The organism is Amycolatopsis antarctica (assembly GCF_002262875.1).
Lineage (GTDB): Bacteria > Actinomycetota > Actinomycetes > Mycobacteriales > Pseudonocardiaceae > Amycolatopsis > Amycolatopsis antarctica.
This window is the reverse complement of record NZ_NKYE01000007.1, coordinates 166,873-224,543: the sequence shown is the minus strand read 5'-3', so window position 1 is coordinate 224,543 and position 57,671 is coordinate 166,873. Positions and strand designations below refer to the sequence as shown.

The 57,671-nt window shown below is 70.2% G+C and carries 48 protein-coding genes and 1 pseudogene (1 of these 49 running past the window's edge); 26 read left to right on the top strand and 23 right to left on the bottom strand.

What is annotated here, in order from left to right:
• Together CFN78_RS13920 and CFN78_RS13915 are read right to left on the bottom strand one after the other, a co-directional pair.
• On the bottom strand, window positions 1-2,584 hold the 5' portion of the coding sequence (locus tag CFN78_RS13920) for a beta strand repeat-containing protein (RefSeq protein WP_094863194.1). It extends 548 nt beyond the left edge of the window; only the first 2,584 of its 3,132 coding nucleotides appear in the window; the start codon lies at window positions 2,582-2,584; its stop codon lies off the left edge, out of view.
• Window positions 2,585-2,782: 198 nt separating this feature from the next.
• Complete coding sequence (locus CFN78_RS13915) at window positions 2,783-3,766, bottom strand: hypothetical protein (RefSeq protein ID WP_133116351.1); 984 nt, start codon at window positions 3,764-3,766, stop codon at window positions 2,783-2,785.
• A 356-nt stretch (window positions 3,767-4,122) separates the two neighbouring features.
• Here CFN78_RS13915 and CFN78_RS13910 point away from each other — a divergent pair, with 356 nt between their 5' ends.
• The 5 genes from CFN78_RS13910 (at window position 4,123) to CFN78_RS13890 (ending at window position 8,949) form a co-directional block, all read left to right on the top strand.
• Complete coding sequence (locus CFN78_RS13910) at window positions 4,123-5,367, top strand: AI-2E family transporter (RefSeq protein WP_420807882.1); 1,245 nt, start codon at window positions 4,123-4,125, stop codon at window positions 5,365-5,367.
• Window positions 5,364-6,515 (top strand): MacS family sensor histidine kinase, encoded by a 1,152-nt coding sequence (macS, locus tag CFN78_RS13905; RefSeq protein WP_094863192.1) that lies wholly within the window; start codon window positions 5,364-5,366, stop codon window positions 6,513-6,515. Before CFN78_RS13910 ends, macS begins: the two co-directional genes overlap by 4 nt.
• Before the next feature lie 103 nt (window positions 6,516-6,618).
• A complete protein-coding gene (locus CFN78_RS13900) occupies window positions 6,619-7,275 on the top strand; it encodes a response regulator (protein ID WP_094863191.1) in 657 nt (218 codons plus the stop codon).
• 343 nt (window positions 7,276-7,618) lie between these two features.
• A complete protein-coding gene (locus tag CFN78_RS13895; protein ID WP_094863190.1) occupies window positions 7,619-8,320 on the top strand; it encodes a DUF1707 SHOCT-like domain-containing protein in 702 nt (233 codons plus the stop codon).
• A gap of 11 nt (window positions 8,321-8,331) precedes the next feature.
• Window positions 8,332-8,949 carry a DUF1707 SHOCT-like domain-containing protein gene (locus tag CFN78_RS13890; RefSeq protein ID WP_094863189.1) on the top strand — a complete coding sequence of 206 codons (618 nt, stop codon included), beginning with the start codon at window positions 8,332-8,334 and terminating at the stop codon, window positions 8,947-8,949.
• On the opposite strand, the gene ptsP is transcribed toward CFN78_RS13890, so the two are convergent.
• The 8 genes from ptsP to CFN78_RS13850 all read right to left on the bottom strand — a co-directional run bounded on the left by ptsP (window position 8,946) and on the right by CFN78_RS13850 (window position 19,537).
• Window positions 8,946-10,586 (bottom strand): phosphoenolpyruvate--protein phosphotransferase, encoded by a 1,641-nt coding sequence (gene ptsP, locus CFN78_RS13885; protein WP_094863188.1) that lies wholly within the window; start codon window positions 10,584-10,586, stop codon window positions 8,946-8,948. The two genes, CFN78_RS13890 and ptsP, sit on opposite strands and share 4 nt — an antisense overlap.
• Window positions 10,587-10,663: 77 nt before the next feature.
• Window positions 10,664-11,506, bottom strand: a complete 843-nt coding sequence (locus CFN78_RS13880) for a ribokinase (RefSeq protein ID WP_094863187.1) — start codon at window positions 11,504-11,506, stop codon at window positions 10,664-10,666.
• A gap of 402 nt (window positions 11,507-11,908) precedes the next feature.
• Window positions 11,909-13,726 carry a DUF6346 domain-containing protein gene (locus CFN78_RS13875; protein WP_094863186.1) on the bottom strand — a complete coding sequence of 606 codons (1,818 nt, stop codon included), beginning with the start codon at window positions 13,724-13,726 and terminating at the stop codon, window positions 11,909-11,911.
• Complete coding sequence (locus CFN78_RS13870) at window positions 13,716-15,632, bottom strand: DUF6346 domain-containing protein (RefSeq protein WP_133116350.1); 1,917 nt, start codon at window positions 15,630-15,632, stop codon at window positions 13,716-13,718. The genes CFN78_RS13875 and CFN78_RS13870 overlap by 11 nt, the downstream gene beginning before the upstream one ends.
• Window positions 15,622-17,439, bottom strand: a complete 1,818-nt coding sequence (locus CFN78_RS13865; protein WP_094863184.1) for a DUF6346 domain-containing protein — start codon at window positions 17,437-17,439, stop codon at window positions 15,622-15,624. Before CFN78_RS13865 ends, CFN78_RS13870 begins: the two co-directional genes overlap by 11 nt.
• Window positions 17,440-17,544: 105 nt before the next feature.
• Window positions 17,545-18,663: a WXG100 family type VII secretion target gene (locus tag CFN78_RS13860; RefSeq protein WP_094863183.1), complete on the bottom strand. Its 1,119-nt coding sequence runs from the start codon at window positions 18,661-18,663 to the stop codon at window positions 17,545-17,547.
• Complete coding sequence (locus CFN78_RS13855; protein WP_094863182.1) at window positions 18,663-18,974, bottom strand: hypothetical protein; 312 nt, start codon at window positions 18,972-18,974, stop codon at window positions 18,663-18,665. The genes CFN78_RS13860 and CFN78_RS13855 overlap by 1 nt, the downstream gene beginning before the upstream one ends.
• A complete protein-coding gene (locus tag CFN78_RS13850; protein ID WP_094863181.1) occupies window positions 18,971-19,537 on the bottom strand; it encodes a YbaB/EbfC family nucleoid-associated protein in 567 nt (188 codons plus the stop codon). The genes CFN78_RS13855 and CFN78_RS13850 overlap by 4 nt, the downstream gene beginning before the upstream one ends.
• A gap of 140 nt (window positions 19,538-19,677) precedes the next feature.
• On the opposite strand from CFN78_RS13850, the gene CFN78_RS13845 reads away from it, so the two are divergent.
• Window positions 19,678-20,073 carry a hypothetical protein gene (locus tag CFN78_RS13845; protein ID WP_094863180.1) on the top strand — a complete coding sequence of 132 codons (396 nt, stop codon included), beginning with the start codon at window positions 19,678-19,680 and terminating at the stop codon, window positions 20,071-20,073.
• Window positions 20,074-20,113: 40 nt separating this feature from the next.
• Window positions 20,114-20,893 (top strand): TetR/AcrR family transcriptional regulator, encoded by a 780-nt coding sequence (locus CFN78_RS13840; protein WP_094863179.1) that lies wholly within the window; start codon window positions 20,114-20,116, stop codon window positions 20,891-20,893.
• A gap of 190 nt (window positions 20,894-21,083) precedes the next feature.
• Here CFN78_RS13840 and leuS read toward each other — a convergent pair whose 3' ends face one another.
• On the bottom strand, window positions 21,084-23,987 hold the full coding sequence (leuS, locus tag CFN78_RS13835; protein ID WP_094863178.1) for a leucine--tRNA ligase: 2,904 nt from the start codon (window positions 23,985-23,987) through the stop codon (window positions 21,084-21,086).
• 289 nt (window positions 23,988-24,276) lie between these two features.
• Here leuS and CFN78_RS13830 point away from each other — a divergent pair, with 289 nt between their 5' ends.
• Complete coding sequence (locus CFN78_RS13830) at window positions 24,277-24,717, top strand: SdpI family protein (protein ID WP_094863177.1); 441 nt, start codon at window positions 24,277-24,279, stop codon at window positions 24,715-24,717.
• 9 nt (window positions 24,718-24,726) lie between these two features.
• Here the strand turns inward: CFN78_RS13830 and CFN78_RS13825 are convergent, their stop codons facing one another.
• Window positions 24,727-25,299, bottom strand: coding sequence for a YqgE/AlgH family protein (locus tag CFN78_RS13825; RefSeq protein ID WP_094863176.1), 573 nt, complete (start codon window positions 25,297-25,299; stop codon window positions 24,727-24,729).
• Window positions 25,300-25,798: 499 nt separating this feature from the next.
• Here CFN78_RS13825 and CFN78_RS13820 point away from each other — a divergent pair, with 499 nt between their 5' ends.
• Complete coding sequence (locus tag CFN78_RS13820) at window positions 25,799-27,718, top strand: TNT domain-containing protein (RefSeq protein ID WP_094863175.1); 1,920 nt, start codon at window positions 25,799-25,801, stop codon at window positions 27,716-27,718.
• A 9-nt stretch (window positions 27,719-27,727) separates the two neighbouring features.
• Here the strand turns inward: CFN78_RS13820 and CFN78_RS13815 are convergent, their stop codons facing one another.
• Window positions 27,728-29,179 (bottom strand): CCA tRNA nucleotidyltransferase, encoded by a 1,452-nt coding sequence (locus CFN78_RS13815; RefSeq protein ID WP_094863320.1) that lies wholly within the window; start codon window positions 29,177-29,179, stop codon window positions 27,728-27,730.
• Between the two features lie 101 nt (window positions 29,180-29,280).
• Between CFN78_RS13815 and CFN78_RS13810 the strand changes: the two genes are divergently transcribed.
• The 9 genes from CFN78_RS13810 (at window position 29,281) to CFN78_RS13770 (ending at window position 40,351) form a co-directional block, all read left to right on the top strand.
• Entirely contained in the window at window positions 29,281-29,802 is a 522-nt protein-coding gene (locus CFN78_RS13810) for an NUDIX hydrolase (RefSeq protein WP_094863174.1), read from the top strand.
• Window positions 29,803-29,828: 26 nt separating this feature from the next.
• The gene (locus tag CFN78_RS13805) at window positions 29,829-32,075 is read left to right on the top strand and encodes a DUF6049 family protein (protein ID WP_205660509.1); all 2,247 of its coding nucleotides are present in this window, start codon (window positions 29,829-29,831) and stop codon (window positions 32,073-32,075) included.
• 430 nt (window positions 32,076-32,505) lie between these two features.
• Window positions 32,506-34,287 carry a murein biosynthesis integral membrane protein MurJ gene (murJ, locus tag CFN78_RS13800; RefSeq protein WP_094863173.1) on the top strand — a complete coding sequence of 594 codons (1,782 nt, stop codon included), beginning with the start codon at window positions 32,506-32,508 and terminating at the stop codon, window positions 34,285-34,287.
• Between the two features lie 89 nt (window positions 34,288-34,376).
• Complete coding sequence (locus tag CFN78_RS13795) at window positions 34,377-36,002, top strand: protein kinase family protein (RefSeq protein ID WP_094863172.1); 1,626 nt, start codon at window positions 34,377-34,379, stop codon at window positions 36,000-36,002.
• Window positions 36,003-36,045: 43 nt separating this feature from the next.
• Window positions 36,046-36,708 (top strand): RNA polymerase sigma factor SigM, encoded by a 663-nt coding sequence (gene sigM, locus CFN78_RS13790; RefSeq protein ID WP_240519438.1) that lies wholly within the window; start codon window positions 36,046-36,048, stop codon window positions 36,706-36,708.
• Window positions 36,705-37,517 carry a hypothetical protein gene (locus CFN78_RS13785; protein WP_094863171.1) on the top strand — a complete coding sequence of 271 codons (813 nt, stop codon included), beginning with the start codon at window positions 36,705-36,707 and terminating at the stop codon, window positions 37,515-37,517. The genes sigM and CFN78_RS13785 overlap by 4 nt, the downstream gene beginning before the upstream one ends.
• 97 nt (window positions 37,518-37,614) lie before the next feature.
• Window positions 37,615-38,610, top strand: coding sequence for a thioredoxin-disulfide reductase (trxB, locus tag CFN78_RS13780; RefSeq protein WP_094863170.1), 996 nt, complete (start codon window positions 37,615-37,617; stop codon window positions 38,608-38,610).
• A gap of 45 nt (window positions 38,611-38,655) precedes the next feature.
• Window positions 38,656-38,982: a thioredoxin gene (gene trxA / locus CFN78_RS13775; protein WP_094863169.1), complete on the top strand. Its 327-nt coding sequence runs from the start codon at window positions 38,656-38,658 to the stop codon at window positions 38,980-38,982.
• A 223-nt stretch (window positions 38,983-39,205) separates the two neighbouring features.
• Window positions 39,206-40,351, top strand: a complete 1,146-nt coding sequence (locus CFN78_RS13770) for an N-acetylmuramoyl-L-alanine amidase (protein WP_094863168.1) — start codon at window positions 39,206-39,208, stop codon at window positions 40,349-40,351.
• A gap of 186 nt (window positions 40,352-40,537) precedes the next feature.
• On the opposite strand, the gene CFN78_RS13765 is transcribed toward CFN78_RS13770, so the two are convergent.
• Window positions 40,538-41,185 (bottom strand): GNAT family N-acetyltransferase, encoded by a 648-nt coding sequence (locus tag CFN78_RS13765; RefSeq protein WP_094863167.1) that lies wholly within the window; start codon window positions 41,183-41,185, stop codon window positions 40,538-40,540.
• A gap of 197 nt (window positions 41,186-41,382) precedes the next feature.
• Between CFN78_RS13765 and CFN78_RS13760 the strand changes: the two genes are divergently transcribed.
• Together CFN78_RS13760 and CFN78_RS13755 are read left to right on the top strand one after the other, a co-directional pair.
• Complete coding sequence (locus CFN78_RS13760) at window positions 41,383-42,720, top strand: aminotransferase-like domain-containing protein (RefSeq protein ID WP_094863166.1); 1,338 nt, start codon at window positions 41,383-41,385, stop codon at window positions 42,718-42,720.
• A gap of 69 nt (window positions 42,721-42,789) precedes the next feature.
• The gene (locus CFN78_RS13755) at window positions 42,790-43,740 is read left to right on the top strand and encodes a D-alanine--D-alanine ligase family protein (RefSeq protein WP_094863165.1); all 951 of its coding nucleotides are present in this window, start codon (window positions 42,790-42,792) and stop codon (window positions 43,738-43,740) included.
• Window positions 43,741-43,944: 204 nt separating this feature from the next.
• Here CFN78_RS13755 and CFN78_RS13750 read toward each other — a convergent pair whose 3' ends face one another.
• The 8 genes from CFN78_RS13750 to rpmH all read right to left on the bottom strand — a co-directional run bounded on the left by CFN78_RS13750 (window position 43,945) and on the right by rpmH (window position 49,689).
• Window positions 43,945-44,952 carry a ParB/RepB/Spo0J family partition protein gene (locus CFN78_RS13750; RefSeq protein ID WP_094863164.1) on the bottom strand — a complete coding sequence of 336 codons (1,008 nt, stop codon included), beginning with the start codon at window positions 44,950-44,952 and terminating at the stop codon, window positions 43,945-43,947.
• Window positions 44,949-45,887 (bottom strand): ParA family protein, encoded by a 939-nt coding sequence (locus CFN78_RS13745; protein ID WP_094863163.1) that lies wholly within the window; start codon window positions 45,885-45,887, stop codon window positions 44,949-44,951. The genes CFN78_RS13750 and CFN78_RS13745 overlap by 4 nt, the downstream gene beginning before the upstream one ends.
• Before the next feature lie 139 nt (window positions 45,888-46,026).
• Window positions 46,027-46,722: a 16S rRNA (guanine(527)-N(7))-methyltransferase RsmG gene (rsmG, locus tag CFN78_RS13740; RefSeq protein ID WP_420807880.1), complete on the bottom strand. Its 696-nt coding sequence runs from the start codon at window positions 46,720-46,722 to the stop codon at window positions 46,027-46,029.
• Between the two features lie 235 nt (window positions 46,723-46,957).
• Entirely contained in the window at window positions 46,958-47,509 is a 552-nt protein-coding gene (locus CFN78_RS13735; protein ID WP_094863162.1) for a Jag family protein, read from the bottom strand.
• A 29-nt stretch (window positions 47,510-47,538) separates the two neighbouring features.
• A complete protein-coding gene (gene yidC, locus CFN78_RS13730; protein WP_094863161.1) occupies window positions 47,539-48,753 on the bottom strand; it encodes a membrane protein insertase YidC in 1,215 nt (404 codons plus the stop codon).
• 4 nt (window positions 48,754-48,757) lie between these two features.
• Window positions 48,758-49,087 (bottom strand): membrane protein insertion efficiency factor YidD, encoded by a 330-nt coding sequence (yidD, locus tag CFN78_RS13725; protein ID WP_094863160.1) that lies wholly within the window; start codon window positions 49,085-49,087, stop codon window positions 48,758-48,760.
• A complete protein-coding gene (gene rnpA, locus CFN78_RS13720; RefSeq protein WP_094863159.1) occupies window positions 49,084-49,527 on the bottom strand; it encodes a ribonuclease P protein component in 444 nt (147 codons plus the stop codon). The genes yidD and rnpA overlap by 4 nt, the downstream gene beginning before the upstream one ends.
• 24 nt (window positions 49,528-49,551) lie before the next feature.
• On the bottom strand, window positions 49,552-49,689 hold the full coding sequence (gene rpmH, locus CFN78_RS13715; RefSeq protein ID WP_094863158.1) for a 50S ribosomal protein L34: 138 nt from the start codon (window positions 49,687-49,689) through the stop codon (window positions 49,552-49,554).
• A gap of 541 nt (window positions 49,690-50,230) precedes the next feature.
• Here rpmH and dnaA point away from each other — a divergent pair.
• The gene (dnaA, locus tag CFN78_RS13710; protein ID WP_094863157.1) at window positions 50,231-51,805 is read left to right on the top strand and encodes a chromosomal replication initiator protein DnaA; all 1,575 of its coding nucleotides are present in this window, start codon (window positions 50,231-50,233) and stop codon (window positions 51,803-51,805) included.
• 29 nt (window positions 51,806-51,834) lie between these two features.
• Here the strand turns inward: dnaA and CFN78_RS13705 are convergent, their stop codons facing one another.
• Window positions 51,835-52,431, bottom strand: coding sequence for a CGNR zinc finger domain-containing protein (locus CFN78_RS13705; protein ID WP_094863156.1), 597 nt, complete (start codon window positions 52,429-52,431; stop codon window positions 51,835-51,837).
• A gap of 79 nt (window positions 52,432-52,510) precedes the next feature.
• Here CFN78_RS13705 and CFN78_RS13700 point away from each other — a divergent pair, with 79 nt between their 5' ends.
• From CFN78_RS13700 to CFN78_RS13680, 5 genes and pseudogenes are all read left to right on the top strand, one after another.
• On the top strand, window positions 52,511-52,930 hold the full coding sequence (locus tag CFN78_RS13700) for an SRPBCC family protein (protein ID WP_094863155.1): 420 nt from the start codon (window positions 52,511-52,513) through the stop codon (window positions 52,928-52,930).
• Between the two features lie 732 nt (window positions 52,931-53,662).
• On the top strand, window positions 53,663-54,796 hold the full coding sequence (gene dnaN, locus CFN78_RS13695) for a DNA polymerase III subunit beta (RefSeq protein WP_094863154.1): 1,134 nt from the start codon (window positions 53,663-53,665) through the stop codon (window positions 54,794-54,796).
• Window positions 54,797-54,824: 28 nt separating this feature from the next.
• Window positions 54,825-55,724 (top strand): annotated as a pseudogene (gene gnd / locus CFN78_RS13690) (phosphogluconate dehydrogenase (NAD(+)-dependent, decarboxylating)); the annotation flags it as partial.
• A 63-nt stretch (window positions 55,725-55,787) separates the two neighbouring features.
• Window positions 55,788-56,945 (top strand): DNA replication/repair protein RecF, encoded by a 1,158-nt coding sequence (gene recF / locus CFN78_RS13685; RefSeq protein WP_094863318.1) that lies wholly within the window; start codon window positions 55,788-55,790, stop codon window positions 56,943-56,945.
• Window positions 56,946-57,138: 193 nt separating this feature from the next.
• Window positions 57,139-57,666 carry a DciA family protein gene (locus tag CFN78_RS13680; protein WP_094863152.1) on the top strand — a complete coding sequence of 176 codons (528 nt, stop codon included), beginning with the start codon at window positions 57,139-57,141 and terminating at the stop codon, window positions 57,664-57,666.
• The last annotated feature ends 5 nt before the right edge of the window (window positions 57,667-57,671 follow it).

Below are 57,671 nucleotides of genomic sequence, written 5' to 3'. Positions count from 1 at the left end.
TCTCCACCGGCACGTCGTAGACCTGGGCCAGGACGCCGATCGGGAGCTGCTCGTCCAGGCCGGAGAGGCTGTCCTGCTCGCCCGCGGTGTTGGTCTCGCCGCCGACGGTGCCGTTGGTGAGGTTGTCACCGAAGGCGTCCGAGTTGCCCAGCACCGACACGGCGTCACCGAAGCCCTGGACCACGGCCGCGGCCGGGACGTCCAGGATGCTGCCGGAGATGGAACCCTCGGTGCCGTCGGTGTCGATGTCGCCGCCGGAGGTGACCTCGGTGGTGTTGACGCCGTCGCCCAGCGAGTTGCCCGCCACGTCGAGCGCACTGCCGAAGACCTGCGCGATCGGCAGGGCCTGGGCGCTGATCACGTTGCCCGCGAGCGAACCCTCGGTGCCCGCGGTCTCCGAGTCGCCGCCGGCCGCGGAGGTGACGTCGTTGACGCCGAAGCCCTCCGCACCGCCGAGCACGCTGCCGGCCAGACCGAACAGCGAACCCGCACCGCCGACCGGAGCCTGGACGATGTTGCCGGTGATCGTGCCCTCGGTGCCGTCGGTGGTGGCGTCACCACCGGCGGAGGAGTCGGTCAGGTTCTCGCTGAGGCCCTGGGCGTTGCCGCCACCGGCCGCGGCGATGCCGTGCAACTGCGCCGGAAGCGAGATCGGGGCCTGCACCAGGTTGCCCGCGATGGTGCCCAGCGGGCCCGTCGCGTTGTAGTCGCCACCGGCGGTGGAGGTGGTCTCGGTGCTGCCCGCGGCGTCCGCGTTGCCGACGGCCGAGGTGCCGATGCCGAAGATCTGCGCGGGGAGCGAGACCGGGGCGGCGATCAGGTTGGAGCTGATCTTGCCGAAGTCGTCGTCGGTGTTGCCGCCGCCGCCCGCGGAGACGTCCTTGATCTCGGACCCGCTGGCCTGCGCGTTGCCGAGACCGCCGGTGGCGGTGCCGAACAGCTCGGCCGGAAGGGCAACCGGGGTGGTGATCAGGTTGCCGGAACCGGCGGAGTCGTTGCCCAGCGTGCCGTTGTAACCGCCGGCGCTGACCTCCTTGGTCTCGCTGCCGTCGGCGGCGGCGTTGCCGACGAGGGTGGCGGCGTTGCCGTAGGCCTCGACCGCTCCAGCCAGCGGGCTGCTGGCGGTGTTGCCGGAGAGCAGCGAGTCGTTGCCGTTGGTGAAGGTACCGTCGCCCGCGGTGGCGCTGGTGTCGCTGATCATCGAGGCGTCGGCGTTGCCCGCGACGCTCGCCGCGGAGGCGAACAGCTCGCCCGGCAGGGCCAGCGGAACGTCGGCGATGTTGCCCGCCAGCGCGCCGTCGGCACCGGAGGTGCTGGAGAACCCGCCCGCGACGACCTCGCTGGAGGTGGTGCCCTCGGACCCGGCCTGCCTGGTGAGACCGTTGCCGGAGAAGGCGTTGCCCAGGACGGTGGCGGCGTTGCCGGTGATGCCCGCGACGCCCGCGCCCTGCGGCTGGACGACGTTGCCGGAGACGGAGCCGTTCTCGCCGCCGGTCTGGATGTAGCTGTCGATGTCGTTGATGCCGGGGGTGGTGCCGCCCGCGGTGGCGTTAGCCTCCGAGTTGGACGCCGAGGAGGCGTTGCTCAGCAGTGCGGGGATCGCGTTGCCGTTCGCCTTGATCGGCAGGGCGGCGGGCAGGGCGCCCACGTTGCCGGAGCCGAACTGGTCGGAGCCGTCGGTGAGGATCGCGCCGCCCGCTTCGGCGTCGGTGCTGGCGTCGAACTCGCTCAGAGCCGAGCCGGCGAGGCCGGAGATGGCGTTGCCGGTGACCTGGACGGGCGTGGCCGCCTGGCCCGCGACGACGTTGCCGGCGAGCGAGGACTGGGTGCCGTCGGTGGTGATGTCACCGGTCTGGGTGGTGTTCTGCGTCGCGCTGCCGGTGGAGATGGCTTCGCCGCCGAGGCCGCCGATCGCGTTGCCCGCGATCTGCACCGGGGCGGCCCAGTCGAGGACGACCGCGTTGCCGCTGGCGCCGCTCTCGCTGCCGCTGGTGTTGACGTCGTCGTCGTTCTGGTAGGTCTGTGTCTCGTCGGTGTGGACCTGGGCGTCGCCGCCGAGGGCCAGCGCGTTGCCGACGATCTGGACCGGCGCGACGATGTCGAGGTCGACGCGGTTGCCTTCGGCGGCGTCCTCGGGGGCCTCGGCCTTGGCGTGCTCCGGCGCGGTGAACGGCACCGGCGAGGCGGACTCGTCCTGCTGCTGGAGTTCGCTCAGCCGCTGGCCCGCTTCGCTGGCGGCGTCGGTGACCATGCCCGCGGCCTCGTGGACCGGCTTGGTGACCGGGGCGGCCGCGTCGGTGACCGGCTTGAGCTGCTCCATCACCGGGGCGGTCGCCTTGTGCAGCGGCTCGGTGAGCGGCTTGGTGCTGATCTCACCGTGGTAGCCGGGGAGGTTCATCTGGCCCAGCGGGGTGCCGATCGCGTTGTCGTCGATGTCGATCGGGATGGTGACGTTCAGGTCCAGCGGACCTGCCGGTGTATCGGGGTTGACGTTCTCGTCGGCAGATGCGATGCCAGTGCCCAGCATCAGCAAACCACCCGTGACCAGCGCGGTCTGAATTCCACGCTTCGCCCAGGTCTGCATTGAGAGTGACTCCTTCTTGTTGGGATCCCTTGCGGGTCTTTCTCAGGGGGTGGTGCTCGCACCCGGAAAGTGGGGACGGGGTGGGCACCGGGGACTGCGGGCGCGCTTCGTTGCGCGCCGGAACGGTCGCGGACGTGCTTGTGACATGGCGTCCCTGCCGGATGGCAGGCGTGCGCCGGGTATCCCGCGACCGGTGGGTCAGTCGGGGGTGACGCCGGGCTGCGAGCCCGGCTCGACCGGACGGAACCGGTCGCGGGGCCGGAGCGAACCGGCCGTGTTCGCGTCCCGCAGGGCGGGGACGCCGGAGGCGATGCCGGAGGGCAGGCCGTCCGAGTGGACGCCGCCGACGCCGCCGCCGGGGCCCGCGGGGGCAGCCGGGGGCGCGATCGGGGCGCGGATGGGAGCGGAGGGGTCGACACCGTTGTCAACGGGCGGGACGTCCGCGCGCGGAACGTCGGCGGAGTCCACGGCGACCGGCGGGACGACGCGGTGCGTCTCCGGGCCGGTCGTCAGCGGGAGAAGTTCGGGCAGCGGCGCGGCGGCGGGCAGGCCCGCGGCGGGCGGCTGGGCGGTCATCGCGCCGGGGGCGTCCGCGGCGGAGCCCCCGGACGGCTGGTCGTCCCGTTCGCCGTCGAGCCCTGGCAGGCCGGGGAGCTTCGGCAGCTCGCCGGGCTTGCCGTAGGAGCGCGGGTCGAGCAGCTCCAGGATCGGGGCGACGACCTGCTCCGGGGTGGGCAGCGCTTCCTCGATGACCCGCGGTGCGTCCTCCGGGCGGTTGAGCACGTGCTCGACGGCGCCGAGGGTGCGGGCCACGGGGCGCACGACGGCCTGGTCGGCGAAGTCGAGCACGACGTGGTGCGGCGCGCGCCCGGCCTGCTGGCCACCGGCGCCCTCACCGGCTCCGTCGTCCGGGCGGGGCGGGTCGACGGGCTGGGTGTCGACGGGGTGCGTGTCGATCGGCTGGGACAGCCGGGGAACTCCGTCGAGCAGCTCGGACACGCCGCCGGTGATGTCGTGCACCCCGGCGACGGCGGCGTCGGTCACCGGCGTGACGTCGGTGTCGGCCGAGGCGGCGGCCGCCGAGAGGATCCAGGCCGCGGCGGTTCCGGCGACGGCGCCACCGACCACGACGAGCGCACGGGTGCACCAACGACCGGCAAGCTGCCGTCTCGTGGTCGCCACGTGGTTCACCATGCTCCTGCGGGGTCGTGTCGCTGGGGGCCTGCGATCGATGGCGCTTCTCGTCCGGCGTGACCGCGAACAGTGTTCGCGGCGGTACGCAACGTCGGCGCTGAAGAAGACTCGCAAATCGCCGACCCGAGGCCCAGCCCGTGGCGACTTGACTGCACGATCAGGTGAAGAACACGTTGTGTACCCGTATCTTGCGGTGAGTGATCGACGCTGGCGGCGACCTGTTACCGGTGGGTCGCGTCCGTTCGGCCGTGTCGCAGCTCACTTCTGCTTGTTGCGCGGAAGTCGTCACCGCCGCCCGCTACGGTTGGCACGTGAAGGACGCAGACCGCAAGACCACGGCGAAGATGCCGATGTCGATGGATGATTCCGACGTCCAGGCTTCCGTGCCGAAGGGCCTGCGGATAGCGGGCGCGCTGGCATGGCACTTCCTGCTGTCGATCGCCGCGCTGTACGTGATCGTCACGATGGTCGGCTACCTGGCCGTGGTGATCATCCCGATGTCGATCGCCCTGCTGCTGGCGGCGCTGATGGCGCCCGCCGTGGCGCGGCTGGTGCGGATGCGGCTGCCCCGCGGACTGGCGACGGCGATCGTGCTGATCGCAGGGCTCGGGTTGCTCGGCGGGCTGCTGACGTTCGTCATCGTGCAGTTCCAGGCCGGGCTGCCTGCCCTGCTGGAACAGTTCAACGCCAGCCTGGAGCAGATCCGCGACTGGCTGATCAACGGCCCGCTGCACCTGCGTCAGGAACAGATCCAGGACTTCCTGAACCAGGCGATCGGTTTCCTGCAGGACAACCAGTCGGCGCTCACCGACACGGCGCTGACGACGGCCAGCACGATCGGCGAGGTACTGACCGGCTTTGCGCTGATGCTGTTCATCCTCATCTTCTTCCTGGTCGGCGGCGAGGGCATCTGGACGTTCATCGCCCGCGGCGTGCCCCGCCACGTGCGGAACCGGGTGGACGTTGCCGGGCGTCGCGGGTTCGCCTCGCTGGTCAGCTACGTGCGGGCCACGGCCGCGGTCGCGGTGGTGGACGCGGTCGGTATCGGTATCGGCCTGTGGATCGTCGGCGTGCCGCTGGTGATCCCGCTGTCCACGCTGGTGTTCCTCGGGGCGTTCGTGCCGATCATCGGTGCGGTGGTCACCGGTTCGGTGGCGGTGCTGGTGGCGCTGGTGACGAACGGCCCGGTGACGGCGTTGATCGTGCTGGCCATCGTGATCGGCGTGATGCAGTTGGAGAGCCACGTGCTGCAGCCGCTGCTGCTCGGCCGCGCGGTGAAGCTGCACCCGCTGGCGGTGATCCTGGCGATCGCCGTCGGCCTGGTCTCGGCCGGGATCGCCGGTGCGCTGCTGTCCGTGCCGCTGCTGGCCGTGCTGAACGCCGGTATCCGCTCGCTGCTGCACGAGGTGGATCCGGATCCCGACAAGGTGGACGTGCTGCACGACCAGGAGGCCGTGCCGAACTCCGATACGGAGAAGGCCGAGTCCGGCGGGTCTGCTGGGTCGACCGCCTCGTCCTCGGCTGGGTCGTCGACGGCTGGGTCGACCGCGTCCGATGAGAAAGCCGGCGACGACCCCGAACGGCTGTGACGCCGCGGGCGGGTGGCGGGTCGGCGGTGGTGCGCGATCCGGCCACCCCGCTGTGGATCGCCTCGATCGCGCTGCGGGCGTTCACGCTGGCGTTCGCGCTGAGCGTGGTGATCGTCTACCGGGACGGCTACCAGCGCGAATGGCTGGCCTGGACGGTGCTGGGCGTGATGGCAGCGTGGACGGTGTGCACCGGCGTCGCCTACGCGCGGCAGGCGACCCGGTGGAAGTGGCTGGTCGTGCTGGATGTGCTGCTCACCTCGGCGCTGATGCTGACCTCGCCGTTCATCCTGTCCGAGTCGCAGTACGCCCTGTCCGCGCCGTTGATCACGACGGTCTGGATCTCCTCGGCGGCGGTCGCGGCCGGTGCCCGGTTCGGGCCGGTCGGCGGGGTGCTGGCGGGCCTGCTGCTGGCGGTGAGCACCGGGGTGGCGCAGCTCGACGTGGACGTGGACGTGGTGCGCGACGGTGTGCTGCTGCTGGCGGCGGGTTACCTGATCGGCATGTCCGCTTCGACGGCGCGGCGTTCGCAGGCGCGGCTGGCGCACGCGATGCGGGCGGAGGCCGCCACGGCGGAGCGGGAACGGCTGGCGAGGTCGATCCACGACAGCGTGCTGCAGGTGCTGGCGCGGGTACGCAGGCGTGGCGCGGAACTGGGTGGGGAGGCGGCGGAGCTGGCGACGCTGGCCGGTGAGCAGGAGATCGCGTTGCGGGCGCTGGTGAGTACCGAACCGGTGGCCGCGGACTCGGGCGGGATGGCGGATCTGCGCGCGGCCCTGCAGTTGATGGCGACGCCGAAGGTGCAGGTGTCGGGGCCGGCGGGGGAGGTCCGGCTGCCCGCGCCGACCGTGGACGAGCTGGCGGCGGTGACTCGCGAGGCGCTGGCGAACGTCGACAGGCACGCTCCCTCGGCGAACGCGTGGGTACTGCTGGAGGATCTCGGTTCGGCGGTGGTGATCAGCGTGCGCGACGACGGTCCCGGCATTCCGGCCGGACGCTTGGAGTCGGCCGCGGAACAGGGCCACCTGGGTGTCGCCAAGTCGATCAAGGGACGGGTGGCGGACCTGGGTGGCACCATCTCTCTGGAGACCGGACCGGGCGCGGGTACCGAGTGGGAGTTCACCGTGCCTGCCCGGGAGAAGCGGCGATGACCTGTCCGAGGGACCGCAGGAACCGCTCCGGGACGACGCGAGTCGCACCGGGTGACCGGTGAGCGGCGGATGGTTCCGCGCGGCGACGTCGAAGGGGCGGACGATGACGGAGATCTCGGTGATGGTCGTGGACGACCATCCGATCTGGCGGGACGGGGTGGCACGCGACCTGTCGGAGCACGGTTTCGATGTGCGCGGGACCGCGCCGGACGGCGACGCGGCGGTGCGGATCGCCTCGGCGATCCGGCCGGACGTGGTGCTGATGGACCTGAACATGGGGGACACCTCCGGGGTGGACGCGACACGGTCGATCACCGCGGCCCTGCCATCGACGCGGGTGCTGGTGCTGTCGGCGAGTGGGGAGCACCGTGACGTGCTGGAGGCGGTGAAGGCGGGGGCGTCGGGTTATCTAGTGAAGTCGGCGTCGACGCCGGAGCTGGTGGACGCGGTGCGGCGCACGGCGGCCGGTGATCCGGTGTTCACGGCGGGTCTGGCGGGTCTGGTGCTGGGTGAGTACCGGCGGATGGCGGACGCTCCGGCCGGTGCCGAGCCGCCGCCGCAGCTCACCGAGCGGGAGACGGACGTGCTGCGCCTGGTGGCGAAGGGGATGACCTCGCGGCAGATCGCGGAGAAGCTGGTGATCTCGCATCGGACGGTGGAGAACCACGTGCAGTCGACGCTGCGCAAGCTGCAGTTGCACAACCGGGTGGAACTCGCCCGCTACGCCATCGAGCACGGCCTGGACGGGGAGAAGGACTGACACCCCGGGCCACGGCCCCCACCGGGCAGTCGGAGGTGCTGACACGCCCGGCCGGGCGGACGGCCCGGCAACCGGCGGGCCGGTGAACGGTGTCGCGCGGGATCTTTCGGGGTTACCGACCCCCCACCCGCCCTGGGGGGCGTCCCCGCTCCACCGTATCGCCGCCCCGCCCCTGGTCACCCCGCCCGCGCGGATCTGTGGACAACTCCGTGCGATGTGAACAACTTCGCGCCGTTTCGACTCGAGCCACCGGCACCGGTCCGGGCGTCGGGGTCACACGTTCAGGGCTGCGCTCAGGGTTCTCCCGGATCCCCTCCACACCGCCGGAACCTAGAATCGAACCGTGGGCGAGACAGAGGATCAGCAGACGGCCGAGCAGCCGGAGCAGGCGCAGGCCAAGGAGTTCAACCCGCGCGAGCTGCGGGTGTCCGACGCCGAACGTGAGCACGTCGTCGGCCTTCTGCAGAAGGCGATCGGCCGCGGGATGCTCGATCTCGACGAGTTCACCGAACGCACCGACATCGCGCTGGCGGCCCGCAACCGCGGGCAGCTCAACGCCGTGCTCGCCGATCTGCCGGGCCTGACGCACCGCGACGCGGTACCCGTCCAGCAGTACGCGCAGCCCGCGTACCCCGATCCGGCCGGGTACCCGCCGCCGCCACCCGCGCCCCGGCAGTGGGGGTCCGGCCAGCACCTGGAACTCAAGTCGCACGGCTCGACGCTCAAGCGCAGCGGCCGGTGGCTGGTGCCGCCGCACGTCTCCGTGCGGAACAAGTACGGCGAGACCAAACTCGACTTCACCGAGGCGCAGGTACTCGAGCCGGTCGTGCAGGTCGACCTGGACACGAAGTGGGGCTCGGTCGAGCTGGTCATCCCGGAGGGCGCCGCGGTCGACGTCAACGCGATCAACGAGATCAAGTGGGGCTCGCTGGAGGACAAGACCAACACCAACGGCTACGCGGGCACGCCGCGCTTCGTCCTGACCGGCCGGGTGCACGGCGGTTCGCTGACGATCCGGCATCCCCGCCGCGGCTTCTTCGGCTGAGTCCGACCGCCATGAACGAACCCGACCCCCGCGAGCTGCGCGTCTCCGACGCCGAACGTCAGCACGTCGCCGGATTGCTGGAGAAGGCCGTCGGACGCGGCCTGCTCACCCTGGACGAGTTCGGCGAACGCTCCGAGACGGCGTTCGCCGCCCGTAACCGCGGTGAGCTCAACGCCGTGCTCGCCGATCTGCCCGGTCTCACGCACGAGGAGCACAGCCCGGCGTCCGCGGCACCGGCCGAGATCCGCGCGACCATGTCCACGGTGACCCGTACCGGCCGCTGGCCGGTACCCGAGGAGCTGCGGCTGCGCAATCGCGCGGGCACCATCTCCCTCGACTTCACCGAGGCACGCGTCGAGCACGCCGAGGTCCGGATCGAGCTGGACGTGGTGATGGGCTCGATCGAGCTGTTGCTGCCCGCCGGCGCGGAGCTGTCCACCACCGGGGTTGCCTGTGAGGCGGGAAGCCTCGAGGACAAGACGTCCGGCCAGACCCGGCCCGGCGTGCCACGTTTCGTACTGCGCGGCACCGTCCGCGCGGGTTCGGTCGGCCTGCGCACGCCGAAGTACTACCAGGTCGGACGGCTGCAGGTGCGGTTGCCGTGGCGGGTCACCCTGGATCGCGACTAGGTCAGCCCGGCGGTCGCGGCTGCCCGCGCCGACCTCGCATCGTCCGCGCCGAGCACGGCCTGCGCCGTCGTCACGCAGGCTGCCCTGCTCACCCCGGCGAGCCGGGTACCGACCGCGGACACCGCGGCGGCGTTCATCGACACGCTGGACATGCCCAGCCCGACCAGCACGGCGGCGAGCAGCGGATCCGTCGCGGCCTCCCCGCAGACGCCCGCGGGCTTGCCGGCCGCCCTTGCCGCTTCGCCGACCATGCCGATCAGCCGGAGCAGTCCGGGTTGCCAGGGATCGTTGAGCGCGGCCACCGCACCGAGCTGGCGATCGGCGGCGAAGGTGTACTGGGCGAGATCGTTGGTGCCGACGGAGACGAAGTCGACGGCGTCCAGGATCGCCCGCGCGGACAGCGCCGCGGCCGGGATCTCGATCATCACGCCGACGCGGGCGATCCCGGCAGCCCGGGCGCGGGCCGCGAACCAGGCGGCCTCGTCCGCCGTGGCGACCATCGGTGCCATCACCGACACCTCGGCACCGGAGTCGGCCGCGGCACCCGCGATCGCCTGGAGCTGCCGGTCGAGCAGGTCCGGCCGGTCGAACGCCACCCGCAGACCACGCACGCCGAGCGCCGGATTCGGCTCGGCTGCCTGGCCGAGGAACGGCAGCGGCTTGTCGGCGCCGGCGTCGAGTGTGCGGACGACGACCGGTTTCCCGTGAAACGACGTCAGCACCTCGGCGTAGGCCGCGCGCTGCCCCTCGACGGACGGCTCGCTGCTCGCGTCCAGGTAGCAGACCTCGGTACGGAACAGGCCGATGCCCTCGGCTCCGGCCTCGGCGGCCGAGCGCGCTTCGGCCGCGGTGCCGATGTTGGCCATGATCGCGACCCGGTGCCCGTCCGAGGTGCCGCCGCGACCGTCCCAGCCGGACGGTTCGCCGGTGCGGGCGGTGACCACGGGTGCGGCCGGGTCGGCCACGCGCACCGTTCCGCTGTCGCCGTCCACGTCGAGGGCATCCGCGTCGAGGTCGAGCAGCCCGCGCACGGCGACCACGGCGGGGATGCCGAGCGAGCGGGCCAGGATCGCGGTGTGGCTGGTGGGGCCGCCCTCCTCGGTGACCAGTGCGAGCACCGCCGCCGGGTCAAGGGCCGCGGTGTCGGCGGGGGCGAGGTCGCGGGCGACCAGCACGCTGGGCTCGTCGAACGCGGGCACGCCGGGCGGGTCGTCACCCAGCAGCTCGGCGACGATCCGATCGCGAACGTCGTGGACGTCGCGCACCCGCTCCGCCAGGTAACCACCGGCCGCGACCAGTGCCTCGGCGAATCCGCCGGCCGCCTCGTGGACGGCACGGGCGGCGGGCAGGTGCTGCTGGGTCACCAGTCTCTCGGCGTTACCGACCAGCGCCGGATCGCTCGCCATCGCCGCCGCGGTGAGCAGGATCGTCGACGCCTCGCCGGTGGTGCGGTCCGCCCGTGCCTCCAGGACGGTCGCGACGGCGCGCGCGGCGGGGGCGATGCGGGCGGCTTCGGCGGCCAGGTCGCCGGGCTCGGGTCCACCGGGCGGTACGCCGGGCTGGTCCGGCACGCGTACGACCGGTCCGCGCGCCCGGCCGGGGCTGACGGCCACTCCGGACAACGGGCCCTCGGTCATCCGTCCGGCTCCCCTCGCCACGGGTGCGTGTCCTCCGCGAGCGTATCCGCCCGGGCTGCTCAGTTCAGCTCGCCGGCTCACGGATAGGACGGCTGCGCTCCGTGCCGGGTGACCGACACGGCCGCCACCCGGACGGCCAGCCGTACCGCCTCGGCGAGTTCCGCGCCCTTGGCGAGCGCTGCGGCGAGGGCCCCGGCGAACGCGTCGCCCGCTCCGGTGGTGTCGACGGCGTCGACGCGCGGGGACTCGACGTCGACGGTCCCGGTAGCCGTGACGACGCGGGCCCCACGGGCGCCGAGGGTGACCACGACGGCGGACGGGCCGAGGTCAAGCAGCCGGGCGGGGTCCCCGGCGGAACCGAGCAGCCAGGCCGCCTCGTGCTCGTTCACCAGCAGCACGTCCAGCGCCCGCAGCGTGGCCGGGGCGACCTCGGCGGCAGGCGAGAGGTTCAGCACCGTGCGCACTCCGGCCGCCGAGGCAGCGGCGACCGCGGCCTCCACCGAGGCGATGGGGATCTCCATCGACAGCACCAGTACCGCGACGCCGTCCAGGTCCACGTCGACGTCGGTGAGCGCCGAGTTCGCGCCGGGCGAGACAAGGATCGAGTTCTCCCCGTCCGGGGTGACGGTGATGTAGGCGATTCCGGTGGGCCGGTCGACGACGCGCAACAGCCCGGTCGACACCCCGGCTTCGCGCAGTGAGGCGGCGAGCAGTTCGCCGTAACCGTCGCTGCCGACGGCCGCGAGCAGGGCGACCTCGGCGCCGAGCCGGGCGGCGGCGACGGCCGTGTTGGCGCCCTTGCCCCCCGGCGAGATCGCCGTGTCGCCGCCGAGCACGGTTTCCCCGCTGCCGGGCCGCCGCTCGGCGGCCACCACCAGGTCCGCGTTGGCCGATCCGACCACCAGCACTCTCGCCGTCATGCCCGTGAGCCTGCCAGTGATCGGACACGCGCGAAGCGGCGGCGTAAATGTGAACGAAAATCACAGAAGGTTATTGATCGACACGTATCGTGATATTGCACCTCGAAAGAGATTCAAGATCGCAAATATTCTGGCCGAATCAGAGATTCTCGTAACTTGATGGCTGCACAATGCGACACTCATGCGTGCGTTCGGGAGGATGGTCACTCGATTGGGTAGTGCCGCACTCTCGGACGTCACTACTGGGGCTCCGGAGCCTCCTCTAGACACGCGGTCGCGTTCGCGCGGCAGCGTTGTCCGATCGGCGTCCACCTGGACACCGGCCGGACATCGGGTCGCCGGCATCGATCACGTAGCCCCCCGAGTGATCGGTGCCGGCGGCGCCCCGAATCGAGCGCCCCGTCAAACGGAATGCGTCTTCTCGGATCGAATTTCCGCGACCGCCCTCGTCAAACGTGCGGCAGTGCCTCCGGACACCGTTTCGATCAACCTGAATTCATCGCCCTGAGCAGGTAATTCCGGATAACGCCGGGCGAAGTCGCCGACGGCGGGCACCACCCGTACCGAGGTACGTCCCGGCAGGCCCAGCCAGTACGCGAACCCGGACGGCACGGCGTCGACGACCACCTGCCGGAGGTCGTCGAACGGAACCCGTACCGGGCCGGAACCCCGCCGCTGCCAGGTGAGGTCGGTCGGCGAGACGAGGATCAGGCCGTTCGCCGCGCCGGAACGACCACGGATCGACGCGAGGAGATGCACCACGAGCAACAGGGACAACGGTCCCCACAGGACGGCGAGAACAACCGGCGAAGCGTCGTCGACCGCCAGCAGCAACACCGCCGTCATAAACCAGCCCAGCGCGAGCGACACGAGCCAGATCCGCCGGGGGAACGTCATCAGCCGGGGCCCGAGTACGAGGACCTCCGGCACCTCGACGCCCGCCGCGCCCTGCCCGTCCGGGACGGTGGTGGCCACCACCCGCGCACGCCGACCCCCCTCACCGCCCGCGGTGCGGCCCCGGCGCCGCACCGCGTACGCCGCCCGCCTGCCCGCCCTGACGAGGCCGAGTCCGCCACGGCGCACCTCCGGCCGCGACCAGCGCGCCATCCCTGGCCGGGCGCGCTCCGCGGCCGCGCTCAGCAGCACCGCGTCCTCGGCCGTCATCGACGAGGACACGACCCGGCCGTACGGACTGTCCTCGTGGCCGAACGCGGGCCACCGGGACAGCACCTCCGTGTCGGTCGAAGCCACGTGTGCGGTGACGGTGTCGCGGCCCAGCGAGTGCTGGTTCTCGACGAAGGTGAATCGCTCGATGCCGGCCCACGAGATGAGCCGCCGTTCGCCGGACCACAGGTCGAAGCCGATCCCGTCCTGGTAGAGCCGCATCTCCGGCACGCCCTCCACCACCTCGTTCAGTGTCCGGTTGATCGGGCCGGTCATGGCGACGACCAGCAGCGCGGCGAGCAGCAGCAGGGCGAGCGGAAGGTGCGCGGGTCCGAGCCGGAACGGCGAGCCGCCGAGTACGTAGGCGCTGCCGCCGGTGACCGTCACGGCGAGCAGACCCAGCGCCGCCATCATCCCGAGGACCACGGGGTGCGCTTTCCCGGGCCGATACGGCGGCACCCGGACGATCACCGCGCCGTCCGCGTCCAGCGGCGGACCGTCCCGGCGGGCCCGATGCCGGCGCACCCGGTGTGCCGCGATTCCGCGCTGCTCGGACGACAACCGGAAGCGGAGCGTCGAGGAGAACGCCATGAACCCGAGCGCTTCCCGGTGGAAGATCAGCAGCGGCGACAGGGCGACCAGCAGGAGCGCGAGCTGCAACCAGAACAGGAAGCCGTACGGGTGGGCGACGTCGCGTACCCATTCGCCGTCGTCGGGCCGCACGGCGACGGTGCCGCCGAGATCGGCGCGGGTGAGTTCACCGGCGCGGAACTCCACCGGTCCGAGATCACCGTCCGGAGTGGACACCTGCGCGGTGCATGCGTCGTGGCCCCGGCAGGCGGTGACCGAGGCGGTGCCGTCCAGCCCGCGCGCCGGGGCCGTGGCCCCGGCTGAGGGGTAAGCGGAAACCACGGTGACCGTCAGCGTGCTGAGCACCAGCAGGGCCAGCGAAGCCCACAACAGCAGCCCGACGCCGACCGCGACGAGCCGGTCGCGCATCGGCAGCGCCCCGGCCAGCTCCCGTGCCGACAGCCCGGCCCACCCGTCAGCCCGCATGATCACGGTCCGAACTGGGCTCCGCGCGCACCTCCGCCACCGCCCGCCGCAGCCGCGCGGCAGCGCCACCCGAGACCGTCTCCACCAACACGAACTCACCGTCCCGCTCGGGCAGGGTCGGATAGCGACGCGCGAAATCGTCCACGGCGGGCACGATCCGCACCGAGGTCCGCCCCGCCAGACCCAGCCAGAACGCGAACCCGGTCGGCACGGCGTCCACAACCACCTGCCGAACATGATCGAACGACACCCGAACGGGGAAGGTGTCGGCCGCCGGATGCCAGGTGAGCGACCTCGGCGCGACGACGATGTCCCCCTGAGGAATGCTCTTGTCCAACCCCGACAGGAAATGCACCAGCGTCATCAGAAGAAGCCCGGCGTACAAGAGATTGACGACGCCGCCCGGAACGCCATCGGTGCTCGCGATGACCTTCGGCCCGGCGACCAGGCCCGGCGGCAGAAGCAGGATCCAGATCCGGCGCGGAATCGTCATCATCGAGTGCCCGACGATGACGGGCTCCGCGACCGGGGGCTTGGCGGGCTTGCCCTCGGCGGTGACAGTGGGCTTGGCAGGCTGGTCCTTGACGATGGTGACCGCGCGCCGGTCGCGCTTCCCGTGTTTCGCGGTGTCCCAGCGGCGTACCGCCATCGCGGCCCGTCGGCCCGTCCGGGCAGGCCCGAAGCCGCCACGCTGTAACTGCGGACGTGGCCACCGCACGATTCCTGGACGTGCCCGCTCGACGTTCGCGGTGAGCACCGCGACGTCTTCGGGGGTCATCGACGAGGACACGATCTGACCGTGCCCGCCCTTCCTGTTGCCGAACGCGGTAAGCCAGAGCGCGGCGGCTCTGATGTCGGTGAACGAGACGTACGCGGTGACGGTGCCGCGGCCGAGGACGTGCCGGTTCTCGACGAAACTGAACCGGCCCACCTCGCCCCAGGGGATGGTCCGCCGCTCGCCGGACCACAGGTCGAATCCGATCCCGGTCTCGTACAACCGGATCTCGGGCACGGCCTCCGCTTCCTCGTTCTCCGCCCGGTGATCCGCGGGAGCCAGGGCGGCGGCCACCAGCCCGAGGACCAGCAGCGCGGCGAGCGGAACGTGCACGACTCCCAACTCGAACGGCGAGCCGCCGAGCACGTAGGCGCCGACGCCGGCCATCGCCGCGGCCCCCAGAGCCAGTGCCGCGACGAACCCGGCCGCGAGGTACCTCCCCACGTTGGACCGTTGCGGTGGCACCTGGACGATCACCGCACCGTCGCCTTCCGGAGCAGGGCCGTTCCGGCGCCTACGGTGTTGTCGCACCCGGTGCGCCGCGACACCGCGCTGGCGGGAGGAGACCCTGAAACGGGCCATCGATGAGAACAACATGTACCCGAGCGGTTTGCGGGAGGAGAACACCACGGGCAACACCAGGACGATCAGGAACACGATGTACGACCAGACGATCTCGTCGTACGGATGGTCGACGTCGCGTACCCATTCGCCGTCGTCCGGCCGCACGGCGACGGTGCGGCCGATGTCGGCCGGTGTCAGCTCGCCGACGCGGAACTCGATCGGTCCGAGGTCGCCGTCCGGCGTCGACACCTCGGCGGTGCACACCTCGGCGCGCCCCAGGCCGTAGCCCGTGAAAGGTCCGAGATCGCGGCAGCCGGTGACCGACGCGGTGCCATCCAACCCCTGCGTCGGTGCCACCGCTCCAACCGACGGATACTCGGAAGCACGCGCGATCGCCAGTGAGCTGAGTACCAGCACCAGCAACGACACCCACAACAACAACCCGATAGCGATCGCAACTAGACGGTCGCGCATCGGCAACGCCCTGGCCAACTCCCGCGGCGACAGCTCGGCCCATCGACCGGACGGCTTCGTCCCCGGCACCTTCTCCCCCTCCTCAGCCCGCACGCTGTGGGCGCTTCTTCTCGGATCGCACCTCCGCCACCGCCCGCCGCAGCCGCGCGGCAGCGCCACCCGAGACCGTCTCCACCAACACGAACTCACCGTCCCGCTCGGGCAGGGTCGGATAGCGACGCGCGAAATCGTCCACGGCGGGCACGATCCGCACCGAGGTCCGCCCCGCCAGACCCAGCCAGAACGCGAACCCGGTCGGCACGGCGTCCACAACCACCTGCCGAACATGATCGAACGACACCCGAACGGGAACTCCAGCGCTCGGCTGCCAGGTGAGAGCGGCCGGTGCGACGACGAGGTCCCCCCGAGGAATGCCCCCTGCACACGACGGCGAGGACCCGAGATGTACCACTATCAACAGTAGAAGCCCCAGGTACGAGCCGGTGGCGAGCCCATTTACGAGGCCATCGGTAACCGAAATGATCGTCGGGCCGACAAACATCAGCAGTAGCAGGAGCGCCACCCAAACCCGGCGCGGAACCGTCATCGCCGAGTACCGGATCATGATGGGGTCCACAACGACGGATTTGGCCTCGGCGAGGACGGGCGCGATCGACCGTCGTCCCGGCCCCCTACCTTTCGGCGAGCCCCAGCGACGCACCGCTGCCGCCGCTCGCCGCCCCGTCCGAACCAGGCCGAACCCGCCACGCCGCACCTTCGGACGCGGCCACCGCACCATTCCCGGGCGAGCCCGTTCCGCGTTCGCACTGAGCACCGCGACGTCCTCGGGAGTCATCGACGGAGAGATGATCAGGCCGTACAGGCCACCTTGTTGACCGGACGCCGGCCACCGGGCAGCGGCACCGTCCTCGGTGAACGACACATAGGCGGTGACGGTGCCCTGGCCGACGAGGGATCCGTTCGCGACAAAGCTGAACCGCCCGATATCTCGCCACTGGATCGTCCGCCGCTTGCCGGACACCATGTCGAAGCTGATGCCGGTCTCGGACAGGCGCATCTGCGGTGTCACCGCGCCTATCTGGATCTTCCTTCGATTGAGCGAGCGACTGATGGCGGCGAACGCGAAAGCGGCGACCAGCAGGGCGACGAGCGGCACGTGCACGAGGCCGAACTCGAACGGCGAGCCACCGAGCGCGTAAGAACTGCCACCGACCACGATCACGGCAAGCAGAACCAACGCCACCATTCCGCCGGTGAGGAGCACTCCCAAATTTTCGTCCCGTCGCTGCGGGAGCTCGACGATCACCGCGCCGTCCACCTCGGGCGCGGGGTCACCCCGGCGTAGTCGATGCCGGCGCACCCGCTGCGCAGCGAATTCACGCTGCTCGGAGGACAACCGGAAGCGTACTGACGAGGAGAACGACATGTAGCCGAACACTCCTGTGCTGAGGCCCCCCACCTGAACAAGAAACATCAGCAGAAGCCCGAGGTGCGGCCAGATGAGCTGGCTGTACGGGTGGTCGACGTCGCGCACCCATTCCTCTTTGCCGGGCCGCACGGCGACGGTGCGTCCGAGGTCGGCCCGGGTGAGCTCGCCGACGCGGAACTCCACCGAGCCGAGGTCGCCGTCCGGCGTCGACACGTCGGCGGTGCACACCTCGGCGCGTCCGAGGCCGTAGATCGTGATGGGCCCGTCGTCCCGGCAGGCGGTGACAACAGCAGTGCCGTCCAGCCCGCGCGTAGGCGCCACCGCCCCGACCTCGGGGTATCCAGCGACCCTCCCGACCGCCAGGGTGCCGAGCACCAGCGACACGAACGACACCCAGAACAACAACCCGATACCGAAACAGAGGAGGCGCTCGCCTATCGGCAATGCCCTGGCCAACTCCCGCGGCGACATCTCGGCCCATCGACCGGACAGCTTCGTCCCCGGCATCAATCCCCCTAGTCAGCACGCACCCGAGCCACGGCTGCTCGCCAGGCGTGCGCGCCGGTCGCGCAGACGTCAGTCGATGCTTCCGGAAATGCGGTGCTGTTCACCCTGACGCTCGAACACGGGCGGCTGCTTGGGCTGCGACCGTGCCTCGTCGTCGGTGCCGCTGCGCGGAACGACCCTGGTCTCCCGATCGTCCTGCTGTTTCTTCGCCCCGGTCTCGTACCAGTCCATCTGCTTGTCATGCTCGGTCTCGGCGGTCACTCCGGCCACGAAACCCTTGGACACCTGAGCCCCGCCGTACTTCGCGGACTCGGTGACGATCGAACTGGTCGCGGCGTCGGCCACGGCCTGGGGCAGCGACGACAGCCCCGCCTTACCGGCCTTGAGGACCGACTTCGCGTTCTCGGCAGTCTGCTTGCCGAACGCCTTCGCCAGAGTGCCCACCAGCTCCGACATGCGCGTCAGGTGCCGAATGAGTTCGTCGAAGCCGAGCATTATCCTGTCGAAGTACTTCCACCCGGTCATGGTCCGGTCGAGTACCAGCGGCGCACCCTCCGCCGCGAATGCTGCCGGGTAGGCGGGCGGCGGGTACCTGAAGAGGATCATGATGATCTTTGCGCAGAGGTCGGAAAGCAGATCCCTGATCGCCGAGCGCACGGCGTTGAGCACGGTCTTCGCGAGGTCGACGGCCGCCGAGACACCCTTGGCCGCGTTCGAAAGGCCGACGAGCGCGTCCGCCCGGTCCTGCGCGAACAGCCGGTACTGGTCGGCCGAACCGCCTGTCCAGGACGCGCAGTCGTTGCGTGTGCTCTGCGCCAGTTCCTCGGCCACCTGCTGGACCTCTGCGCTGATGCCGTCCCAGGTCTTGGCGGTCAGTTCGAGCGAATCCTGGTTGCCGGTGAGCCAGTCCAACATGTCCTTCAACGGCGACAGGTGCTCGATCACCCAGCCTATTCCCATGCTCAGCAGGGATTCCAGCGGATTCTTAGCGAAGTCCGCGATGCCTGCCGCGCCGAACCCGAGGTCCAGCAGTCCTTCCGCCCAGTCGCCGGTCGCGATCTGCTCGGCGCCACCGATCAAATCCTGTGCGATACCCGCGCCCTCGAGGGCGTGCTTCACCGGATTCTTCTCGGCCGTGGTCTCGCCGCGTGCGTCCTCGATGATCGAGTTACCGCCGGAATCCGCCATCAGATCTTCACCTGGTTCAGCAGCGCCTGCACGCTCTCCTCGTCCACGCGCTTCGCCTCGGCCCACTTGCGCACCGAATCGACGTGCGTGTGCCCGGCGTCGACGGCCGCTCGGAGGGTGCCGATGACGCTTTCCATGTTCTCGTTGCAAATCTGGGCAAGGCCTCTGCCCACAATGCCGAAGTCCTCGGATCCGAGTCGCTGGTTCGCCGCGTCCAGCGCGGTCTCCAGGCGGGCCTGGACGTGGTCGACGTGCCTGGCGTGCTCGTCGACCTCCAGCGGGTCTACCTCGAAGCCGCCCGGCGCGGTCATCGCCTGCGCCCGTCGTCGTCGAGGAAGCCGCCGCCGGAGAAGTAGTCCTCCTCGTGCGGTTCCGGATCGCGCTCCGGCCGGGCCGGACGGCGCGGCGGCGCGGGCGGGGTGGCCGGAGCGGGGTGGTCCGCGGCGTCGTCCTCGACGGCGAAGCGGAGGTCTTCGGACTCGCTGTCCGGATCGCCGTATCCGCCGCCACCCTCGACGTAGCCCTCCTCGGCCGGTTCGGGGTAACTGGCCCGCAACTGGCCGACGAGCGCGTGCATGGTCTCGGTACCCGCGATCGACGGCACCTGTTCCTGCATCGCCCCGGCGAGCCTGCTCTGCGCGAACCGCACGGTGCGCATGATCTCCTGCGCCAGCTCGGGCTTCTGCCGGGCGGCGGGCCCGATCTCCAGGCCGGTCAGGTTGCCCGAGTAGTCGACCCTGACGGCGATCTGGCCGTCCTTGCTGCGCTCGGTGACCGTGACGGTCTCCATCTCCGAACGCATCCGCTGGGCCGTGGCCTGGGCCTGCTGCAACTTCGTGTCGTAGTCGGCCATCAGGCGCTCAGGACTCGTCACGCGAACCTCCCCTGTTCACGTCGGTGATGCTACGAGCACCGAGTGTTGCATATCGTCGCGGCCGGGATTCGGGGTTTCCCCCAGTGAGGGTGGGGCTGATCGGCTGGGCGCGGGCCGGTCCGCGTCCTAGCGTCGGATCCATGTTCGAAACCGTTGCCAGAGAAACGAAACGTGCCGCGTACGGCATCGCCGCCCTGCCCGTCACCCTGTACGCCCTGGCCGGGCGAAGGCAGGCGCCGGGCAGGCTCACCGCGCTACTTCCCGACGCGCCGGCGGGTACCCGCCGGCCGCGGTACGGGCGGGCGATCCTGGTGAGCGTCCCGGCGTTCGCCCTGGCCCTGCTCGCCTGGTACCTGCTCGCCCGGATCGCCACCTACGGCGTCACCTGGACCGACGACGACGCCGCGACGTCCTGGGGCGGCCCCACGCTGACCGGCGCGTGGATCGTGCACGCACTGTGCGCGCTGGGGATGGCGGTGCCCATCTTCGCCGCGCTCGCTCCGCTCACCCGGCTGCACGCCCGGCTGACCTCATAGACTGCCGTGGACGTCAGGCCCGCGGCGGTTGGAGGCAGCAATGGACAGAAGCGCCGACAAGCGCCGGGGCCGGGAGACGACCGAGCAGGACATCCGGCGGACCGCGCGCACGCTGCTGGTGGAGCACGGTCACGAGGCCGTCACGCTGCGGGCGATCGCCAGGGAACTCGGGATCACCGCGCCCGCGCTGTACCGCTACTACGGCTCGCACGAGGACCTGATCGCGCACCTCCGCGTCGACGTGGTCAACGACCTCGGCGAACGGCTCGCCGCGGAGATAGCCGAGCTGCCCGACGACGGTGCGGTGCAGTTTTTCGCGCTGTGCCGGGGTTTCCGGCGCTGGGCGCTGACGCACACGCGGGAGTTCACGCTGGTGTTCGCCTCGCCGACGGGGAGCGTGGGGTCCGCGGCGGGCAGTGTGGCCACGTTGCGGGGGGTGCAGGAGCCGTTCGGCCGGACCTTCCTGACCAGCGCCGGGCAGGTACTGGCGACACACGAACTGGCGACACCCGCCGACGACACCGTGCCCGCCGTGTTGCGCGAGGATCTCGCCCGGTGCCGTGACGAACTGGCCGCCGTGCTCGCGTCCTCCGGTTCGGTGCTGCCACCGGCGCGACTGGACCTGGGCACGACGTACCTGATGATCCGGTTCTGGTCGAGCCTCTACGGCCACGTCAGCCTCGAGGTGTTCGGCAACTACCCCATCCCACTGTCGGATCCCGACGCGGTGTTCGACGCCCTGCTCGCCGACCTGAGCCGGGAGATCGGCCTGCCCGTCCCCGCCGATACCCAGGGTGCGACTTCCGGCAACCTCCGGTAATCCTCCTGCCGGTATGGCACCATCGTCGATCGAACACAGCGTCAAGCGCCGGGCACGCTGAGCATCCGCCCGCCGCGCCGCTCCGGGAACGACGACGCGGGCTGGATGACGCTGACCGGCGCCCGCGAAGGCGACCTCGTCCGTACCCTGCACGGACTCGGCGAAAGCCTCCGCGGACGCTGAAACCGCGCTACAGCACCACGTTCACCAGGCGGCCGGGCACGACGATCACCTTGCGGGGCTCGCCGTCCAGCAGGGCGGCGATCTTCTCGTCCGCCAGCGCCGCCTCCCGCACGGCGTCCTGGCCCGCGTCGGCGGCGACGGTGATGCGGGAGCGCACCTTGCCGTTGACCTGGATCGGGTACTCGACGGTGTCATCGGTCAGGTACTGCTCGTCGGCGACCGGGAACGGCCCGTGCACCAGCGAGTCCGGGTGGCCCAGCCGGTGCCACAGCTCCTCGGCGAGGTGGGGGCACAACGGCGCCAGCATCAGCACCAGCGGCTCGGCCAGTTCACGCGGTGTCCGCTCGGCGGCACCGTACTTCTTGGTGACGTAGTTGTTCAGCTCGATCAGCTTCGCGCCTGCCGTGTTGAAGCGCAGGCTCGCGTAGTCGTCTCGAACACCGGCGATGGCCTTGTGCAACTGCTTGCGGTCCTCGGCGGTCGGCTCCGGTCCGGCCTCGCCCGCGGGGGGGACGCGCAACTCGCCGGTCTCCTCGTCGACGATCAGCCGCCACAGCCGCTGCAGGAAACGCTGCGCGCCGATGACGTCCTTGGTCGCCCACGGCCGGGAGATCTCCAGCGGGCCCATCGACATCTCGTAGAAACGGAAGGTGTCGGCACCGTAGGTCTCCGACATCTCGTCCGGGGTGACGATGTTGCGCAGGCTCTTGCCCATCTTCCCGTACTCCTGCGTCACCTCCTCGTCACCGTGGAAGAACTTGCCGCCGTCCTCGACGACCTCGTCCGCCGGGACGTACACACCGCGCGAGTCGGTGTAGGCGTGCGCCTGGATGTAGCCCTGGTTGTACAGCTTGCGATAGGGCTCGGTGGAGGAGACGTGGCCCAGGTCGTACAGCACCTTGTGCCAGAAGCGGGAGTACAACAGGTGCAGCACGGCGTGCTCGACCCCGCCGACGTACAGGTCGGTGCCGCCGGGGTCGTCGACGCCGTGCTCGCCGGGACGCGGGCCCACCCAGTACTTCTCGTTCTCCGGGTCCACAAAGGACTTGGAGTTCGTCGGGTCGATGTAGCGGAGCTGGTACCAGCAGGAACCGGCCCACTGCGGCATGACGTTGGTGTCGCGGCGGTACTTTTTCGGCCCGTCGCCCAGATCCAGCGTCACCTCGACCCAGTCGGCCGCCTTGGACAGCGGCGGCGAGGGCTCGGAGTCCGCGTCCTCCGGGTCGAAGGTGGCCGGCGAGTAGTCGTCGACGTCGGGCAGCACCACGGGCAACTGGTCCTCCGGCAGCGCGATCGGCATACCGGCCTCGTCGTAGACGATGGGGAACGGCTCGCCCCAGTACCGCTGCCGCGCGAACAGCCAGTCGCGCAGCTTGTACTGCACGGTGCCCTGGCCGTGGCCGGACTCCTCCAGCCACGCGATGGTGGTCCGCTTGGCCTCGTCGACGTCCACCCCGTCCAGCGACAGTTCCTGGCTGGTGGAGTTGATCGCGGGCCCGTCCCCGGTGAACGCCTCGCCGTCGAAACCCGCGCCCGGTTCGACGGTGCGGACGATGTCCAGGCCGAACCTCTTCGCGAAGTCCCAGTCGCGCTGGTCCTGCCCCGGTACGGCCATGATCGCGCCGGTGCCGTAACCCATCAGCACGTAGTCGGCGACGAAGACCGGGATCTCCTTGCCGTTGACCGGGTTCACCGCGTACGTGCCGGTGAAGACGCCGGTCTTGTCCTTGTTCTCCTGCCGGTCCAGATCGGACTTGCGGGAGGCGGCCGTGCGGTAGGCCCGGATGGCCTCGGCCGGGGTCGCCGCCCCGCCCGTCCAGCTTTCGTCCACTGTGGACTCGCTCGGCCACTGGTCTGCGGTCAGCTTCGGCACCAGCGGGTGCTCCGGGGCCAGCACCAGGTACGTGGCACCGAACAGCGTGTCCGGCCGGGTGGTGAACACCTCGACCCGCTCGCCACCGGCGGCGAACCCGACCCGCGCACCCTGGGAGCGGCCGATCCAGTTGCGCTGCATGGACTTGACCTTCTCCGGCCAGTCCAGTGTGTCCAGATCGTCGACCAGCCGGTCGGCGTAGGCGGTGATACGCATCATCCACTGGCGCAGGTTCTTGCGGAACACCGGGAAGTTGCCGCGATCGGTGCGCCCGTCCGCGGTCACCTCCTCGTTCGCCACGACGGTGCCCAGGCCGGGCGACCAGTTCACCGGGGCCTCGGAGATGTAGACCAGCCGGTGGTCGTCGATCACCTTGCGTCGCTCGACCCCGCTCAGGTCCGTCCACTTGCGACCGTCCGGAGTGGACTTTCCAGCGGCGAACGCCTTCTCCAGCTCGGCGATCGGGCGGGCCTTGCCCTGCTCGGCGTCGTAGTAGGAGTTGAAGATCTGCAGGAAGATCCACTGCGTCCAGCGGTAGTACTCGGGATCGGTGGTGACGATCGAGCGGCGCTCGTCGTGCCCCAGCCCCAGCCTGCGCAGTTGCCTGCGCATGTTGGCGATGTTGGCCTCGGTGGTCGTGCGCGGGTGCGTGCCCGTCTGCACGGCGTACTGCTCGGCGGGCAGGCCGAAGGCGTCGTAGCCCAGGGCGTGCAGCACGTTGCGGCCGATCATCCGGTTGTACCGGGCGAAGGCGTCGGTGCCGATGTAACCCAGCGGGTGGCCAACGTGCAGGCCCGAGCCGGAGGGGTACGGGAACATGTCCTGCACGAACAGCTTGTCCGAGGGCACCGGGACGCTCTCGTCGTGCAGCGGGCCGCTCGGGTTCGGCGCGTGGTAAGTGCCGTGATCGGCCCAGAAGTCCTGCCAGCGCAGCTCGATCTGCCCGGCCAGCGCGGCCGTGTACCGGTGCTGCGGTGTCTCCGGGGCGCTCGCCGCGGCCACCGGGGCCTCCGGAACGGTTTCGGTGCCCTCGTTCATCGCCGATCCTCCGTGTTCGCCTGCTCGAACCCCTGCGTGAAGTGCGACAGGGCCTGAATACAACAGAACCCCCCAGCCGTGAGGCATGAGGGGTGGCCGCGCCGGTCCGTTGTGGACGTCAGCGCGGCCCGGTAAGGAGCAGGTGGCCCGTACTCATGGCAGCTATGGTAGCCGCCGCCCTGACGAGGGTGCACGTCAGTATCCGCCCCGAGCGTGCGGGTGCGTGCCCCGAACGTTCCCGGGCGGTACGGCCTCCCCGTCCGCTGACGACGTCTTTTATCCTGGTCACGTGTTCGTCGTCGCGCTGATCCCCGTGTTGCTGGGTGTCCTGGTCGGCTGGGGTGGTTACCTCGGCTGGCGCGAGAAGCTGCCCAGGGACCGCGGCGCCGGCGTGCGCACCCCGGCCACCCTCGCCAGCGACGAGGCGTTCCGGGTGGCGAACAAGGTCGCCGGGCTGCCGACCATGGCCGGTGGCCTGGTGGGGGTCGCCGCCGGGGCGGCCGCGCTCGCGATGCCGACGACGACCGGGCTGCTGATCGCCGCCGCGGTCGGCGTCGTCGGCCTGGTCGCCCTGCTCGCGGGCGGTGGGCTGCTCGGCCACAGCGCGGCGAGCGCGATCCCGGCGCCGGAACCGGCGCCCCCGGCCGGTGGCTGCGGCGGCTGCGCCTGCGGTGGTGGCGGCTGCGGTGCGCTCTCCGGAGCGAAGACACCGCCCGCCGAACAGGCCTGACGCTCCGGCTCAGTTGCGCTGCAGGTCCCCGGGATGGGTGGCCAGCAGAGCCGTCGGCACGCCCTGCCTGCGCAGCACCTGACCCCACAGGTCCCGGTTCGGCGTGGCCAGCACGTCGCTGGGCAGCGCGGGCACGATCAGCCAGTCGCCGCGATCGATCTCCCCTGCGAGCTGCCCCGAGTCCCAGCCCGCGTACCCGGCGAACACGCGCAGGCCGCGGACCCTCGGCGCGAGCACGTCCGGGTCGGCGTCCAGGTCCACCAGCGCCACCGGGCCGCGCACCGCGATCACCCCCGGTACGTCCGCCGCCGTCTCACCCGTCCGCAGCGCGGCGAGGCACAGCGCCGTCTTCCGCTCCACCGGCCCGCCGACGAAGACCGACTGCGGGTCGACGACGTGCCTGCCCCAGCTCGGCAGCACCTCGTCCACCGGGATCTCGCTCGGCCGGTTCAGCACGACGCCGAGCGTGCCCTCGTCCCGGTTGTCGATGACGAAGACCACCGTGCGGCGGAAATTGGGGTCGAACATCGTGGGCGCGGCTACGAGCAGCGTTCCCGGGTCCACCTCGGCGTCGGATCGCACCCCACCATGATTCCACTACCGCCGCCGGCGCTCATCCGGTCCCGGGAACAACAATCGGGTGGATGCCGTTGAAAGGGGTGGCCGGCGCACTCCGTGTCCCCCGGGCTCACCCTAGAAGTGCCTTTGTGGAATACCGTCCGGCTGGAGCCACACTGTGCCACCCGCCGAGAGGCGACCGAGTGCGCCGGCCACCCACCTCCCGCGAAACCGCGCCCTTCCCCGGAGCTGCGGTCGCCGACGGTGGGACACCGCGGCGCGCAGCGTCACCGTTGAGGGCGGTGGTGGGCGACGGATTGAAACACCGCGGCGCCCAGCGTCACCGTTGAGGGCGGTGGTGGGCGACGGATTGAAACACCGCGGCGCGCAGCGTCACCGTTGAGGGCGGTGGTGGGCGACGGATTGAAACACCGCGGCGCGCAGCGTCACCGTTGAGGGCGGTGGTGGGCGACGGGTGGGATAAGTTGATCCGAGCTTTGGGGAAGGTTCGAAGGGGGAAGTCGTGCGCTACCGAGTCGAGGCCGCCGATCGTCCGGACGCGCTCTACGCGGTCTGGCGCGGACAGGTGTTCCGCGCACAGCGGTCCACCGCCGACGGAACGGTGCTGCTGGTGGTCCTGCAGGGGGAACAGGCCCCGGAGGGCTTCGACGCGGAGTGGAACGGGTTTCCCGCGAAGGTCGTGCCCGGCGAGGAAGCGGGCAGCACGTTCAGCCTGCACACCAACGTGTACTTCGACGACGACATCTACCGGGTCGCGCAGTCCTCGGCGTCGGACACGCTGACGCTGCGCTGGACCGGGCAGGACGAGGCGCGCGCCCGCGATCTGGGGCTGACGGACTTCACCGTGCGGGTGGGCCCGGAACGGCTCACCGCCCTGTGGCAGGAGCGGCACGACTTCGTCGAGGTCGCGGCCGACGGGCCGGAACCGGGCAGCGAGGACCAGAACGGACTGCTGCGCGGGATCGGCCGCACGCTGCGCGGGATCATGCCGGAGGGCTGGCAGCGCGTCGGCGCCCAGTTCCGCCAGGTCGGCGACTACGCGGAACTCGAGGTCCGTGCCGTGGTCGGCGAGGAGGCGGTGTCCGTGTCGCCGCCCGCGCAGCTCTCCGAACTGTTCGCGCGACTGCGGACGGCGATGTTCACCGAGGGCACCGGCACCTGGTTCCAGGGCACGTTCACGCTCGGCGCCGACGCCAACTTCGATTTCGACTTCGACCTGGACGCCGAACCGGGATGGCGACTCCCACCCGGTTCGCACGGCAGGCAGGGCGGCCGCTCCTACGAGGCCGAACTCGCCAGGTTCCCCAGGGACCGCGGGAAGGTCCCGGACTGGCTGGCGGCGAAGGGCGGCCTGCCGCTGGATGTGACGTTCCGGCAGCCGAAGATCGTCGACAACCACGTCGAGGGGGAGAAGCCGCAGGTCAACCGTCCGCCGGTGCCGCAGGAGGAAATCCGGCCGCTGCTGGACTACCTGTTCCGCGCGCCGGTGGTGCTGTCCCGGCCGGGACGGCTGACGGACATCCTCACGCCGAACGGCAAGCAGGACGTGCCGGACGCCTTCCACACCGACGGCACCTGGATCTGGCCCGCCGCCGTGCCGCACTACCTGCGCCGCTACGGTCTGCCGCCGGATCCGGAGCTGCTCGACCACGTCCGGGCGCACAAGTTCCGCCCGGCGTACGTCAGCGGGCGGCTGCTGGCCACGGCCGAGGCGGAGGTGCTGGGCAAGCCGCACCCGCCGCAGTCGGTTCGCGACCTTGCCGAACCGGACGCCGTCGCGAACGCCGACCGGGTCGCCGAGCCGCAGCCGGAACTGCGCGCCTCCGAGGCGCTGACGGTGCTGCGCAGGCGGCTCGGGGAGCAGGGCGTGCTGCCCGGTGCGTACCGGATCGGTGAGGCGGCGGACGGCGCCTGGTGCCTGCGCCGTACCCCGATGGGCTGGGAGGTGGCGCTGCACGACGGCGAGCCCGTCGACCCGGTGTACTTCCCCAGGGTGGAGGCGGCGGCCCGGTTCCTGCTCGGCACACTGCTGCTGTTTCCCGCCAGGGCGCGGGTCAGCGGCCCGGACGAGACGCAGCTCCGGGAGCCGCCGACGGACTGGCCGGTGGTCCCGATGCGTGGCGAGCCGCCGTTGCACTTCCTCCACGGCAAGCGGATGGTCACCGTTCCACCGGGCACCGTGCTGCAGCGCTTCGGTCAGGAGAGCGGCAACCTGCTGCACGCCGAGGACGCCACCTTCGCCGAGACGGCGCTGGCGGCCGAGCGGGAACACGAGCGGCACCTCTACCGGGTGCGCAGACCGTTGCGGGTGCTCACCGGTATCGCCGTGCCGTGGGGCGGGCTGCCCGGCGGGGCGGTGTCGTACCTGCTCTCCCGCGCGGTCGGGCACCACGTGGAGACGGGCGCGCTGGAACGCCGCTGACCCGGCGGCTCAGGAGCCGGGAGCGGCGGTGATGCCCTCCTCGGCGGCCCACTTGCGCAGCTCGCGCACGGCTTCGTCGTAGTCGAGCGGGCCACGGTCGAGCCGCAGCTCCTTGAGGAACGACCACGCCCTGCCCACCTGCGGGCCCGGCGGTACGCCCAGCAGCTTCATGATCTCGTTGCCGTCCAGGTCCGGCCGGACCCGCGCCAGGTCCTCCTGCTCGGCGATCCGGGCGATCCGCGCTTCCAGGTCGTCGTAGGTGCGCTGCAACGCGTTCGCCTTGCGCTTGTTGCGGGTGGTGCAGTCGGCGCGGACCAGCTTGTGCAGGCGGGGCAGCAGGTCACCGGCGTCGGTGACGTAGCGGCGGACCGCCGAGTCCGTCCACTCGCCGTTGCCGTAGCCGTGGAAGCGCAGGTGCAGGAAGACGAGCTGGGACACGTCGGAGATGACGTCCTTGGGGTACTTCAGCGCCTTGAGCCGCTTGCGGGTCATCTTCGCGCCGACGACCTCGTGGTGGTGGAAGCTGACGCCGCCGCCGGACTGGAACTCGCGCGTGTCGGGCTTGCCGATGTCGTGCAGCAGCGCGGCCAGCCGCAGCACCAGGTCCGGTCCGGCGTCCGGGTCGTCCCGGCGTTCCAGGTCGATCGCCTGCCGCAACACCGTCAACGAGTGCTCGTAGACGTCCTTGTGCTGGTGGTGCTCGTCGATGGCCAGCCGCATCCCGGGCACCTCGGGCAGCACGTGTTCGGCGAGTCCGGTGTCCACCATCAGCCGGATCCCGGCCAGCGGGTCGGCGCCGGTGATCAGCTTGGACAGCTCCGCCTGCACGCGTTCGGCGGTGATCCTGGTGATCTCCGCCGACATCGCCGTCATCGCCTCGACCACGCGCGGCGCGGGTTCGAAGCGGAGCTGGGCGACGAACCGGCAGGCGCGCAGCATCCGCAGCGGGTCGTCGGCGAAGGACTCCTGCGGGGTGGCCGGGGTGTCCAGGACGCGCTTGGCGACGGCGTCGAGGCCGTCGTGCGGATCCACGAAGGTCTGCGAGGACAGTTCGATCGCCATCGCGTTCGAGGTGAAGTCGCGGCGCAGCAGGTCGCCCTCGACGGTGTCGCCGAAAGTGACCTCGGGGTTGCGGCCGACGCGGTCGTAGGAGTCGGCGCGGAAGGTGGTGATCTCCAGCGTCGCCCCGTCCTTGGTGACGCCGACGGTGCCGAACGCGATCCCCGTCTCCCACACCGCGTCCGCCCAGCCGCCGACGATCCGCAGCACCCGGTCCGGCCGGGCGTCGGTGGTGAAGTCCAGGTCCGAGGAGAGCCTGCCCAGCAGCGCGTCGCGGACGCTCCCGCCGACCAGGAACAGCCGGTGACCCGCGGCGGCGAACCGTTCGGTGAGCTCGCCGGTGACCGGCCAGATCCGCATCAGCTCGGCTACCGCGTTCTGCTTGGCGTCGCGCTCGTTCACTTGGATCCCACCGACGAAGAGGTGCACTTACTACACACACGTACGGACACAGACACGAGAAGCCAGCGTACCGGCGAAGTCGTTTGCTCTAGCATCGCAGCATGCCTGGATCGGCCGGTCGCTCCGGTGGTGCCAAACCGGGACGCCGGACACGGCGCCGCCGCGGCAGGAGGCTGACCACGGTGGACGAGACCTCGGCGGGCGGCCTCGTGGTCGACGCCGAACGTAGGTGTGCCGCGCTGATCGGCAGGCTGGACCGGCACGGCAAGCTGTTGTGGTCACTGCCGAAGGGGCACATCGAGGACGGCGAGACGACCGAGCAGACGGCCGTGCGCGAGGTGAAGGAGGAGACGGGTATCTCCGCCACCGTGCTCAGCCCCCTCGGCACGATCGACTACTGGTTCGTCGCCGATCGCAGGCGGGTGCACAAGACCGTCCACCATTTCCTCCTCGAGGCGTACGGCGGCGAGCTGTCGGACGAGGACGTGGAGGTCACCGAGGTCGCCTGGGTGCCGTTGCACGAGCTGGACACCAGGCTCGCCTACGCCGACGAGCGCAAGCTGGTACGCAAGGCGCGGGAGTTGTTCCACGAGACCGCGGCTGCCGACGAGGCAGCGGATTGAACCGGATTGAACGAGGCCGACCACAGATGAAGCGGCTCGCCGCATGCACACTGGCACTGATCCTTCTCGTCCTGGCCGGGTTCTTCGGCGCCGGACCGGCCAGGACGCCGTCCGCGGACGCGCAGCAGATCGAGGACGCCCCCAGCAAACTGAAGCTGGACGTGGACGAGCTGAGCCCGCGGGTGCTCACCTCGACGTCGAGCACACTGAACGTGTCCGGGCGGATCACCAACACCGGCGATCGCCTGATCAGCGACGTCAAGGCGCAGTTCAAACTGGGCGAGCGGCAGACCTCGGAGCGTCAGCTCGGTGAGTCGCTGGCCGAGGACCCGCCGACGGACAGTTCCCGTTCCCCGTTCGTCGACGTGGTCGCCGCGCTCGCCCCCGGGCAGAGCGCGCCACTGTCGATCAGCGTTCCGCTCGACGACCCGGAGGGCCTGTCGATCCGGCGTCCCGGGGTCTTCCCGTTGCTGGTGAACGTCAACGGCACCCCTGAGTACGGCGGCCCTGCACGGCTGGCCGCGCTGAGCACGCTGCTGCCGGTGCTGAGCGTGCCCGGCGGCGACGGCCCGGAGACGCCGGTCGCGCCGCGCAGTGTGTCGATGCTGTGGCCGATCGCCGACATGCGGCCGCGGATCGCGGCGGCGCCGTACGGCATGCCCGTCGAACTCACCGACGACGATCTGGCCAGCGATCTGGCCCCGGGCGGCAGGCTGGACGCGCTGGTCGGTTCCGCGGCGATGGCCTCGCAGGATCCGCGGCTGGCCTCCTCGCTGTGTTTCGCGATCGACCCCGACCTGCTGGACACCGTGGTGTCGATGACGCGGGGCTACAACGTGCGCGGCACCTCCGGGCCGGTGCCGGGGCAGGGCCAGGAGGCGGCGAACCGCTGGCTCGACTCGCTGCGGAAGCTGACCGAGGGCCGGTGCGTCATCCAGATGCCGTACGCGGACGCGGACCTGAACACGCTGTCCAGGGTGCAGCCGGAGGAGAAGGGTTCGGCGCTGGTCACCTCCGCGGTCAGCGGCACCCCGCTGATCGAGGGCGTGCTCGGCACCCAGTTGCTGCCCGGCGTGCTCTGGCCGGACGGCGCGATGGACTCCGGGACGCTCGGCACGCTCGGCGAGGCCGGCGTCTCGGCGATGATCACCGACCCGAAGCGGCTCGCCTCGGAGAGCCCGCTGACGTCCGGGGTGGGCATCGACGGCACCGGTATCCGCGCGCAGCCGTTCGATCCGCTGCTGGCGGCGGCGCTGGCCGGCAACAGCGGCCGCCCGCAGTCGGCCGTAGGCTCGGCGAAGCCCGCCGACGAACCCGACATCGCGACGCAGAACGGCCTGGCGACGCTGGCGTTCCGTACCGGGCTCGGCGGCGACGCCGACTCCGAGCCCCAGGGCGCCCCGTTACTGCTCGCCCCGCCGCGGCACTGGAGCGCCCCGCCGCAGGAGCTGTCCCGGTTCCTCAGCGGCATCGGGCAGCTCGCCGACGTCGGAATGGTGCGTCCCGCGCCCTTGCAGCAACTGCTCACCGCCCCCTCGGAGGGCACCGCGCCGATGCCGTACACGGCAGCCGAGGTGGCCGAGGAGTCGCCGGGCGAGGTGGTCACCGAGATGTCCGGGATCGAGGAGGAGTTGAGCGACCTCGGCGGGTCGATGGGCGTGGATCCGACCGTGCAGGTCGATCCGGCCGCGCTGCTGCAGCCGGTGCGCAACGGCATCGTCCGCGGCAGCTCGACGGTGTGGCGCGGCAACGGCAGCCGCGCCGCCACCGCGACCGGGGACGCGCGGGGGCAGCTCGACGCCATCCGTTCCCAGGTGCGGATCGAGCTGCCCGGCCAGGTGATCTCGCTGGCCTCCGGTTCGTCGCCGTTGCCGGTGTCGGTGCGCAACGAGCTGCCGGTGCTGATCAACCTGCGGATCGACCTGTCCCAGGCGACCGGGCTCCGCCCCGGCGACCAGGCGACGTTCGGCGTCCCGGCGACCCTGTCGGTGACCAACCGGGTACCGACCGAGGCGCTGCGCCCCGGCCGGTTCAGCGTGAACGTCTCGCTGACCACCCCCAGCGGGGTGACCCAGCTCGGCCCGACGGCGCGTTTCGAGCTGACGTCCAACGAGTACGGCGCGATCACCATCATCGTCACGTTCACCGCGGCCGGCGCCCTGCTGCTGCTCTCCGCCAGGCGCATCTACAAGCGCGTACGGGCGAAGCGACAGGTTCAGGTCCCGGCCGACTACCCTGGACCGACGGAAACGGTCGTCGACGCAGGGCGCTGAGTTGTGAACGCTGAGGATTGGGCAGGTGTTGGACAGAGAGCCGACCTCGCGACCCGAGCGTGAGGTACCGCGCTCGGAACGCGAGCGCGCGCAGCCACCACGAGCCGATCAGCCCAGGCAGCGTCAGCAACCCCCGCCGGACGGGCGGCGTCGTCAGCCGCCCCCGCCGCCGGACGGAAGGCGCAGGCAGCCCCCGCCGGTCGGCGACGGTCCGCGTCGCAGGCAGCCGCCCCCGCCGCCGCCACCTCCGGTGGACGGCAGGCGCCGCCCGCCACCGGCCCGCAACCAACCGCCGGCCGAGCAGCGGCGCGACGGTGGCCGACGCCCGCCTCCGCCACCGCCGCGCAGGCAGCCGCCGGTCCGCCCGTGGCACCAGGAGCAGGACGGCAGGCCGTCCGCCCCGCCACCGGAGACGCGCGGCGAGCAGACGATGCTCATCCCGCGTGCGCCCGGCGAGCTGCCGGGGGTGCGCTGGCCGAGCGCCGACCCGGACGTCTCCCGTCCGTACGACGAGCTGGCCACCCGGTTCCTGCCGCGCGTCGCGTTGCCGACACCTCCGGCGGAGGCGATCGGCGAGGGACCGCCCGCGGCGTCGGGTGCCGAGGAGGCGGACGGCAAGAAGGCGGCCCCTTCGCTGGTCAAGGCCAGCAGCCGGATGGCCATCGCGACGCTGACCAGCCGGATCACCGGGTTCGCCTGGAAGGTGATGCTGGCCGCGGTCGCCGGGCTCGGCGTGCTGAACGACTCCTTCACCGTCGCCAACACGCTGCCGCTGATCATCAACGAGCTGCTGCTCGGCGGCGTGCTGACCAGTGTGATGATCCCGCTGCTGGTGCGTTCGCAGGACGACGAGGACGGCGGCGAGGCGTACACGCAGCGGCTGCTGACGATCGCCGGCAGCGTGCTGCTGCTGGGCACGGTCGTCTCCACGGCCGCGGCACCGTTCATCACCTCGCTGCTGGTGTCCGACACCGGCGGCGCGAACCCGGCGCTGGCCACCTGGTTCGCCTACCTGCTGCTGCCCGGCCTGCTGTTCTACGGGCTGTTCGCGGTGCTTTCGGCGATCCTCAACGCGAAGCAGATCTTCGGTCCCGCCCAGTGGGCGCCGGTGGCGAACAACATCGTCATCTTCCTGACCATCGCCGTCTTCGCGCTGCTTCCCGGCGACGCGACGATCGTGCCGCAGCAGATGAGCGAGCCGCGGGTGCTGGTGCTCGGGCTCGGTGTGCTGGCGGCGATGGTCGTGCAGGCCCTGTACCTGATCCCGGCGCTGAAGCGGTCCGGTTTCCGGTTCAAGCTGCGCTGGGGCCTCGACGACCGGTTGCGCGAGTTCGGCGGGCTGGCGCTGTGGATCCTCGGCTACGTCGTGGTCAGCCAGATCGGCAGCGTCATCAACACCCGGGTGCTGACCTCCGGCGCGGAGGGTGGCGCCTCGACGTACTCGAACGCCTGGCTGCTCTTCCAGCTCCCGTACGGCGTCATCGGCGTCTCGCTGCTGACGGCGATCATGCCGAGGATGAGTCGCGCCGCCGCGGACGGCGACACCGGCAAGCTGATCGCCGACCTGTCCTACGGTTCCCGGCTGACGACGATCGCCCTGCTGCCGATCTCCGCGGTGATGGCGGTGGCCGGCACGTCGATCGGTGTGGCGCTGTTCGCCGTCGGCAACGGTGACGTCGCCGACGCCGAGCGGCTCGGTCAGACGCTGGCCGTGTCGGCGTTCGGGCTGCTGCCGTACGCGCTGGTGATGCTGCAGATGCGGGCGTTCTACGCGATGAAGGACTCGCGGACGCCGACGTTGATCATGATCGTGATGACGGCGGTGAAGGTTCCGCTGCTGTACCTGGCGTCCGGGATCCTCACCCCGGAGAACGTCGTGCTCGGCGTGATGCTGGTCAACTCGCTGGTGTTCGTGATCGGCGCGATCCTCGGCCAGGTGTGGCTGTGGGTGCAGCTCGGCAACCTGCGCAGCAAGCGCGTCATCGGCGTGATCCTGTTCACCGTCGTCGCGAGCGGGCTGGGGGTGCTGGCGGCGGCGCTGGTCGGGTTGCTCGTACCGGATTCGATCAATGCCACGCTCGGTGCCTGGATCAAGCTGATTCTGCAGGGTGTGGTCGGAATCGGCGTCTCGTTCGGAGTACTGATCGCGCTGAAGGTCGACGAGCTGGAACCTGTTACCCGCAGAATCACCCGCTTGCTCAAGCGGGGCTGATCCGCGGGTGTGGTGTGGGCCCGCGTGCGAGTCGCGTACGCGGGGGATTCACGTACCCTCGGCTGGGAGATGCACGGGGAGAGTAGGGCGTGGACACAAGGCGGAACGAGCAGACAGGTGGTCAGTCCCGGGTGGGTGTGAACGCACAGGACGGGACCACTCCTCGTCGTGCCTCCGGGGCGAGCAGGCGGAACGCACCGCTGGCCCCCGGGGGTGTCGTCGGTGACGGCCGCTATCGCCTGCTCGCCCAGTTCGGCATCGACGAGCGGGCCGGGGCGCATCTGTGGCGGGCTCGCGACGGGCAGCTCCGCCGGGACGTCGCGCTGACCATGCTGGTCGGCGATCCGGCCGACACCGCTGCCGCCGCCGTCGCCCGCCGCACCCTGGAACGTGCCGCGCACGCCGGCAAGTTCAACCACGCCGGCGTCGCCCGGGTGCTGGACGTGCTCAGTCTCGGCAACGGCATCTCGTCCGGCGAGGGGATGCTCGGCATCGTCGTCGCCGAGTGGACGAAGGGCTCCGACCTCGTCGACCTGGTGAACAACCAGCCGATCGAACCCGGTGCGGCCGCGCGGATGGTCGCCGGGCTGACCGAGGCCGTCGAGCAGGCACACCAGTCCGGCCTGGTGCTGGGGCTGGACCATCCGCAGCGGCTGCGGATCACCCCGGAGGGCAGGCTCCGGCTCGCCTTCCCCGGTCCGCTGCCCGAAGCCACGCTGCGTGACGACGTGAAGGCGCTCGGCGGGCTGCTGTACCTGCTGCTGACGGGCAAGTGGGCGTTGCCGGAGGGCCCGTCCGCGATCCAGTCGGCGCCGCGTTCGCCGAGCGGCCGGGTGGTGCCGCCGCGTTCGCTGCAGTCCGAGGTCCCGGCGGAGCTGTCCTCGCTGGCCGTGCGCACCATCGAGGACGGCGGGCACGGCGGCATCCGCACCACGGCGGCGATCCTGCGCGTGCTCGACCAGGCGGCCGAGGCGCAGGAACGCACCCAGCTCATCAAGACGGTCGGCGCCACCGCGGCACCGGTGGAGGACGAGGGCGACGGCGTCTGGACCACCTCGAAACCACCGAAGGACGCGGCACGGCGGCGGAAGCTGGCGATCGGGCTGACCGTCGTCGTGGTCGCCGCCGTGGGCATCCTGGCCTGGCTGGGCATGATGGCGATCAGCTTCTTCCAGGACGACCCGTCGTCCGGTGGCCCGCCGGTGAACGTCGCCGATCCGACGAGCCAGCAGGCCCCGCCGCCGGGCGAGGCCCCCGCGCCGGAGCCGCCCGCCGCGGGCGGCGAGCCGGTGAAGGCGGCCTCGGTGAAGGTCTACAACCCGGAGGGCGAGGGCGACAGCCCGGCGCGTGCGGAGAACGCCATCGACGGCGATCCGGCCACGGTGTGGAAGACCGACGCCTACAAGCAGCAGTTCCCCGGGCTGAAGCCGGGCGTCGGGCTGATCGCCGAGTTCGAGTCGGACGTGACCGTCGGCAAGGTGCGGATCGACTCCGGCACGGCGGGCACAGCGGTCGAGATCCGCGTGGCCGACGACGACAACCCGCAGCTCGACAGCACCCAGGTGGTGGGCAACGGGGAGATCACCGGACCGCAGACGGAGATCGCGCTCCAGACACCCGCTCAGGGCCGCCACATCCTCGTCTGGATCACGAAGCTCGCCGGTGAGGGCGACCAGCACGAGTCCGAGATAGCCGAGATCACGTACCTGCCCTGATCCCGGACCGTGGCCGGCGACCGCCCTTAGTAGTCTCTTACGGGTGACCGCAGCAGCACCCACGGACGCCGATCTCCTGGCAGCGCACGCCGCCGGGGATCCGCATGCGTTCAGTGAACTCGTCAAGCGGCATCGGGACCGGATGTGGGCCGTCGCCTTGCGCACGGTTCGCGACCCCGAGGAAGCCGCCGACGCGCTTCAGGACGCCTTCATCTCGGCGTTCCGCGCGGCCGGCAACTTCCGGGCGGAGTCGCAGGTCACGACCTGGCTGCACCGGATCGTGGTGAACGCCTGCCTGGACCGTGTCCGGCGCAAACAGGCCCGGCCGACCGTCCCGCTGCCGGAAACCGGATTCAACGAGCCCGCCTCGCCGCGCGACTCGATGTCGGAGCGGGAGACGAAGCTGGTCGTCCGCGAGGCGCTGGACCTGCTCTCCGAGGATCAGCGCGCGCCGATCGTGCTGGTCGACGTCGAGGGCTATTCGGTGTCCGAGACGGCACGGATGCTCGGCATCGCGGAAGGCACGGTGAAGAGCCGGTGTGCGCGCGGCCGGGCCAAACTCGCGAAGTCTCTCGGGCATCTGCGGAACCCGGACGCGGAACCGAACGTCCCAACTCACGAAAGCAAACACGACGGCGCCGTTCGGCATGATCCACGGCGCACGTTGCGGCCGGATCGGTCGCAGCGTGAGAGGGAGGGACGATGACGGACCGTAGCCGGGGGACTGGCGGGGCCGTCGGCCCGCCATGGTCTGTCGACCTGCTCGCCGACCTGCAGGCCGGGGTGCTGGACGAACGGGAGGCGGCCGAGTTGTGGCCGCGGGTCGAGCACGATCCGGAGGCGCTGGCCATCCTGGCGGCGCTGGACTCCACGTCCGCGGACCTGGCCGGGCTCGCCGAAGCGCCCGCCGAACCGATGCCCGCCCACTTCGCCGCCCGTCTGGACGCCGCGCTGGCCCAGGAGTCGCAGCAGCGCGCGGCGGCCACTTCCACTGCCGGGCCGGCCGCGGTGCCCGCGGCGGCCGCCGAACCCGGGGTCGCACCCGTGGTCAGCATGGATGCCGCCCGCCGGAAGCGGAACAAGCGCATCGGCTGGGGGGCCGGTGTGCTGACGGCCGCCGCCGCTGCCGTCGCGGCGATCGCCATCGTCGTCCCGTCGAACTCCACGACCGGCGGCGACGCCGTCGCGCAGCCGTCCTCGGCGCCCGCGCCGGGCGCGGAGCCGCCGCTCGCCCTGCAGGAGGAGGGGTTGAACGCGGGAGCGATCGGCCCTGCCGTGAACGCCCGCGACTTCGGGCCGCTGGAGAACGAGGACCGGCTCGCCGCCTGCATGGAGTCCAACGGCATCGACCCGTCGATCAAGCCCGCGGGCATCCGCGGGGTCACGGTGGACGGTCAGCCCGCGACGCTGATCCTGCTGCCCAGCGGGCAGATCGGGCAGTTCAGGCTGGTGGCCTTCGCACCGGACTGCGGCCCCGGCAATCCGGGCACGGTGTTCGACAGGACCGTCGGATAGCGGCGCGGGCCACGTATCGGCAGGCACGGGAACACCGACCCTTACGATCGTGTTGACCGTATTAGTCCCACGGTCACAAGCGATGCGGAGGTCACGGGTGGCTGCAGAGAACGTTCGGAACCTGATCATTGTGGGCTCCGGGCCCGCCGGCTACACCGCGGCCGTCTACGCCGCCCGCGCCCAGCTCGAACCGCTGGTGTTCGAGGGTTCGCAGTTCGGCGGGGCGCTGATGACCACCACCGAGGTGGAGAACTACCCCGGCTTCCGTGAGGGCATCCAGGGCCCGGACCTGATGACGGAGATGCGCGCGCAGGCGGAGCACTTCGGTGCGGAGCTGCGCTCGGAGGACGTGGAGAGCGTCGAGCTGGACGGCGAGGTCAAGTACGTCACCGCGAACGGCAACCGGTACGCCGCCAGGGCCGTGATCCTGGCGATGGGTGCGGCCGCGCGCTATCTGCACGTGCCTGGTGAGCAGGAGCTGCTGGGCCGAGGCGTGTCCTCGTGCGCCACCTGCGACGGCTTCTTCTTCCGCGACCAGGACATCGCCGTCGTCGGTGGTGGCGACTCAGCGATGGAGGAGGCCACGTTCCTGACCAAGTTCGCCCGGTCGGTGACGATCGTGCACCGCCGTGAGGAGTTCCGGGCGTCGAAGATCATGCTCGAACGCGCCCGGGCGAACGAGAAGATCCGCTGGCAGCTCAACTCCGCGATTGACGAGGTGCTGGGCGAGGGCAAGGTCAGCGGCCTCAGGTTGAGGGACACCCGTTCGGGCGAGGAATCGACCTTGGATGTGACGGGCTTCTTCGTCGCGATCGGTCACGATCCGCGCAGCGAACTCGTCAAGGGTCTGGTGGACACCGACGCCGAAGGCTACGTCCTCGCGAAGGGCCGTAGCTCCTACACGAACGTGGACGGCGTGTTCGCCTGTGGCGACCTGGTCGACCACACCTACCGGCAGGCCATCACCGCGGCCGGTTCCGGCTGCACCGCGGCGATCGACGCGGAGCGCTGGCTGGCCGAGAACGAGGTGACCGGGGAGGCGGAACAGGCCGCCGAGCTGGTCGGCGGCGGCTACGGCGCGTCCGCGAGCTGATCGTTTTCCCGTTACCCACACAAGTTTCCGACCCGAGGAGAGAACATGGCCGACACCGTGAAGGTTTCCGACTCCAGCTTCGCCGACGACGTCCTGACCAGTGAGAAGCCGGTACTGGTCGACTTCTGGGCGACCTGGTGCGGCCCGTGCAAGATGGTCGCCCCGGTGCTCGAGGAGATCGCCGCCGAGCACGGCGACAAGCTGACCGTCGCCAAGCTGGACATCGACCAGAACCCGAACACCGCGCGCGACTACCAGGTGATGTCGGTGCCCACGCTGATCCTGTTCCAGGGTGGCAAGCCGGTGAAGCAGATCGTCGGCGCGAAGCCGAAGGCCGCGCTGCTCTCGGACCTGTCCGACGTGCTCGCCTGAGCGAGCCGGATTTCCTTCGGGCCGGTCGGCGCGTCATGCTCGTCCGGGGGGATCGTCACCCACGTGGTCGACGGTCCCGCGAACCGGCGAGAACACACGCACCGACCGGCCCTGCGCGCTCACCGAGAGTCGGCAGGGCACAATAGAGGCTCTGGTCGATGACCACAGCCAAATCTGCCCAGCATCGGACTAAAGTCGGTGCCCAAGGAAGAGCGAGGAGTGCATGCGGGTACTCCGCCGCGGTGACGTCGGACAGGAAGTCGCCGAGATCAGGACGATGCTCGTCGCCCTGGGCCTGCTACCCGAGTCGTACGCGACCGGTGAACCGGCCTTCGACCCGGGCGTCGAGCACGCGTTGCGTGCGTTCCAGCAGCGCCGGGGACTGATCACCGACGGAGTGGTCGGCACGGCGACCTACCGGGCACTTCGCGGTGCCAGCTACCACCTCGGCAGCAGGCCGCTGGCGCATCTGATGTCGGCGCCGGTGTTCGGCGACGACGTGCTCGCCCTGCAGGAGCGGCTCACCGAGCTCGGCTACAACTGCGGGCGTCCGGACGCGGTCTTCGGTCCGCAGACCGAGCACGCCCTGCGGAACTTCCAGCGCGAGTACGGCCTGACCGTCGACGGCATCTGCGGCGCGGCCACGATCCGTGCCCTGCGGCAGCTCTCCTCCCCGCGTGCCCGTGGCGGCAGCCCGGTGTACCTGCGTGAACGGGAGCAGGTGCGGCAGGCGGGCTCGCGGCTTCGTGGCAAGCGGATCGTCATCGATCCGGGTCACGGCGGCTCCGACACGGGCATCGAGTTCGGTGGGCTGCGCGAGGCGGACCTGGCGTGGGACCTGGCGCGCCGGCTGGAAGGCCGGATGAAGGCGACCGGCATGGAGGCCCTGATCTCGCGGGGGCCGCAGCAGGGGCCCGCTGAGGCGGAACGGGCGGAGTTCGCCAACGAGGCGGGCGCCGACCTGTTGCTGTCGTTGCACTGCGACCAGAACCCGTCGCCGTTCGCGCAGGGCGTCGCGAGCTACCACTACGGCACCGGTGACGGCGCCACCTCGACCGTCGGCGAGCTGCTGGCGGGTTTCATCCAGCGGGAACTGGCCGCGCGTACGGGGCTGCGGGATTGCCGCACGCACCGTAAGACGTGGGAGATCCTGCGGATGACGCGCTGCCCGGCCGTCCGGGTGGAGATCGGCTACCTGACGAACCCGGACGATCACCGCAGGCTGGGTGAGGCGGCGTTCCGCGACGTCGTGGCGGAGGGGCTGCTCATCGCCGTCAAGCGGCTGTACCTGCTCGGCGAGAACGACCAGCCGACCGGCACCTTCACCTTCGCGGACGTGCTCGCGCACGAGCTGGCCAAGGCCGAGTAGCACGGTTTCCGCTGGTCAGCGCCTCGATCCGGGCCCAGACCAGCCCCCGCCCTTCCCGGGGGGCAACCCCGGCTCCAGCGTATCCACTCGCCCAGCCCCGAAGGCCCGCGCCCGAAATCTGTGGACAACTCGATGCGATGTGGACAGCTTGTGGGCAACTCGCGCCGAGGCCGCCGGGGGCCGATGTTATGCGCGCGCCGCGCTCGGCTCGGCCGTGCTGATCGAAACCTGCCCGAGCAGACGCTCGAGGGCAGCTTCGACGTCTTCCTTCCAGGAGATCGCCGAACGCAGCTCCAACCGCAACCGCGGCCACTTCGGATGCGGCCGGACGGTCTTGAAACCGACCGACTGCAGGAACTCCGACGGGACGACGCAGGTGTGCCCGCCGACGCCCTCCTCCGGCTCGGACGGCTGCGCGTCACCGAACGCCTCGATCGCCCGCACACCGCGCTTCGTCAGATCCTTGGCGACCGCCTGCACCAGCAACCGCCCCAGCCCGCCGCCGCGGAACTCGGGCAGGACGTGGAAGCCGGTCAGCAGTACGGCATCCGCACTGGCGGGCGAGGTGGGGAAGGCACTGGAACGGGGCACGGCGTTCGGCGGGGCGTACAGCACGAAACCGACCGGGAGGGTGTCGCTGAAGACGATACGGCCGCAGGCTCCCCATTCGAGCAGGATTGCCGAGACCCAGGCTTCCTTCTCCACCTCGGTGTCGCCGAACTCCTCGGCCTGCGCCTTCAGGTGTGGCGCGAGTTCCCAGTAGACGCAGCGGCGGCAGTCTTTGGGAAGCTGCTCCAGGTTGTCCAGCGTGACGCCAACGACGCGTCGCGACACCCGACCTCCCCGAAACGGTGAACCCCTCCGTCCTCCAGATGCCGGGCGTGCTCAGACGCCGACCGGACGGCCTGCCGCAAGGATAGGCGGATGTGACGCACATCGAAAGGGCGGGAGCCCCAAGGAGGGCACGGTTACACTCGATGGACTGCCTACCTGGTAGGACCACGCCCTGCGACTTGCCTGCGAAGTGTCCGATGACTGCTTCTCCGCCCGAACCGCGGCCCGGGCCAACGCCCGCGGCCACCGGTCACCAGAACCTCGACCCGCACCTCGACCGCTACGCGGCGCGGACGAAGGGCATGACGGCCTCGGAGATCCGAGCGCTCTTCGCGGTCGCCAGCCGGCCCGAGGTCGTGTCCCTCGCGGGCGGTATGCCGAACCTGGCGGCCCTGCCGCTGGAATCGCTGTCCACGCAGATGGCCGAGCTGATCTCCGAGGACGGGCTCAGTGCGCTGCAGTACGGCTCCGCGCACGGCGTACCCGCGCTGCGCGAGCAGATCTGCGAGGTCATGGCACTGGAGGGCATCTCCGCGCATCCGGACGACGTGGTGGTGACCGTCGGCTCCCAGATGGGCCTGGACATGGTCACCCGGCTGTTCTGCGACCCGGGCGACACGGTGATTGCCGAGGGACCCTCCTACGTCGGCGCGCTCGGCTCCTTCGCCGCGTACCAGGCGGACGTCGTGCACGTCGCGATGGACGACGACGGCCTGGTGCCCGCCGCTCTCGCCGAGGCCCTCAGCCAGGCCGAGAAGAACGGCAAGCGGGTCAAGTTCCTTTACACCATCCCGAACTTCCACAATCCCGCCGGCGTTACGCTCGCCATCGAGCGGCGCGGCGAGATCCTGGAGATCTGCCGCCGCCACGACGTCCTGGTCGTCGAGGACAACCCCTACGGTCTGCTCGGTTTCGACAACCAGACCTACCCCGCGCTGCGTTCCACCGACCCGGACAACGTCGTGTACCTGGGCTCGTTCTCCAAGACCTTCGCCTCGGGTCTGCGCGTCGGCTGGGTGCTCGCCCCGCACGCGGTACGCGAGAAACTGGTGTTGGCGGCCGAATCCGCGACCCTCTGCCCCCCGACGCTCAACCAGCTCGTCGTGTCGCGTTACCTGTCGACGCACGACTGGAAGGGCCAGGTCAAGACGTTCTGCGAGAACTACCGCGAACGCAGGGACGCGATGCTGTCCGCCCTCGAACAGCACATGCCCGAAGGCTGTACGTGGACAAGGCCGGACGGCGGCTTCTACGTCTGGATGACGGTGCCCGAGGGCGTGGACACCAAGGCGATGCTGCCGAGGGCGGTCACCGCCAGGGTCGCCTACGCCTCCGGGACCGGCTTCTACGCCGACGGGCTGGGCAGCAGGCAGATGCGCCTGTCCTACTGTTACCCGACGCCGGAACGTATCCGTGAGGGTGTTCGCAGGCTGGCCGCCGTGCTGGAGTCGGAGATGGACCTGGTGCGCACCTTCGGCAGCGTCACCGCACGCAAGCTCTCCGGACCGCAGGCGCCCTCACCGGACACGGAGTAACGTCCGTCCGAAGTAGACTGTCCACATAGAACGTCCGAAGTAGACGGTAAGAAGCAAGGGGTTTTCCAGGTGGCCGAACGCAGTGTCGCAGTGCTCGCAGGCGGCCTCTCCCACGAACGAGACGTCTCGTTGCGCTCCGGCAGGCGGTTGTCCGCCGCCCTGCGCGGCCAGGGGCTGACCGTGGAGGAATGGGACACCGACGCCGGCCTGCTCAAGCGGCTGCGCGACCAGCGGCCGGACGCCGTCGTGGTGGCCCTGCACGGGGGCGAGGGCGAGAACGGCTCGGTGCAGACCGTGCTGGAGATGCTCGGGATCCCGTTCGTCGGCTCGGGCGCGCAGGCCTGCCGCCGTGGCTGGGACAAGCCGACCGCGAAGGCGCTGCTCGCCGCCGCCGAGCACGACACACCGGACTGGGTCGTGCTGCCGCACAGCACGTTCCGGGAACTCGGCGCCCAGGGCGTGCTGGACGCGATCGTGGAACGCATCGGGCTGCCGATGATCCTCAAGCCCGACCAGGGTGGCTCCGCGCTCGGGACCCAGGTGGTCCGCGACGCGAGCGAACTCCCGGCCGCGATGGTCGGCTGCTTCGCCTACGGCGACACGGTGCTCGCGGAACGCTTCGTGGATGGCGTCGAGGTGGCCGTGACGGTCGTCGAACGCGCCGAGGGGCCCGTGGCCCTGCCGGCGGTGGAAATCGTGCCGGAGAACGGCGTCTACGACTACACCGCGCGTTACACGGCCGGGCTCACCGACTTCTTCACACCTGCCCGGCTCGGCGACGACGCGGCCAAGGCGGTCGGCGAGTTGGCCGTGGCCGCGCACCGGCTACTCGGCCTGCGCGACATCTCCCGGACCGACGCGGTCGTCCGCCCGGACGGCACCGTCCAGTTCCTGGAGGTGAACCTGTCCCCGGGGCTGACCGAGACCTCGACCGTGCCGATGGCCGTGGAAGCCTCCGGCGACACGCTCGGCGAGGTGTTCGCCGAGCTGGTGGATCGGGCGGTCCATCGCGCCGGTTGACACTAGTCGACTTGTCGTCCTGGGATCGTCCGGGCGACACTGGTTCACCCGAGGGCCCTGCCAAACGGCGGGGCCCTTCGTCATGATCACCTCGGCTGCCGTCGAACCCGTTCCTGCCGGCGGGCCGCACAAGCCACTACTGAACGCATTCCAGTGGTCGACCGACAGAAATCATCACCGTGACGAAATACCCTGGGGTGATCCCTAATCGGTTTTGGATGTCCGATTTGACTGATTTGAATCGATGATCGACACGATGCGCTCAAGATCGTCTACGGAGCCGAATTCGACCACGATCCGCCCCTTCCGCCGTCCCAGATCGACCTTCACCTTTGTGTCGAAGGTGTCCGAGAGCCGGTTGGCGAGATCCTGCAGACCCGGCGCCTGCATCGGCTTGCGAGCGGCAGGCTTGGGCTTCGGGGGAGCGGCGCCCTTCGCCAGAGTCACCGCCTCCTCCGTCGCCCGGACCGACAGGCCCTCCGCAACGATCCGAGTCGCCAGCTCTTCCTGACCGTTCGCGTCCTCCAGCGACAGCAACGCACGTGCGTGCCCCGCCGAGAGCACCCCAGCGGCCACCCTGCGTTGCACGGGAAGCGGCAACTTCAGCAAGCGGATCGTGTTCGTGATGACCGGGCGGCTGCGGCCAATCCGGCCGGCCAGCTCCTCGTGAGTCACCTCGAACTCTTCGAGTAGCTGTTGATACGCCGCCGCTTCTTCGAGCGGATTCAGCTGAACTCGGTGGATGTTCTCCAGCAGAGCATCGCGGAGCATCGCCTCATCGGCGGTCTGCCGGACGATCGCCGGAATCGCTTCCAGCTCCGCCTGCTGCGAGGCACGCAGGCGACGCTCACCCATGACGAGCTCATACTCATCGTCCGGGAGTTGCCGTACGACGATCGGCTGCATGAGGCCGAACTCGCGGATGGAGTGCTCCAGCTCGGCGAGCGCGTCCTCGTCGAACACCGATCGCGGCTGCTTCGGGTTCGGCTTGATGGAGCCGACCGGGATCTCCCGGTACACCGCACCGGCGACCTCGCCGGCATGCGAACCGACGGCCCCGTTCGCACCGAACCAGCCTTTGTCGCCGTCCGGCGCGGCCGACGGGTCCGGCTTCGGTGCAGGCTCAGCAGCCGGCGCTGGGTCCGCGTTGACCGGCGCGGTCGGGATCAACGCGGCAAGACCTCTACCGAGGCCGCCCCTCCGTTCGTTCATGCTCCCGCCCCTTTCTCGGTCGTACCGCCGCGAGCGCCACGTTCGGCGATCTCGCGTGCGGCATCCAGGTAACTCATGGCGCCACGTGAACCCGGGTCGTACGCGAGGACGGTCTGGCCGTATCCCGGCGCCTCGGACACCTTCACACTGCGCGGGATGACGGTCTTCAGCACGACCTCGCCGAAGTGGTTGCGCACCTCGTTGGTCACCTGGTCCGCCAGCTTGGTGCGGCCGTCGTACATCGTGAGCACGATCGTCGAGACGGACAGCTCGGGGTTCAGGTGCGCCTGGACCAGCTCGATATTGCTGAGAAGCTGTCCCAGCCCCTCCAGCGCGTAGTACTCGCACTGGATCGGAATGAGTACCTCGCGTGCGGCGACCATCGCGTTCACCGTGAGCAGTCCGAGCGAGGGCGGGCAGTCGACGAAGACGTAGTCCACGCCGAGCTCGTCGAGTGCGTCGTCGGACAGCGCCTCCTTCAGCCGCGACTCCCGCGAAGCCATCGAGACAAGCTCGATCTCCGCGCCGGCGAGATCGATCGTCGCCGGGACGCACAACAGGTTGGGGGACTGCTCGCTGACCGCGGCGGCTTCCGCCAACGTGGTCTCTCCCAGCAGCACCTCGTAGACGGAGGGGGTGCCGGAACGGTGCTCCACATTGAGAGCGGTGCTCGCGTTGCCCTGCGGGTCGAGGTCGATGACCAGGGTCTTCAATCCGTGGATCGCGAGCCCGGCCGCCAGGTTGACGGTGCTGGTCGTCTTGCCGACACCGCCCTTCTGGTTGGCAACGGTCAGGATCCGCCGTTTCGTCGGGCGCGGTAGCTGGTTCTCCTCGGGGTGCAGGACCCGTGCGGCCCGCTCCGCTTCCTCCGCGATGGGAGTCCAGCCTGGGTGCTGGGGGACTTCGGGGACGTCGTGCGGCGAGGCTGGATTCACCGGTTGCCACCTCGTCCGGTCGTTACCGCCTCGGTCGCGCTGAGTTCGCGCAGTTTCACGTGGAACATGGGCCGCTCCGTGCTGCTCGTCATCTACTCGGCAATCCTTCCATCTCGACGCGATTCCGACTGCGTTCTCGTCACTCGCGTCCACGCCGCTGTCGCTTGCGTGCCTGACTCTTCGTCTCCGCCTGGGTGCGCTCGATGGAGACCAGGTAGGTCGGCGTCTCCAGGAGTCCGCCTCCGCATTCGACGATCTCCGCTTTGCCCCCACCGGAGCGGTGGACGGCTAGCTGATCCCGCTCCACCTCCTCGGCGGCGCTCGCACCCTTCAGCGCAACGAGCACACCGCCCGGACGAACGAGCGGCAGGCACCATTGCGCGAGCTTGGCCAGCGGGGCGACCGCGCGTGCGGTGACCACATCCGCGTGGCCGAGCTGATCGCGGATGACGCGCTCCTCGGCGCGTCCCCGTACGACGGTGATCTCCAACCCCAGGGTCTCCACGACTTCGTTCAGCCAGTCGACCCGGCGAGCCATCGGCTCCAGTAAGACGATACTGAGGTCCGGTCGGCTGATCGCCAACGGCACTCCCGGAAGACCCGCTCCGGATCCGACGTCGATCACCCGGGCTCCCGATGCGACGCGATCGCCGACGACGGCCGAGTTCAGCACGTGCCGATCCCAGAGCCGGTCGACCTCACGCGGACCGATCAGGCCACGCTCGACGCCGGACCTCTCCAGCATCCGCACGTAGGCCTCGGCCAGCGGCAGACGTTCACCAAATATCTGCCCCGCTGCCGGCGGCGCCACCATCCCCGCCTCGTCCACACCCACTACATCTCTCCTCAATCGTCCCGTTTCACGTGAAACGGGGTGCCTGCGATTGTCCCCGACAGGGGAGCCGATACCGCACGACAGACCGCAACTGTGGACAAGTCCACGTAGCCGGTCAGCCGCTTGGTCCAAGCCCGGCGAGTTTCACGTGAAACGACACCGGTGTAACTCCCTGAACGCAACGACGCCGCCCACCGATTCGGTGGGCGGCGTCGTCGGATACCGGAGTCGCGTGTCAGTCGGGGATGACCACGACGCGGCGCTTCGGGTCCTCACCCTCGCTCTCGCTGTGCACCCCGTCGACGGCGGCCACGGCGTCGTGGACCACCTTCCGCTCGAACGGGCTCATCGGCTGCATCCGCACGCTCTCGCCGGAGGACCGCACACCCTCAGCGGTCGACTTGCCGAGCTCGCGGAGTTCCTCACGACGGTCGGCACGCCATCCGGCGATGTCGAGCATCAGCCGTGTGCGGGAGCCGGTCTCCTGCTGAACCGCGAGACGGGTCAGCTCCTGCAGCGCCTCCAGGACGTTGCCACGGGGGCCGACCAACTTCTCGAGATCCTCACCGCCGTCGATGCTCACGATCGCCCGGCCCGCCTCGACGTCGAGGTCGATGTCACCGTCGTAGTCCAGCACGTCGAGCAGGCGCTCCAGGTAGTCGCCTGCGATGTCGCCTTCGTGGACCAGGACGTCGTCCTCGACGCCCTTCTCCTTCTTGGTTTCCGGCGCGTCAGTGGTGACCGCGTCGTCCCGCTCGGTGTCGATCTCCTGGACCGTCTCCGACATGGCTGTCTCCTCTCCAGACCCGGGCTGTGTCACCGACGCTTGCGTCCCGACTTCTTGGTCGAATCGCTGACGACGCCCGGGACCCCGGTCCCGTTCTCGCTCGAGCTCTTCTGCTCGGTGGTCTTGTTGTTGGGTGTGCCCGGCTTCTTGGCCTGCTGGCCCTTCGGCTTGCCCTGCGCGCCGCCGTTCTTGGCCCAGGCACCGCCGCCCTTCGGGTTGCCCTTGGCCGTACCGTTCTTTGCTCCGTTGCCGCCCTTGGTCCCGTTGCCGTTCTTCGCGCCGTTGCCGTTCTTCGCGCCGTTGCCGTTCTTCGCGCCGTCCTGCTCCGTCTCGTCGGTCTGCGGAGCGTTCGGCTTCTTCGGCTGGTTGGGCTTCTGGCCCACCTTCGGCTTCTGGCCGACCTTCGGAGCGGCGGCGCTCCGCTTCTCGACGGCTTCGGACTTCTTCTTCGCTTCTTCCTTGTCGATCTTCGTGTAGACGAGCCGCTGCTGCATCAGCGTCCAGCCGTTGTTCGCCAGCCAGTAGATGAGCAGACCGATCGGGAAGAGGGCACCGAACACGAGCACACCGAAGGGGAAGATGTACATCGTCAGCTTGTTCATCATCGCGGTCTGCGGTGTGGCGGATGCCGGGTTCTGCCGGGCCACCGAGTGCCGCGCGGTGAGGTGCGTCGCGATGCTGGCGACGATCATCAGCGGGATGGCGACCGGCGCGACGTTCCACGTGAAACTGCCACCCGCGCCGGCACCGCCGACGAGCGTGGAGTTGTAGATCGCGTCGCCGAGGTTCACACCGAAGATGTCGGCCTGGACGTACGAGCTGACGTCCGTCTGGGAGAAGAAGTAGTTACCGTCGGTCTTCTGTTCCACCGGCAGGTTGCTGAACATCCGCAGCACGTGGTTCAGACCGATGAACACCGGGATCTGCAGCAGCATCGGCAGGCAGCTACCAAGCGGGTTGACGCCGTGCTCCTTCTGGAGCTTCTGCATCTCCAGCGCCTGGCGCTGCTTGTCGTTCGCGTACTTCTTCTGCACCTTCTTGATCTCGGGTGCGAAGTCCTGCATCTTCTTCATCGACCGGACCTGGTTCACGAACGGCTTGAACATGATGCCGCGGACCGTGAAGGTCAGGAAGATGATGCCCAGGATCCAGGCGAACGCGTTCTGCTCGCCGAGCACGAACCCGAATACCTTGTGCCAACACCAGAGGATGAACGACACGGGGTAGTAGATGAAGTCGAGCACTGAGCTACTCCTCGATTGATGTATCGGGTCTCTGGTGGCGGAAGCCGAACTTCTCCGGAACGGGGTCCAGGCCGGGGAAGGTCCACGGACCGCAGCGCATCAGCCTGCGCACCGCGAGGTAGAAGCCTCGAGCGGCGCCGTGCCGAGTCAGTGCTTCCGCCGCGTACGCGCTGCAGCTCGGATGGAACCGGCACTGCGGCGGGAAGAAGGGGGAGATCGCCTTGCGGTAGAAGCGCACGGGCAGCAGCAACACCCACGCGGCCGGGGTCGGCCGGGTCCTGCCCGGGCCCTCCGATGGGGTCGTGTCGCTCCTGGCGACCTGCGCTTCACTCACACTGTTGGTCCGATTTCAACGCCGGCGTCGGCGATCGCGTCCGAACGTTCGTTCGCCCGCGATCCTGGACTTCGCCGGCCCGCGGCTGTCCCGGCCGACGACGAGCCGAGTCGCCGCAGCGCCACATCGAGATCCGAGCCGAGTTCGGCACTGGACGCTGTGGCCGCGGGCGGAAGGGCCCGTATCACCAACGAACTGCCCGGCGGCAGGGTTCCGAGGCGATCCGCGACGAGGTGCCGCAGACGCCGGGACACGCGATGCCGTACGACCGAGTTGCCGACGGCCTTGCTCACGACGAAGCCGGCTCGGCTGACCGCAGGGTTACCCGTGGACGCTGCGAGCAGGTGCACGACCAAGCGGCGGCGCCCGGCTCGGGCGCCGCCTCGGATGACCGTGCGGAAGTCTTCACTCCGCCGTAGCCGCTCATCGGCGGGCAGCACGGCACGCCTCGCAGCTCGGCGAGATCAGGCGGACAGCTTGTCGCGGCCCTTGCGACGACGGGCGGCGAGGATGCTGCGGCCCGCACGGGTACGCATCCGCAGCCGGAACCCGTGGGTCCGAGCACGCCGGCGGTTGTTCGGCTGGAAGGTGCGCTTGCTCACGGCTTGTTCTCCTGCTCTCGACTTCCACGCGGAACCCGCCTCACGGCGTGTCCTGCGCACAGCACATCTGTCTGTGGTGTCTCCTGGCCTTCGACGATCGACGCCGGGGCGCAAGGAAGACGGGCACGCAAAACGGGCCCGCTGCCAGCGGGAGACCTTACGAGAGTACGCACCGACCCCGCCGAGGGCGAAACCGCCCCCTCGACTACCACGGGTGGGGCGACCGACACGCGACACGCTGACACGGTCGGTGCTTGCGGGTGAGAGCGCCTTGTGGGACCGGCGCTCGCCTTGTTAGCGTTCCCGTCTCGCGAGTTACCCGCTGAGGTGCTCAGCTCGCCGGCGATGGGAGACGCCGGTGGCCGTACGTCGAACCCGCACGTCGAGCGTGATGGGGCCCGTACATTAGTGCACAGTTGTGGATAACCATGTGGATGCCTGCTGCGCGGGGTCGTCACCGAGTCTGGCACCGTAATCGGCTCCGGCCGCCACGGCCGGTACCGGGGCGTCGCCGGGGCCGGCGAGGGGAGGGGCGGAGTAGGTGTCCGAACACCAGCTCAATCTGGCTGTCGTCTGGGATCAGGTCGTTCGCGAACTGTCCAACGGGACGCTGTCGCCCCAGCAGCGCGCGTGGATGCGCGTCACCAGGCCGATCGGGCTGCTCGACGGGACCGCGCTGCTCGCCGCGCCGAGCGATTTCGCCAAGGAAGCGATCGAACGGGCGCTGCGCGAGCCGATCATCGAAGCGCTGTCGCGACGGCTGGGCCGGGACATCTCGCTCGCCGTGAAGGTGGACGTGGCCGATCCGGCCCAGCCGTCACCCGCCATTCCGGCCACCAGGTACACCCCGCCGCCACCGCCCCGCGCCGAGCCGGAGCCGCACACGGACAACGGCGTCACCCCGCCCGCACCGCCGCCCGCCCGCGCCGAGACACCCGAACCGGATGTCGAGGACGACGGGGACGAGGAGGTCGACGAGGAGGGTGACGCGCTCGCGGCCGTGCACGAGATCTGGCCGACGTTCTCCGGCCAGCCGATCGCTGGCCAGCCGTACACCGCGCCCGCCCAGCCGCAGACCTCGAAGACGCGGCTGAACGAGAAGTACACCTTCGACACCTTCGTGATCGGCGCATCGAACCGGTTCGCCCACGCGGCATCGGTCGCGGTGGCCGAGGCACCGAGCCGGGCGTACAACCCGTTGTTCATCTGGGGTGAGTCCGGGCTGGGCAAGACACACCTGCTGCACGCCGTCGGCCACTACGCGCAGCGGCTCTTCCCCGGTATGCGGGTGCGGTACGTGTCGACGGAGGAGTTCACCAACGACTTCATCAACTCCCTGCGTGACGACCGCAAGGTCGCCTTCCAGCGTCGCTATCGAGATATCGACATCCTGCTCGTGGACGACATCCAGTTCCTGGAGGGCAAGGAAGGTACGCAGGAGGAGTTCTTCCACACCTTCAACACGCTGCACAACCAGAACAAGCAGATCGTCGTCTCCTCGGACCGTCCGCCGAAACGCCTGGAGACGCTGGAGGACCGGCTGCGGACGCGGTTCGAGTGGGGCCTGATCACCGACATCCAGCCGCCCGAGCTGGAGACCCGGATCGCGATCCTGCGGAAGAAGGCGGCACAGGACCGGCTGGACGTACCCGGTGACGTGCTGGAGTTCATCGCCGCGCGGATCGAGGCCAACATCCGCGAGCTGGAGGGTGCGCTGATCCGCGTCACCGCGTTCGCCTCGCTGAACAAGCAGCCGGTGGACATCGGGCTGGCGGAGATCGTGCTGCGCGACCTCATCCCGGATTCGCAGGCGCCGGAGATCAGCGCGCCGACGATCATGGGCGTCACGGCGGACTTCTTCGACGTGACGCTGGACGAACTGTGCGGTCCGGGAAAGACGAAGGCGCTCGCCACGGCACGGCAGATCGCGATGTACCTGTGCCGCGAGCTGACCGACATGTCGCTGCCGCGGATCGGCCAGACCTTCGGCGGCCGCGACCACACCACCGTCATGCACGCGGACAAGAAGATCCGCAAGGAGATGGCGGAGCGACGGCGTATCTACGACCAGGTGCAGGAGCTGACCTCCCGCATCAAGCAGCGCGCCCGTCAGTAGCCGGCCGCCGGCGATCCGGGCCGGCACGGTCAGTCCTGCCGCGCCCGGTACGCCTTGACCTTGTTCCGGTTGCCGCAGCGTTGCATCGAGCACCACCGCCGGGCGCCCGGTCTCGAGGTGTCCAGGAACAGCAGTCGGCAGTCGTTCGCCCGGCACTCGCGCAGCCTGTCCGCCCGCTCGCCGACCAGTTCGATCGCGTCCCGTGCCGCCGCGCCCAGTACCTGGGTTCCGGTGACCGGTGCGGCCCAGCGGAGCGTCCCGGTCGCCGGGTCGAGTTCCGGACGGGGCGGTGCTTCGGCGTTCTCGTTGATGAAGCCGTACTCCGCTGCCGAGGGCCTGCCCCCGTTGGCCACCGCGAACATCGTCGCGAACATCGCGTCCCGGAACTCGGTGATGCGCCGCAGTTCCGTGTGCCGGATGCGCAACCGTTCGGGCAGCAGTGGCGCCCGGCGCGCCAGGCGGGAACCGCCGAGCCACTCCACCAGTGCTTCGGGACGGCGCAGGATCTCGTAGCGCTCGTACGGCCCCGGACCGCCGGTCAACAGCAGTTCGAGGCAGAAGCTGCTCGGATCGAACTGGTAGCTCTCGCCGTCCCCGCCGGTGAGCAATCTTGTCCCGCGCTCCATGTAACCAGTATAGTCGGTGTTGAATACTGGTTAAAGCGGTTACACGTCCGCCGCGAGCGGGCCGAACGAGGAGCGCAGCATGACGGTCGGCAGGACGAAGGACGCGGGCTTCCAGATCGGCGTTTCGAAGACGATCCCGTACGCGACAGCGGAGGTGTGGCGCTTCCTCGTGTCACCGGAGGGGCGGACGCTCTGGCTCGGCGAGACGGACACCTGGGAGCCGGTACGCGGCGCGGGTTACCGCACGACCGAGGGCACGGTCGGCGAGATCCGCGGTTTCCGCGAGGGCGACCGCATCCGGCTCACCTGGCTGCCCGCGGATCGGCAGCGGGAGACCACCGTCCAGGTCGCGGTCTCGGCTCAGGGGGACCGGACGGTGCTGCGTTTCCACCAGGAGCGGATGGCCGACGCGGAGGAGCGCACCCGGCAACGCGAGCACTGGAGCGCGGTCATGGACGCCGTCGTCGCCGCACTCGCACGCCGCTTTCCGGGCCGGTGATCCACGGCCGGGCGACCCTGTTGATGAACGAGTTGTCCACCGCTGTTGATGGATTGTTGATGGTCGCCGCGTCCGTACACAGACGCTCAGCAGCCGGATGGGGACGGTTTCGCCATCCACACTGTGTCCACAGCTCGATCCACAGGGTTTCTCCACAGGCTGCCCACAGGTCATTCACAGGCTGCCCACAAGTCTGTGCACATCGCCCGGCAGGGCGATCCCTGTCACCCGGGACCACCGTCGAAACCTGGGTACAGATCGCCCCACACCTGTGGGCAGACGTGTGGACAACTGTGGACATGTGTGGACAGATCCGCGACCGGCCGAAGTTCTCCACCGATCGGCCGAACTGTCCACCGGTTGCGCACCCATGGTGTCCACACGCCGCCACACGCTCGGAGCAGCGAGAACCGGCTCCGTCCACACAATCCACAGGACTTACTACTGTCACTATCAAAATCTTCTTCTTAGAGAGTTTCTAAAGAAAAACAAGCGAGCTGTGGATCTGGGGACAACAGCCCCGGACCGGCCGCACCAGGCGGACGACCCGGATGACGCCGAGGCCCGTCGCGTTCTAACGTGGGAGCCCACACTCCGTACGGCCCCGGCACTGCCCAGACCGGACGGAGCCACTGGACCCTGGCCTCGTGGGCCCGTAGCCGTTTGCCCGTCCACGAGGCGACAAGTCGATCTTGCGGGCCGTTCCGGCTCGGCAATCGAAAGGATGCGCGCATGAAGATCCGCGTCGAGCGCGATGGGCTCGCCGACGCCGTCGCCTGGGTGGCACGCAGCCTGCCGTCCAGGCCGCCGGTTCCGGTGCTCGGTGGTGTCCTGCTCGATGCCGGATCCGACGGCAGCAGCGACGCGCTCACGGTCTCGGGCTTCGACTACGAGGTCTCGGCCACCGTGGGCGTCCCGGCGACGATCGCCGACGGCGGCCGCACGCTTGTCTCCGGCAGGCTGCTCGCCGACATCACCAAGGCGCTGCCTGCCCAGCCGGTGGAGATCTCCGTCGACGGCGCCCGTGCCTCGATCACCTGCGGCAGCGCGAAGTTCAGCCTGCCGACGATGCCGGTCGAGGACTATCCGCAGCTTCCGTCCCAGCCCGCGCACGCGGGTGAGCTGGCGGGCGATGCCTTCGGCCAGGCCGTCAACCAGGTCGCGGTCGCGGCGGGCAAGGACGACACCCTGCCGATGCTCACCGGGATGCGACTGGAGATCGCCGGTTCCACGCTGACGCTCGTGGCCACCGACCGCTTCCGGCTGGCGATGCGCGAGTTCGAGTGGAAGCCCGCCGAGGGGATCGCGGACGCCGCCGTCCTGGTCCCGGCCCGCACGCTCGCCGACGCGGCGAAGTCGCTCGGCGCCAGCGGCGCCACCGTCCAGCTCGCGCTCGCCAGCGGGGAGGGACTGCTCGGCCTGTCCGGATCCGGCCGTTACGCGACGACCCGGTTGCTCGACGCCGAGTTCCCGCCGTACCGCCAGCTTCTGCCCGCGCAGCACACTTCCCGCGCCGTGCTCGGCGTCTCGGCGCTGGCCGAGTCGATCAAGCGCGTGTCGCTGGTGGCCGAGCGCGGGACCCAGGTGCGGCTGGAGTTCACCGAGGGCCTGCTGCGGTTGTCCGCCGGCGGTGACGACGAGGGGTCCGCCGAGGAGGAACTGCACGTCGACTACGAGGGCGAGCCGGTGACGATCGCCTTCAATCCCGGTTACCTCGTCGACGGCCTCGGTGCGCTGCACACCGACCGCGCCGAGCTGACCTTCACCACGCCCAACCGCCCGGCGCTGATCAAGCCCGCCGACGACGAGGGCAACGTGGTGCCCGGTTACCTCTACCTGCTGATGCCGGTCCGGCTGCCCGGCTGACCCACCCGCAACACGCTTTTCCGAGAGGGGAATCCGCATGGCTTCGCTGGGACTGATCGGCCTCGGCAAGATGGGCTTCAACATGCGCGAGCGGCTGCGCGCCGCCGGGCACGAGGTCGTCGGTTACGACCGGAACGCCGAGATCGCGGACGTCGGCTCGCTCGCCGACCTCGTCGCGGCGCTGCCCGGTCCGCGCATCGTCTGGGTGATGGTGCCCGCCGGCGAGGCCACCCGGCAGACCGTTGCCGATCTCGGCGAGGTGCTTGCCGAAGGGGACCTGGTGATCGACGGCGGCAACTCCCGCTACACCGACGACAAGATCAACGGTGACCTGCTCGCCACGAAGGGGATCGGCTACCTCGACGTCGGCGTCTCCGGTGGCGTCTGGGGCAAGGAGAACGGCTACGCGCTGATGGTCGGTGGCGCGGCCGCCGACGTCGAGCGGGCGATGCCGATCTTCGACGCGCTGCGACCCGAGGGCGAGCGGGAGGAGAGCTTCTCGCACGCCGGCGACGTCGGCGCGGGTCACTACGCGAAGATGATCCACAACGGTATCGAGTACGGCCTGATGCAGGCCTTCGCCGAGGGGTTCGAGCTGCTGGAGGCGGCGAACGTCGTCACTGACGTGCCCGCCGTCATCAAGGGCTGGCAGCGCGGCACCGTCGTCCGGTCCTGGCTGCTCGATCTGCTCGTGCTCGCGCTGGAGGAGGACCCCGAGCTCGACGACCTGGAAGGCTGGGTCGAGGACTCCGGCGAGGGCAGGTGGACGCTGGAGGAAGCGATCGACAACGCCGTGCCGGCCCCGGTGCTCTCCGCGGCGCTGTTCGCCAGGTTCGCCTCGCGCAGGCCGAACTCCTCCTCGATGCGTGCCGTCGCCGCGCTGCGCAACCAGTTCGGCGGCCACGCGGTCAAGAAGGTCGCGGAGTAGCCGTCGTGAGTGGCGCCGGTCCGTTCGCGGGCCGGAACCGTTCACGACCGGTCCGCACCGGTCATGTACCTACGGCATCTCCAGGTCACCGACTTCCGTTCGTGGGAGCACGTCGACCTGGCACTCGAACCCGGGCCGATCGTGCTGATCGGGCGGAACGGCCGGGGCAAGACGAACCTGCTCGAAGCGGTCGGCTACGTCGCCACGCTCGGCTCGCACCGCGTCTCCAGCGACGCCCCGCTGGTCCGGCACGGCTGTGAACGCGCGCTGGTGCGTACCGCCGTGGTGAACGAGGGGCGGGAGCTGACCGTCGAACTGGAGATCACGCCGGGCAAGGCGAACCGTGCCAGGGTGAACCGCGGAGCCGTCGGACGTCCGCGGGACGTGCTCGGCATCCTGCGCACCGTTCTGTTCGCCCCGGAGGACCTGGCGCTGGTCCGCGGCGATCCTGGTGAACGCCGGCGTTTCCTGGACGAGCTGCTGGTACTGCGCGCGCCGCGGTACGCGGGCGTCCGTGCCGACTACGAACGGGTGTTGCGGCAGCGGAACGCACTGCTCAAGACGGCGGGAAGGCGAGGCGGCAAGGGCAGGGACGATCCGTACGCGCTGTCCACGCTGGACGTCTGGGACAACCATCTCGCCGAGGCGGGCGCCCAGTTGCTGGCCGGGAGGTTGAACCTGGTCGCCGATCTGGCGCCGCACACCGCGGCCGCGTACGCCGGGGTGGCGCCCGATTCGCTACCGACCCGGATCGGCTACCGGTGCAGTCTCGGCGATGCGCTTCCGGAGGGTTACGGCGTTCCGGGCGGGGAACGCGCCGAGGTGACCCGGTTGATGGAGATCCTGGTCGAGTCGCTGGGCCGGGTGCGCTCGGCGGATCTCGAACGGGGGGTGAGCACGCTGGGGCCGCACCGTGACGACCTGGACCTGGTGCTGGGCGATTCCCCGGCGAAGGGGTACGCGAGCCACGGTGAGTCCTGGTCGTTCGCGCTGGCTCTGCGGCTCGGATCGTACGAACTCCTGCGCGCCGAGGCCGGCGAGCCGGTGCTGTTGCTCGATGATGTTTTCGCCGAGCTGGATCGCCACCGGCGGGCCAGGCTGGCCGAGGTCGCCGCGAACGCGGAACAGGTACTGGTGACGGCCGCGGTGGACGAGGACGTTCCAGAGGAGTTGTCCGGCATCCGCTACGCGGTGTCAGAAGGTGAGGTACACCGTGCCTGAATCGGGGACAAACCGCCAAAAGCAGCAACCCGGAGTGACTTCGGACACAGGAGTTGTCCACCGATCTGGGGACAACTCTGTGGATACTGTGGATAACACGGTAAACGGAGCGTTTACGTCCGGATCTGGCGGGGCCAGTGTGACGCCTGAGGTTTCAGCGACAGGCGCGTCTCGTGGTGCTGACGGTGCTGGTGTGGCGACCGGTCGCGATCTTGCTCGATCCGCACTGGAGGCGGCTCGCGCGAAAGCGGGCGCGAGAGGTACTGAACCAGGTGTCCGGAAGCGCCCGCGCACCGGGGGTGGGGTAACCGGCGCGGGCAGGCAGAGCCCCCGTCGTCGCCGCTGGTCGGGCGCGCGTCCGGACGAACGGGACCCGCAACCGCTGGGCAGGCTGGCCTCCCGGATCGCCGTCGAGAACGGCTGGAACACCCGGCTGACCAGCGGGCGCGTGTTCAGTAGCTGGGACCGGCTGGTCGGCGACGAGGTCGCCGAACACGCGCAGCCGGTGTCGCTGAAGGACGGTGAGCTGACCGTGCGGGCCACCTCGACTGCCTGGGCGACCCAGCTCCGGCTCCTGCAGGGACAGCTCATCGCCAAGATCGCCGCGCAGGTCGGCCACGGCGTCGTGAAGCGGATGCGGATCCAGGGGCCGAGCGCTCCGAGCTGGCGGAAGGGACCGCGGCATGTGTCGGGCCGTGGCCCTCGCGACACATACGGCTAGAAAGG

Coding starts and splice junctions, on each gene's coding strand:
- CFN78_RS13880 (WP_094863187.1), bottom strand. CDS start 11,506: ATGACGGCGAGAGTGCTGGTGGTCGGATCGGCCAACGCGGACCTGGTG.
- CFN78_RS13890 (WP_094863189.1), top strand. CDS start 8,332: ATGAACGAACCCGACCCCCGCGAGCTGCGCGTCTCCGACGCCGAACGT.
- CFN78_RS13860 (WP_094863183.1), bottom strand. CDS start 18,663: ATGGCGGATTCCGGCGGTAACTCGATCATCGAGGACGCACGCGGCGAG.
- CFN78_RS13785 (WP_094863171.1), top strand. CDS start 36,705: ATGACGGACCGTAGCCGGGGGACTGGCGGGGCCGTCGGCCCGCCATGG.
- leuS (WP_094863178.1), bottom strand. CDS start 23,987: ATGAACGAGGGCACCGAAACCGTTCCGGAGGCCCCGGTGGCCGCGGCG.
- CFN78_RS13855 (WP_094863182.1), bottom strand. CDS start 18,974: ATGACCGCGCCGGGCGGCTTCGAGGTAGACCCGCTGGAGGTCGACGAG.
- ptsP (WP_094863188.1), bottom strand. CDS start 10,586: ATGACCGAGGGCCCGTTGTCCGGAGTGGCCGTCAGCCCCGGCCGGGCG.
- CFN78_RS13700 (WP_094863155.1), top strand. CDS start 52,511: ATGACGGTCGGCAGGACGAAGGACGCGGGCTTCCAGATCGGCGTTTCG.
- CFN78_RS13840 (WP_094863179.1), top strand. CDS start 20,114: ATGGACAGAAGCGCCGACAAGCGCCGGGGCCGGGAGACGACCGAGCAG.
- CFN78_RS13735 (WP_094863162.1), bottom strand. CDS start 47,509: ATGTCGGAGACGGTCCAGGAGATCGACACCGAGCGGGACGACGCGGTC.
- CFN78_RS13910 (WP_420807882.1), top strand. CDS start 4,123: ATGCCGATGTCGATGGATGATTCCGACGTCCAGGCTTCCGTGCCGAAG.
- dnaN (WP_094863154.1), top strand. CDS start 53,663: ATGAAGATCCGCGTCGAGCGCGATGGGCTCGCCGACGCCGTCGCCTGG.
- CFN78_RS13865 (WP_094863184.1), bottom strand. CDS start 17,439: ATGTCGCCGCGGGAGTTGGCCAGGGCATTGCCGATAGGCGAGCGCCTC.
- CFN78_RS13770 (WP_094863168.1), top strand. CDS start 39,206: ATGCGGGTACTCCGCCGCGGTGACGTCGGACAGGAAGTCGCCGAGATC.
- CFN78_RS13805 (WP_205660509.1), top strand. CDS start 29,829: ATGAAGCGGCTCGCCGCATGCACACTGGCACTGATCCTTCTCGTCCTG.
- recF (WP_094863318.1), top strand. CDS start 55,788: ATGTACCTACGGCATCTCCAGGTCACCGACTTCCGTTCGTGGGAGCAC.
- CFN78_RS13750 (WP_094863164.1), bottom strand. CDS start 44,952: ATGAACGAACGGAGGGGCGGCCTCGGTAGAGGTCTTGCCGCGTTGATC.
- CFN78_RS13705 (WP_094863156.1), bottom strand. CDS start 52,431: ATGGAGCGCGGGACAAGATTGCTCACCGGCGGGGACGGCGAGAGCTAC.
- CFN78_RS13760 (WP_094863166.1), top strand. CDS start 41,383: ATGACTGCTTCTCCGCCCGAACCGCGGCCCGGGCCAACGCCCGCGGCC.
- CFN78_RS13900 (WP_094863191.1), top strand. CDS start 6,619: ATGACGGAGATCTCGGTGATGGTCGTGGACGACCATCCGATCTGGCGG.
- CFN78_RS13810 (WP_094863174.1), top strand. CDS start 29,281: ATGCCTGGATCGGCCGGTCGCTCCGGTGGTGCCAAACCGGGACGCCGG.
- CFN78_RS13845 (WP_094863180.1), top strand. CDS start 19,678: ATGTTCGAAACCGTTGCCAGAGAAACGAAACGTGCCGCGTACGGCATC.
- CFN78_RS13875 (WP_094863186.1), bottom strand. CDS start 13,726: ATGCGGGCTGACGGGTGGGCCGGGCTGTCGGCACGGGAGCTGGCCGGG.
- trxA (WP_094863169.1), top strand. CDS start 38,656: ATGGCCGACACCGTGAAGGTTTCCGACTCCAGCTTCGCCGACGACGTC.
- murJ (WP_094863173.1), top strand. CDS start 32,506: ATGCTCATCCCGCGTGCGCCCGGCGAGCTGCCGGGGGTGCGCTGGCCG.